Here is a 55,593-nt window from a genome sequence, read left to right as displayed (position 1 = left end):
GGCCTGGAGGGCATGGAGGTGCCGCTGCGGGTGGCGGTGATGGGTTGCGTGGTCAACGGCCCGGGCGAGGCCCGCGAGGCCGATCTCGGGGTGGCCTCGGGTAACGGCAAGGGCCAGATCTTCGTCAAGGGCGAGGTGATCAAGACCGTGCCCGAGAGCCAGATCGTGGAAACCCTCATCGAAGAAGCCGGACGCCTGGCGGAGGGGATGGAGCAGAGCTCCGACGACTCGCCGACCGTCACCGTCGGCTGACCGATGCGGCATCCGCTGTCCGGCCGTCGGTAAAGCGGGCGGCCCGTCGTCGGCGGGCCGTTCCGACCTGTTCCTTCGGGGATTCTTTCCGGCGGGATTCCCTGGTCAGGACGGCGTTCCCGCTCGAAAAACTCCTTCGATCGGGTGATCTCGGTGCGGAATACCTCACTTCCGGCATGTCTCGTGCGGCGTTGTCCTACGGGTTTCTGGCACGCTTGAGCAGTGCTCAAGCTCGCGGGTGCGCGGTTGTTACAGGGACGGGACTTGGCAAGCGTTCGTTCCCTGCTGGAATCGGATCCCGTGGCCGCCTGCATGGTGCTCTCCCGGATCGAGGCCGCCGAGATCGACCCGGTCTATCTGAGTGGTGAGCTGTGGGGATTCGGCAGCGGCTTCGAGGGGCTCTGCTACTCCGGTGCCAATCTCATACCGCTGCGCGGGGGCAGGGACGCGATGCGCGCTTTCGCCGACCGCGCGGCTCGACGCAGGCGGGTGTGTTCCTCGCTCGTCGGCCCAGCCGGGCAGGTCATGTCACTGTGGTCCGAGTTGTCCGCCAGCTGGGGACCCGCCAGGGAGGTACGTCCCGAGCAGCCGTTGTTGGCGCTGTCCGAACCTCCCGCGGGGTGGGTGGACCCCGCGGTGCGCCAGGTCCGTTCCGAGGAGCTCGACAGCTATCTGCCCGCGGCGGTGTCCATGTTCGTCGAGGAGGTCGGCGTGGATCCCCGCCGCAACGGTGGTGCCGTGGGTTATCGCGCGCGAATGGCCGATCTGATAGCCAGTGGACGCGCGTTCGCCCGGTTCGAGGACGGCCAGGTGGTCTTCAAGGCGGAGATCGGTGCGATCTCCGGTACCGTCGGTCAGATCCAAGGGGTCTGGGTACGCCCCGATCGACGTGGCAGTGGACTGGGGGCCGCCGGAACCGCGGCCGTGGCCGACCACCTGGTCCGCCGGATGGGGCGCAGGGCGAGCCTTTACGTCAACGATTTCAACATCGCCGCCAGAGCGGCCTACCGAAAGATCGGATTCCGGCGGGCCGGAACGTTCAGCACCGTACTGCTCTAGTCGGACACCGTTGTCTCGGTTTTCTCCCGCGATCGCTCGGCGGAACATCCCGCACGGCTCTCGCCGTGGCGAGGCCCGGCCCGGATATGACGGCGGGGCGGCTGTGAATCGGAACACTTCCTACTCGCTGTAATGCGTTCGGTGGATATTTCCCCCTGTTCAGCGACCTCGGTCGTGCCTTGGTGCGTTCTGCGCAACACAGCACGCACGACACCTGGACGATTCTTCGGCATACTGCGATCTGTGCGTACAGCTCGTGCTCTCAGTGCTCTGACGGGACTGCTCGTTACCCTGCCGTTGGCTTCCTGCGGCGTGTTCGACTCCGGCCCCTCGGCCGAGGACGCGGCGGCCGCCTATCTGCGTGACTTCGCCGCAGGCGACAACGCGGCGGCCGCTCGCCGCACCGACGCACCGGAAACCGCTCGGAAGTTCCTGGGCGAGACCAGGCGGAATCTCTCGCCGGAGAAGGTCGAGGCCTCCGTCACCGGGGTCGACTCCGGGGACGGTGGCAGTCCCACCACCGCGAAGTTCCGCGTTTCGTGGCAGTTCGGTTCCGACCGGGTCTGGAACTACGACGGTGAACTCGAGCTGCGCGAGAACGACAACTCCTGGAAGGTCCACTGGCGGCCCTCCGTGGTGCATCCCGAGCTCGGTTCGGGGCAGAGCCTGCACTACCAGCTGGATCCCGCCACTCCCGCGCCGGTCCTGGGGCGGGACGGTACCCGTCTGATGGGGCCCCAACGACTGATTCGCGTCACCGTGGTGCGCAAGGAGGTGGACAACCTCTCCGAGGTCGCCGAGTCACTGGCGCGGGGCCTGGAACCGGTGGCCCCCAGCGTCACCAAGCGGGGAATAGTCGAGGGCGCCAAGGACACCCCCGAGAACCAGGCCTACACCGTGGTCACACTCCGCATGTCCGACTACCGGCGGGTTAAGTCCGCGATATACGAATTACCAGGTGTCCGGTTCCCGGACAGGACCGCCCTGGTGGCCTCGGAACAGGGCTACGCCTCCCAGGTGCTGCCCGCCATCTCCGAGAGCAGGAAGGACCGGTTGAACGGCAGCGACGGCTGGCGCGTCTTCACGGCGAACTCTTCCGGTGCGGAGCTGAAAACGCTGCACCGGGCCGAACCCGAGCCTACCGAGGCACTCCGGACCACACTCAGCGACAAGGTGCAGCGTGCCGCCGAGAACGCGGTCGACCCGATCGACAAGCCCGCCATGATCGTGGCGATGCGTCCCTCCAGCGGCGGGGTGCTGGCCGTCGCGCAGAACGAGGCCGCCGACGACAAGGGCGCACTGGCGCTGACGGGGCAGTACCCGCCGGGGTCCACCTTCAAGATGGCGACCGCTCTGGCGACCCTCGAAGCCGACGAGGCCGACATCGGAACGAAGCTCGGTTGTCCCGCGGAGCGGACCTTCAACGGCAAGACACTGCCCAACGCGCATCATTTCGACCTCGGCCGCGTGACCATGAGGAAGGCCTTCGCCGAGTCCTGCAACACTACCTTCGCCGGACTGGCCTCCCGGTTGCCCGCCTCGGCGTTGCCGACGGCCGCCGAGAGACTGGGAATCGGCGCAGACTTCGCGATCCCCGGCATGACTACCCTGACGGGAGAAGTGCCCTCCTCCGAGGAGGAGGTGACGCGTGCGGTCAACGGCATCGGCCAGGGCAAGGTGCTCACCAGCCCGTTCGGGATGGCGCTGGCCAGCGCCTCGGTGGCCCACGGCTCCATGCCCACGCCCAAACTGCTCGAATCAGCCGAAACGCGAGTGAACGAGCAGGCGAAACGTGCCCCCTCCGAGCAGGCGTTGCGGAAACTCCGCGAGATGATGCGGGAGGTCGTGCGTTCCGGGACCGCCACCGAGTTGTCCGGCCTCGGCGAGGTGGCGGGCAAGACGGGGACCGCACAGTTCGGCGACGGCAGTCGGGCGCACGGTTGGTTCACCGGGTACCGGGGGGATCTGTCGTTCGCGGTGCTGGTGACCGATGCCGGGACCTCGGAGCGGGCGGTTCGGGTCTCGAAGGAGTTTCTCGACGGGGTCGGCTGATCCCGGTGTGTTAGGTTGTCGCGCACCGTGCCGTTCCGGGCGCGGTGCGAGATCACCGTGGACGGGAGTGGATGTGATCTACTTCGATTCTTCGGCCCTGCAGAAACTGATCGCCGCGGAACCGGAGAGCAACGCGCTCAGCGTGTGGATCCGGAGCAACTGGGAACAGCCACGTGCCACCAGTGCGGTCTCCAGGGTCGACATACTCCGTAGCTTTCGTACGGCGGGTCCCGCGGCCGAGGATCTCGCCTCGATCGTGGTGTCGAAGATCGAACAACTACCCGTCGGGCAGGATGTGCTCGACACCGCGAGCGGATTCGACTCGCCGCTGAGTTCCACGGAGGCCATCCAACTGGCCTCCGCCTGTCAGGCGCGGGACGGACTGCACGCGTTCGTCTCCTACGACCCGGTGATGCTGCGTGCCGCCGAACGCGTCGGCCTGGTGACCGTCTCACCGGGCAACGATGCGCCCGGTATGACGTGACGGGTCGGGCGGAGTCGTCCTTCCCGCTTCCGGTGCGGCGCTGTGTGGTTGGTCATTTCGGGGCCACGTGCTCGACTGCGGGCGGTTTCGCGTGGTGCCGACGTTCTAGAGTGAGGACATGCCCGTACGAAGCCCGCTGCAACCAGGACAGCAAACCCCCCGCCGTCCGGTGCCGTCCGGTATCGAGCGTCCCGAGTACGTCGACAAACCGGCACCGCGGCGCAATACCGATCCCGACGTGCAGCCTCCCGAAGTGATCGATGCCATGCGTGTCGCGGGCAAGCTCGCGGCCCAGGCGTTGGAGGAGGCGGGCAAGGCGATCCGTCCCGGTGTGACCACCGACGACGTCGACGCCGTGGTGCACGAGTTCTTCGTCGACAACGGGGTCTACCCGTCCACCCTCGGTTACCGCGGGTTTCCGAAGTCGTGCTGCACCTCGTTGAACGAGGTCATCTGCCATGGGATACCCGATTCCACGGTGATCGAGGACGGGGACATCGTCAACGTCGACGTGACCGGCTACATCGGCGGTGTGCACGGTGACAACAACGCGACGTTCCTCGCGGGCGAGGTCTCCGAACAGGCCCGGTTGCTCGTGGAGCGCACCCACGAGGCCACGATGCGGGCGATCCGTGCGGCGCAGCCGGGGCGGCAGCTGAACGTGATCGGACGAGTCATCGAGTCCTACGCCAAGCGGTTCGGCTACGGAGTCGTGCGGGACTTCACCGGACACGGCATCGGTCGCTCGTTCCACAGCGGCCTCGTGGTGCTGCACTACGACGAACCATCGGTACAGACGGTTATCGAACCCGGCATGACGTTCACCATCGAACCGATGATCACGCTCGGGACTCACGAGTACGACGTCTGGGACGACGGCTGGACGGTTACGACCAGTGACAAGAGCTGGACCGCGCAGTTCGAGCACACCATTCTGATCACCGAGGACGGCAACGAGATCCTCACGCGTCCCTGAACGCTCCGGAAGGAACGCGGATGCCCGGCCGGGGCGCGCTCACGTTGGGCACGCCCCCGTTCCGCTCGATGGCACGGGTTGTGAGCGAGGGCACTTCCACGTGGTGGGTGGGCCCGCGGGGACGTGGCCGTGGTGTATGAAATCCGACGTGAATTCACTGCTGGTTGCCGGGACGACCTCCGACGCGGGCAAGAGCGTACTCGTGGCCGCGCTCTGCCGTTGGTTGTCGCGTCGCGGTGCCCGGGTGGCGCCGTTCAAGGCGCAGAACATGTCCAACAACTCCGTCGTCACCACCTCGGGCGGCGAGATCGGACGTGCGCAGGCAGTACAGGCCATGGCCGCCGGTGTCGAATCCGACGTCCGGTTCAATCCGGTGCTGCTGAAGCCGGGCAGTGATCGCACTTCCCAGGTCGTGGTGCTGGGGCGGGTGGCCGGGGAGGCCACCGCGCTGTCCTATCGCGAGCGCAAGGCCGAGCTGCTGCACACGGTTACCGCTACGCTTTCCGAGCTGCGCTCCGAGTACGACTACGTGATCTGTGAGGGGGCCGGGTCACCGGCCGAGATCAACCTGCGTGCCCAGGACATCGCCAACATGGGACTCGCTCGTGCCGCCGAGCTGCCCGTGCTGGTGGTCGGCGACATCGACCGGGGCGGGGTGTTCGCCCAGCTGTTCGGCACGCTCGCGCTGCTGGATCCGGCCGACCAGGCGCTCGTTTCCGGGTTCGTGGTCAACAAGTTCCGCGGTGAACCCGAGCTGCTCACCCCGGGGTTGCGGGAGCTCGGCGAACTCACCGGTCGAACCGTGCACGGTGTGCTGCCGTGGTCGGAGGAGCTCTGGCTGGACGCGGAGGACTCGCTGTCGTACGTGGCCGACGGTGTGGTCGGTCGCCCCGCCCCACCGGTGGGCGAGCAGTGGTTGCGCGTGGCCGTGCCGCGACTGCCACGCGTGTCCAATGCCACCGACGTCGAGGCACTGGCGGCCGAGCCCGGTGTCTCGGTGCGGTTCGTGACGGAGCCCTCCCGGATCGCGGACGCCGATCTGGTGGTGCTTCCCGGGTCCAAGTCCACGGTCGCCGATCTCGACTGGCTCCGACGAACCGGACTGGCCGAAGCGGTTCTCGAACACGCCGCCGCGGGCCTGCCGGTGCTGGGGATCTGCGGTGGGTTCCAGATGCTGGGGAAGCGGATCGTCGATCACGTCGAGTCCGGTGCGGAGATCGACGCTCTCGGACTGCTGGACATGGAGATAGAGTTCGAGACGGCCAAGACGCTGGGCAATCCCACCGGCATCGCGCTGCGGCAGCCGGTCTCCGGTTACGAGATTCACCACGGCAGGGTGCGGCGCCCTCCCGAGACCGATCCGCTGGTTCTGCTCCCCGACGGTAACGGGGAGGGAGCGCTGCACGGCTCCGTCGCGGGCACGCACTGGCACGGCTTGTTCGAGAACGACGCGTTCCGCCGCGACTTCCTGGAACGCGCCGCCCGGATCGCCGGAAGGACGGGTTTCCGCGTCGCCGCGGACACCTCGTTCGCAGAGCTGCGCCGTGTTCAGCTGGACCTGCTCGGGGACATGGTGGAACACCACCTGGACACCGACGCGTTGCTTCGGCTGCTCGACCGTGGTGTCCCCGCCGGTCTGCCGCGCGTCTCCAGCGGTCTGGTCTCGCCCTGACCGGGTGCGTTCCCGGTGTGATGACCTCCGCGTTGTTTTCAGGCGGTGTCGTGCTCTTCCCCCGAGGTGAACTCGGCGAGTAGTTCGTCGAGGAAGCCGCCCGCCTCGGCCGCGGCCCGTTCGGGATGACCGTCGCGTACGGCTTCGAGCAGTTCGGTGTGGGAGACGTCGCGTTCCGGAGGGACCTCGGGGTCGAAGGTGGTGGCCACGCTGGAGAGCACCGCTTCGCTGATGCCCTGGTAGAGCTGGATCAGCACCGGGTTGTGCGAGGCCTCCACCAGCCGCAGGTGGAAGCGGCTGTCGGTGTGCACGACCCGCTCCGAGTCGCGTTCGGCGAGGGCGGTGTCCCGTTCCCGCAGCGCGATCTCCAGGTCGGCGACGTCGGCTTCGGTCCGGGCGTTCGCCGCCAACCGGGCGCTTTCCACTTCCAGGGCGCGCCGTACCTCCAGAACCTGCCGGAGTTCGGTGTCGCACAACCGGCTGACGGCTCCCGACAGCTCGCTCGTGGCGCGTACGAACGTGCCGTCTCCCTGCCGGACCTCCAGCAGTCCCGCGTGAGCCAGGGCCCGCACCGCTTCGCGGACCGTGTTGCGCCCGACGCCGAGCGCGTTGACGAGTTCCGCCTCCGGTGGGATCCGTTGCCCGAGAGGCCACTCGCCTGATGCGACTAACTCACGCATCTGGGCGATGACCTGGTCCACCAAACCGGTCCTCGTTGTCGTGACCAAGGGCACAGCGAGGTCCTTTCATCCAAACATCCTACGTTTGCGATACTAGTACGCGATGTCTTCCGAGTCGCGTACCGAAACCGTTCCCGATCGGTTGATCGTCCAGGATGCCAGTTCCGGGGCGGGCGAGGCCCGGAATGATACGAGTTCGCAAGCCAACGAAAGTACCCCCGAGATCAACGGCCTCCCCGACCGGAACGCGGCCGCGGGCGGTGGGCTGCTGCTGCTCGGGGTCGCGCTCGCCGCGGCGAACATGCGCCCCGCGGTGACCAGCCTCTCCTCGATACTCGGCGGGGTACGTGACGCGCTCGGTGCCAGTACCGTCTGGGCCAGCGCGCTCACCTCGGTGCCGACGCTGTGCTTCGGGGCGGCGGGCATAGCCGCACCGCTGTTGGCGCGTCGCTGGGGGAGGCGCGGCGTCGTCGGTGTCGCGCTGGGCGTGCTGACCGCGGCGATGCTGCTGCGAGTCGTGGGTGGCACGATCACCGTCCTCGCCGGCACCGTGGTCGCCTGCGCCGCTATCGCGATGTGCAACGTCCTCATCCCGGTGGTGGTCAAGGAGTCGTTCCCCACGCGGGTGGGTATGGCCACCGGCCTCTACACCACGGCGATGGCCGCGGGCGGCTCCGTGGGGTCCGCCTTCACTCCCTGGTTACGTGCCGAGCTGGGTGGATGGCGCCTGGCACTGGCCACTTGGGCGGTGCTGGCCCTGGCCGCCTTCGTCGTCTGGAACTCGGCGGGCAGTGGTCGCGCTCCCGATTCGGGAGCCGCGGCCCGGCAGCGAGCGGAGTCGACGGCGGAAGGTTCCTCGTTGCTGCGCAGCCCGCTGGCCTGGGCGGTTACCGGTTATTTCGCGATGCAGTCGCTGGTGGCCTACGTGGTCATGGGCTGGCTGCCCGAGGTGTTCAAATCGGCCGGTGCCGGTGCCGGTGCCGCCGGAGGGCTGCTGGGCCTGGTGCTGCTGATCGGTGTTCCGATCAGCATGGTGCTGCCACCCCTGGTCACGAGGACGAACGGTCAGTCGGTCTGGACGGTCTGCCTGGCGGCCACGGCCATCAGCGGCTTCCTGGGGGTGCTGTTCGCTCCGATGAGCGCGCCGCTGCTCTGGGCGCTGCTGATCGGCGTGGGGATGAGCGCGTTCCCGCTGGCGCTGGTGCTCATATCACTGCGCACCAGCAGTGCGGCCGATACGGGCAGGCTGTCCGGAATGGCGCAGAGCATCGGTTACCTGATCGCCTCCACCGGTCCCTTCCTGTTCGGAATGCTGCACGACGTCACCGCGAGCTGGTCGGCGTCGCTGGTGGTGTTGATAGGAGTGCTCACGGCGCAGGCCGTCCTCGGTGCGTTCGCCGGGCGCCCCCGCACCCTCTGATCCGGGGTTCCCCTCCGGGATTTCCGTCGGCAGGGGGGCCGGGAGTTCCGGCGGGAACGGGTGCGGGAACCGTTCGAGTGGTGGAAGCGGATCGGCCCGGTGAACACCGCGGTGCTCACCGGGCCGATCCTTGCCCGCTCTCGTGTCCGCCCGGTCAGTCCAGGGGCAGGCCGAGCAGCGCGTTCTCCACCAGCTCGGGCATCGCGGGGTGGATCCAGTACTGGCCGCGAGCCATGGAACGCGCGTCGATGCCGAACTCCATGGCCTGAACGAGCGGTTGGATCACGGTGGGTGCCTGCGGCCCGATGATGTGTGCGCCGAGCAGCTTCCCGGTCGCGGGGTCGGCGAGCAGTTTGGCGAAGCCGGTGGTGTCCTCCATCGCCCATCCGTAGGCGATACCGCCGTAGTCCTGTGTGGCGGTGACGTAGCGGATGCCGTACTCGGCGGCCCGCTGCTCGGTGAGTCCCACCGAGGCGATCTGTGGTTCGGAGAACACCGCGTGCGGGACGAAGCGGTGATCCGACTCGATCGGTGTGTCCGGGTACAGCAGATTGTGCTGCACCACCCGCTCCTCGTGGTTGGCGACGTGCTTGAGTTCGTACTCGCTGCTGACGTCGCCCAGCGCCCACATCCCCTCGACGGTGGTGCGCTGCGTGCTGTCCACTTTGACTTTTCCGTCCTCGGCGGTCTCGATTCCCGCCGCGGCGGTGTCGAGCAGGTCCGAGTTGGGGCGACGCCCCGTGGCCACCAGCAGCGTCCGTGCTTCGAGGGTCTCGGCCCCCTCCGGGCCGTCCAGCCGGAGCCGCACACCCTCCTCGGAACCGCTCACCTCGATCTCGCGCCGGTTCAACCGCAGGTCCCACTGCCGTGCGGCCAGCTCGGTGAACCGTGCCGAGATGTCGTCGTCCTCGCCACGCAGCACCCGTCCGGAACGGCCGACCATGGTCACGCGCACGCCCAGCGCGGAGAAGATGTGCGCGAACTCCGCCCCGATGAAACCCGTGCCCATGATGATCATGCTTTCCGGAAGGCTTTCCAGACGCATCACACTGTCACTGGTGTGGTACTCGACGTCCTCGATGCCCGGGACCTCCGGAATCACCGGGCGGCCTCCCGCGGCGATCACCACCCGATCGGCGCTGATCGTAGTCGGCCCTTCGGTCGTCTCCACCCGGAGCTCCCGTGCCGCGGTGAACCGTGCGGTGCCCTCGTAAAGCGTCACGTTGGGGTTCTCGTCCCTGCGGAACCGCTTCCCGCTTTCGGCGATCGTGTCGATCCTGCCGAACACACGGTCCCTGATCTCGCGCCACCGCACCTCGTCGAGCCGTACTCCGACTCCCAGCCGTTCCCCGGCGGTCGGGGAGTTCGCGACATCGGCGGTGTGCACGAACATCTTCGTCGGTATGCACCCCACGTTCAGGCAGGTACCGCCGTAGGACGAGTCGCTTCCGACACCCTTCTCCACGACCGCGACATCCCAGTCGGCGAATCGTTCGTCGAGGATCGCGTTACCCGAACCGGTGCCGATGATGATCAGATCGAAGTGTCGCACGTGCCCCATCCCGTCTCTGCTTCCTTGCCGCCGCGTACAACCCGGGGTTCGTTCCGGAAATTCCTACGCGTCCGGTGGCCGCGCGGCCACACGTCGCGTGGTGCGGAAGGCCGACTGCTCCCTTCGGCGACGAGTTTTGTTTCCTTGAACGGAAAATAGCCAATTGTTACGAGGTTGTTCTCCAGCCGGAACATTCGGCGTGCTCGCATCGATCGCCCTGTGCGCAGGGAATATTCCGTAATCGCGCGGGTGTGCTGGATGTAACGTGATATGAAAGATGCTCGAAAAACTGGGAGAACAGCAAGTCGAACATTCCCGTGAGGAAGGAATCCGCGGGGTTCCGCGGGCCGATGGGCCCGTGCGTTCGCGGTGAGTTGGAGTACGAATGCGGCTATCCTCGCGGCAGCGGGAACACCCCGTCGAGCTACGACAGAAGATTCCCGCCGCGGGCGGTACGGACCCGGAGGCTTCCGGTGCCGGCACGACCGAAGTGCGGCGTGACGCGCGCCGTGATGGCTCGCCGAGGTCGCACAGTGCTCGGGCGTTGCCGTGGGAGCGTCGTTACCGCTCGTTGGTGGCTCTCGGCGATGTGACCGCCACGGGGCTGGCCGTGGCGGGTGGCACGGTGATCTCGGCGCCTTCCGAGCCGTGGCGGACGGTGCTGTTCGCGGCACTCACCGCCGCCGCGCTGCTCGTCGCCCTGGTTCCGGCCTGGGACCATCGAATCCTCGGGCAGGGAGCCGAGGAGTTCCACCGGTTGGGCAGGGCACTGCTGACCGCTGCCGTGTTGTTGGCGTTCGGGGCGGTAGCCGCCGGTGTCGGTCAGTTACGGGGCTGGATCTTCGCCGTGTTGCCCTCGGCCGCCGTGCTGTGCTTGTTGCAGCGTTACGTGCTGCGCAAACTGCTGCATCGGAAGCGGGCCGCGGGGCGCTGCATGCTTCCGGTCATCGCGGCGGGGGACCCCGAAGCGCTGCGCGATCTGATCGCGCGTACCCGGCGGGAGTCCCACCTCGGTTGGCAGATCCGCGCGGTGTGCACCGCGGGACGAACGGGAAGCGGTGCGGAGGTCGACCAGATCGACTCCGTTCCGGTGGTGGGAGACCTCGGCGACGTCGCCCGACAGGCGCGGTTGGATGCCTACCGGGCGGTGATGATCAGTGCCGACGGCTACTGGACACGTCAACGGCTGCAGTGGCTGTCCTGGGAACTGGAGGGTACCGCCACCGAGATGGTGGTGGCTCCGGTGCTGATGGACATCGCCGGTCCCAGAGTGCACGTGTCCGAAGTGCTCGGCATGCCGCTGTTGCGGCTGAGCGAGCCGGTGCTGACTGGGCCGCGGCTGTTCGTCAAGTCCGTCATGGACAGAACAGGGGCGCTGCTGTTGCTGTTGGTCTTGTCGCCCCTGCTGCTCGTGATCGCCGCGGGGATCAAACTGGACAGCGCGGGGCCGGTGTTCTACCGGCAACGACGTGTCGGTCACAACGGCCACGTGTTCACCATGTTGAAGTTCCGGACGATGGTCACCGGCGCGGATGCCTCCTCCGCCGGTGAGCTCACCGACGAGGGAGCCGGGCCGCTGTTCAAGTCGAGGTGCGATCCCAGGGTGACCGGTCTCGGTTCCGTGCTGCGGAGCTACTCCCTGGACGAGTTGCCGCAGCTGGTCAACGTTCTCGTCGGTGACATGTCACTGGTGGGGCCGCGGCCGCCACTGCCGAACGAGACCGAGTCCTACGAGCCGGAGATGCACCGTCGCTTCCTGGTGCGTCCCGGGATGACCGGACTGTGGCAGGTCAGCGGCAGGAGTGACCTCTCGTGGGCCGAGAGCGTGCGACTGGATCTGCGTTACGTGGAGAACTGGTCACTGACGTTGGACGGGATGATCCTCTGGAAGACGGTGCGTGCCGTGATGTCCAGGGAAGGGGCCTACTGACGTTGAGTGGCCGGTCCGCTCCGGTCTCGCCGGGCGGCCGTGCGCAACTTCCCTAAACCCTTTAGGCTTTTGTATAGCACCTTTAGGTAGACTGCGGAGGAGGGAGAAGTTGTGCCGAGAGCGGGGCTGAGCGCGGAACGTCTCATCGGTGAAGCGGCGGAGCTGGCCGACGAGGTCGGCTTCGAGCAGGTGACGCTCTCCGCGCTGGCCAGGCGATTCGGTGTCAGGGTCGCGAGCCTGTACTCGCACCTGGACAGCTCGCACGAGCTCAGGACCGGGATCGCGCTGCTCGCGCTGGAGGAACTCACCGATCGTGCCGCTGCCGAACTGGCCGGACGGGCGGGCAGGGACGCCCTGGCCGCCTTCGCCGACGTCTACCGTGACTACGCTCGGCAGCATCCCGGCCGCTACGCCGCGAGCCGTTACCGGCTCGATCCGGAGACGGCGGCAGCGAGTGCCGGAGTCAGGCACGCGCGGCTCCTGCGCGCCGTCCTGCGGGGTTACGACCTCACCGGCGATGAGCAGACACACGCGGTTCGACTGCTGGGCAGTGTTTTCCACGGCTACGTCAGCCTGGAGTTGGAGGGCGGATTCAGCCACAGCGCTCCCGACAGCGGGCAATCCTGGGCGCGAATCGTGGAAGTCCTCGATGCCCTGCTGCGGAACTGGCCCGGTGCCTCACAATCCGGCGCCTCACAACCCGGTGTCTCACAGCCCGACGCCTCACGGCTCGACCCCTCGCAGCGGGGGAGTTGAACCCGTCCGCGCTCGCGGCCCGAAGCGTACCGACGGCTCCCGGCCACCAACACGCGACAGGAAGAGACCATGCACGACGAGCCGACCACGATCGACACACCTCTCACCGCGAATCTGCTGCGCGGCGCGGTCGAGACGGAGCACACCGAACGCGGATTGCTACCGCATCGGCTGCCCGCCAGGGCACTCGCCCAGTGCGGTGACGGGCAACTAGCCATGGCCGAGAGCCAGCCCTCCGGCGTTCGGCTCGCCCTGCGCACCCGAGCCACCACTGTCGAGCTGGACACCGTGCCGACCAAGCGGACCTACCGTGGGGCACCGCCTCGGCCGGACGGAATCTACGATCTGCTCGTCGACGGCTCGCTGGTGGAGCAGTCCCACGTCAGCGGGGGCGAGACCCTCGAAATCGACATGACGACAGGTGACGTCCAGCGGCATACCGGACCGGTCGGGACCCTTCGCTTCACCGATCTGCCCGAACGTGTGAAGGACCTCGAGATCTGGTTACCGCACGACGAGACCACCGAACTCGTGGCCCTGCGTACCGACGCCCCTGTCGAGCCGTCCCCGGAATCGGACCGTGCCGTCTGGTCGCACCACGGCAGCTCGATCAGCCACGGTTCCAACGCCGCGAGCCCCACCGCGACCTGGCCCGCGCTCGCCGCGAACACCGCCGGGGTGGACCTGATCAACCTGGGAATGGGCGGCAGCGCGCTGCTCGACCCGTTCACCGCGCGAACGATGCGCGACACCCCGGCCGACCTGATCAGCCTCAAGCTCGGCATCAACCTGGTCAACGCCGATCTGATGCGACTGCGTGCCTTCACACCCGCGGTGCACGGTTTCCTCGACACCATCCGGGAAGGGCACCCCGACGCTCCGCTGCTGGTCGTCTCACCCATCCACTGCCCGATCCACGAAGCCACCCCGGGCCCCAGCGCCCCCGACCTCACCGAGTCCGACCTCGGGCGGTTGCGCTTCCTCGCCACCGGGGACCCGGCGGAGCGGGCGAACGGGAAGCTCACGCTGGAAACGATTCGAGCGGAACTGGCCAGGATCGTGGCGCAGCGGGCGGAGGAGGATCCGAGGTTGCACTACCTGGACGGACGCGAACTCTACGGCCCGACCGATTACGCCGAACTACCACTACCCGACGAGCTCCATCCGGATTCCGCCGCTCACCGTCGTATGGGTGAACGTTTCACCGGGTTCGCCTTCGCACCCGAAGGGCCCTTCGCGGGACACGACGGCCGTCGGTCTCGGGCGCGATGAGCTCGTCGATCGTTTTTCGCAGTGAGTCGTGGTAGCGCTCCGGTGCGAACAGCGCGGCGGCCTCGTGCCGGGCGTGCTCCGCGAGCTCCAACGCACCCGGCCAGTCGACCAGCAGCCGTTCCACGCCGTCCGCGAGGGCCGCGGGGTCGTCGGCTCCGACGATGTGGCCGCGGCTGCCGTCGCCGACGGTTTCGGGAAGTCCCTGGACGTCGGTGACCACCACCGGCAATCCGGCGAGCTGAGCCTCGACCGCGGTATTGCCGAACGGCTCGAACCGGGAGGGCACCAGGGCGATGTCCGCTTCGGCGTAGTGGTGCCAGACATCGGAGTCGAAGCCGTGCAGCCGGACCGAGTCCGACAGTCCGTGCGCACGGATCAGCCGCTCGATCTCGCGTTCGAACCACTCGTAACCGTCGAAGACGGAGCCGATCAGATCCAGCGTGACCGGATGTCCCCGTTCCCGCAGCAGCGCGAGTGCCCGCACCGCCGTGTCCGTGCCTTTGCGCGGCGAGAGTCTGCCCACCAGGACGAGTCGCCGCGGCCGGGTGCTCCGAGTGTCCACGTGGAGGGGTTCGGGCCCGGCGACCCCGTTGTAGACCACGCTGGTCCGGTCCCGCAGTCGAGGAATCGCTCGGTGCAGCACACTGGCGGCGGCACGACTGTTGACCACGACACCGCGGGAGGCCAGCAGTGGAAGCGTCAGGCCGACACGTACCGGTAACGGTTGGGTGTCCTCGGCCTCGTGCACGTGCGTCACCACGCGGTGCCCGAGCGCGGCGGCCAGCAACGTCCAGGTGGGAACGGTGATCGTGCTGATGTAGACGGCCGCGTAACGACGGGACAGCAGTCGAAGCATGGCGGGTAGCGCGACAAGGCCGTCCCGCAGGAAACCGAGCAGGCCGGTGGGATGCAGCACGCTTTTGCGCAGCACCGCCGTGGGGCAGCGGTGCACCCGTGCTCCGGTGCGTCGCAGATACGGTACGAGTGGACCCTGCTGGGGCAGTACCACCAGCACACGGTGTCCCGCCCCGGTCAGCGCTCGCACCGATTCGAGGAACACGCGGTCGGAACCGTACAACTCGGCGGACGGGTGTACCAGCAGCAGTTCGCTCGGCGAGTGGTTCCGACGGTCGTGGGGCCGAAAGCGGTCGCGGACGGCCCTCCGAAACACCGCCGCTGTCTTCCGGGCCGTAACGGGGCTTTCGAACGGCGAACGGGTCATCGCTGCTCCCATCGTGGCTGTCCCGGCGTCGCGGGAGGTGCGGAGGCCGAGGGGGTCGACGCTGTCAGCGGGTGGCCGCGGGGTTCCCGTTGCCCGCGGGTTCCGTTTCCGCTCGGAGCATCCCGGCCCAGGCCGCGAGCATCAGCAGCCACACGGCCGATGCGTTGGCGGGCGCACCGAGGGATTCGGCGAACACCGAGTTGGCCAGCATTCCCAAGGTGACCGAGATGATGAGGGTGCGGTCCGCCCGCGGTTCCGGTCGTAGCCGCTTGGCGCGCGTGGTGTTGACGAATATACCGATCACCAACGCCGACCAGACGATCAGTCCGAGCAGACCGGTGTTCACGAGCAGGTTGATCACGGCGTTGTGACCGCCGCCGAGTCCCATCTCGTCGAGGAAGAGCCCGCGAGTGGCACTCAGGCCGTGGCCGTACAACGGCCGTTGGGCGAAGGCTTCGAGGGCGTAGCCCCACAGTTCGGTACGGGCGTTGAGGGTCAGCAGCCGCGACATCGAGTGCCCGCGAGTGAAGAACCCGGCGATGGCCGGGGCGGCGGCCAGTACCACGGTCAACACGCCGACCGACAGGAAAGCCGTGATCTCCAGCCTGCGGGTTCCCCGCCACCTGATCCACAGCGCCACGACCGAACCGACGGCGGCGGCCAGTGCCGCGCTCCGCGTGTTCGTCGCGATCAGCCCGCCGGAACAGACGGTCAGCATGCCGAGATAGATCCCCAGCGGCCAGCGCGGACCGGTCCTGGTGTTGCGTCTGCCGATGACGTAGCTCGCGAGCACGATCACGGCGATCGCCAGTAGCTGCCCCGCGGCGACGGGGTGCAGGTGCAACCAGGTGAACCGATCCGGCTGGCTTTCCCTGCGCGGGAAGGGGACAAGCACTCCGAAGAGCACCGATACCGTGATCAGCGCACTGTAGGCGTGTGCGAAGAAGTGCATGCTCGCGCGATCCGAGTGCCGCGCCGTCGTGCGCGTCAGCGCCAGGATGATCGCCATCTGGCAGGATCGCACCAGCGCCATCTCGAAGTACGGAGAGTACACTGTGGACAAGAAGAGCACCGTGACGTAGGCGTAAGCCGCCAGTGTCGTCCAGTGGGCCGTCGTGAGTCTCGGCGTGGGACGGAACCGCAGGAACAACCAGCAGGCGATCACTCCGTAGGTGGCGATCTCGAGCAGCACGAAAAGGTCCGGATTGCCCGAGATGGATTGATCCTGATCGCGGAGTCGGAATTCGTACTCGCTGGCTATGATGAACGCCAGTGCGCACACGGTCAGTCGTATCGTGTCCCGATCGGAGCGGAAACCGGATGCGTCGGCAAGGAAGTGGCGATAGTCGAGCACGGAAATCCTCGGCTTGGGTGTCTTGCGGAACGGGTTCTACCAGTCCTGCCCGAGGTGCCGGGAACCGGCCGTTCGGACATCGCGGGATCGCGATAGCGGGGACGAGTCGAGGAGCGCGTCTCGGAGGAGATCTGGTAACGAACTGATACCGCGAGCTTATGCGGCGGTCACAGTGCCCGCACCATTGATTGCCGAACTACGGCGGACAGGCGCGATTCGATTGGACGGCGATGCGCATAGCGATGTTGGGTACGCGGGGTGTTCCCGCGCGATACGGTGGGTTCGAGACCTGCGTGGAGGAGGTCGGGGCCCGGTTGGTTCGGCTGGGCCACGAAGTCACCGTGTACTGCCGCAACGGCAATGACGAGACCGAACGAAGTCCCGAGTATCGGGGAATGCGGTTGGTACGGCTGCCCGCCCTCCGCAGGAAAACCCTGGAGACGCTGAGTCACACCGGCGTCTCGGTGGGACACCTGTTGCGGGATCCACCGGATGTGGCCGTGGTTTTCAACGCCGCGAACGCGCCGTTCCTGCCCTTGCTGCGAGCTCGTGGGGTGCCGGTTGTCACCCATGTCGACGGCTTGGAGTGGAAGCGTGCCAAGTGGGGGAGGCTCGGGTCCCGTTACTATCGGGCGGCCGAAGCACTGGCGGTTCGCTGTTCCGACGCGCTCATCGCCGATTCCAGGGGGATCCAGGACTACTACGCACAGCGGTTCGACGTCGGCACGGAATACATCCCCTACGGCGCTCCCGTGCTGGACACAGTCGGTGCCGACACGCTGTCCGAACACGGGTTGCGGGCCGGGGAGTACCACCTCGTGGTGGCGCGTTTCGAACCGGAGAACCACGTGGACGTCGCGGTGGCCGGTTATCTCCGGAGTGGCGCGGTGCACCCGCTGGTGATCGTGGGGGCGGCTCCTTACGCGGATTCCTACACCGCGCACGTCCGCAGGCTCGCGGCGCGCGGTTCCGGGGTGAGGCTGCTGGGGTCGGTCTGGGATCAGCGGGGCCTCGACCAGCTCTACGCGAACGCGCTCACGTATGTTCACGGGCATTCGGTCGGTGGCACCAACCCGTCGTTGCTGCGCGCTATGGGGGCCGCGACCGCGACCTCGGCCTACGACGTGCCGTTCAACCGGGAAGTGCTGGGGGAGCACGGTGTCTATTTCACCGATCCGGCTTCGTTGGCCGAATGCTTCGACCGTGCCGAGGAGTTCCCACAGGACACGATGGATCGTGGGCGTGCACAGCTCTCCGCGCTGCGGGGCAACTACGACTGGGACGTCGTGGCCCGCGGTTACGCGGAACTGGCGGAGCGGTTGTGTGCCCGTCGAGTCTTCCCGGTAACGGGGAGGGTGTCGCGGTTGTTCGGTCGCGCCGTGACCGGCCGTACCGAACCTCGGCGGAGTCAACCGGACAGAAAGGAGTGAGATGTTACGTCGTAGCCGAAGAGTTGGCGCGGCTTTTGTCGGGATCCTCGGGATGGGGCTGTTGACCGCTCCCGCGGGGGCGGCCGAGCAACAACCACAGCCGGTTACGGCCGGTGCGTTGCCCACACCGCAGACGAACGGGATCGTGCTGTCGATGGCGATCGTGGGCGATACCGTCTACGCTGGCGGTCACTTCAGCAAGGCCCGTCCCGCCGGGGTCTCTCCGGGAGGTGCCGGCGAGGTCAACAGGGACAACCTGCTGGCCTTCGACATCCGGACCGGGCAGCTGCTCGACTGGTCCCCCTCGGTGACCTCCACAGCGTTCGAATCCAGCGCGGATCCCGGTCCGCTGTGCGACTCGCTCGGCGAGAATCGTTGGCGATGCGACACGGTTTTCAACGTCACCGCCGCCCCTGACGAGAGCAGGGTCTACGTCGGTGGGGACTTCGACCGGATCAACGATCGGTGGCGTTCCAGGGTGGCGTCCTTCGGCGCGGCCGACCGTACGCTGGTGGACGGGTTCGACCCGACGGTGGCCGGTCGCGTACGGGCTCTCTCGGTCACCGAGGACACCGTCTACATGGGGGGTGCTTTCGACAGCGTCGACGGCGCCGATCGCACCAGGCTGGGCGCGGTGTCCACCACGGGGGAACTGCTGCCGTGGAATCCCACCGTCGACGCGACTGTCCACAGCATATCGGCAGTGCCGGAACAGCGGCGCACGCTCATCGGCGGTGCCTTCGACAATGTCAACGGGCAGTCCCACTCCGCGCTGATGGCCGTTGACGACACCACCGGTGCGAACGTCTCCTGGCAGTGGCAGGCTCCCACTCCGGAGGACGTGGTCACCGACATCGACACCGACGGGAACGGCCGTGCCTATTTCGGCGCGTACAACTGGAACGCCGACGGTGCCGTTCGTTTCGAGGGCCGTGGTGCCGTACGCGTCGACAACGGGGCCACTGTCTGGATGGACGGGTGTTACGGCGACACCCAGTCGGTCGCCGTGTCCGAGGGTGTGGTCTACGCGGCATCCCACACGCACTCCTGTGCCGCACTCGGGGCTTTTCCCGAGGACGGGTCCATCGATTACCAGCGGTTGAGCGCGGAGAGCACGGCCGTGGCCGGTACGGCGGCTGCCAACCCGAACCACGTGACCGAGGGAGATCCGGTTCCCGCGTTGCTGCCCTGGCTGCCCAACACCAACGGTGGCCCGGCGGACAGCCCCTGGGAGAACGGGACGTGGGCGATCGAAGCCGATTCGGACTACGTCGTCGTCGGTGGTGAGTTCACCACTGTCAACGGCACACGGCAGCAGTCGTTGACCCGGTTCGCGGCGCGTTCGGTGCCGGAAGCGGTCAACAACGGTCCCCAGGTGCCGTTCCGAGCTCCGGATGTGCGGCGCCAGTGGCCCAGCGGGGACGTCACGATCGAGTGGACCGGAACCTGGGACGCCCAGAACCGTGCCATTCGTTACGAAGTGGTGCGGGTCGGTGAGTCCGAGCCGATCCACACGGTGACGAAGGAGTCCTGGCCGTGGTCGCTGCCCACCATGCGGTTCACCGATACCCAGGCTCCCGACGGGAGCACGGAGTACTGGATCAGAGCCGTCGACGCCGACGGGGCTGCCATCGGTTCGCCACGGGGCAGCACTGATTGGTGAGCGACTGTCACCGGCCCGGTCCGCCTCCGGGCGGGCCGGGCCGGTCCGCTCAGGTCCCGCGGGCTCCGGGGGTGGTCAACAGGCCCACGTCCGGACGGTGGTACGCCCGCACGCCGAGTTCCTCGGCGACATCCCCCGGTAGCGGGCGTCCTGCCCCGCTCCCCACCGCGTCGTCACGCAGCCCGAAATCACCGCTGTCCGGTGCGCGGAACGGATGATGTTCGGTGCGCTTCGAGATGCTGTGTTCGCCCTGTCCGGTTGTCTCGGTCAGTTCGGCCAGCGACTCGAAACGGCTTTTCCGCTCGTCACCGTGGTACCATTCCGTGAGGTAAGGCTCGTCATTCCGCAGATAGACGTTGCCGTCGCTGCGTGACACGAAAGCCGGAGTGCTCACGTCCGCTGCTTTGTTGTCTCCCGTACTGATGAACGGTTCGTCGCCAGCGGTTCCCGCGAAGAGGTTGTTCACGATTTCGGTTTCCGCGGTGATCCAGCTCAGGCCGAGCTCCTGACTGTAAGGATCGAAGGACGGGGAGCGTGGATCGTTGTATACTCCCAGGGAGCCGTGATTTCGCCAGAAGGTGTTGTTGAAGAAGCCGATGTGGTCGGCACTGGAGATCTTCATGCCGAACCGGTCGTTGTGCGAGACCAGGTTCGAGGCGAACAGCGCGCGGGAGGATACCTCGTAGTACAAGCCGTGCTTGGCGTTGTCGCGTGCGGTGTTGTGCACGACCGTCGCGTCGGTGCAGCCCAGATCGCACCACCAACCGGTGCCGATGTTGTTCACGAACGAGTTGTGCTCGATCAGCGCTTTGCTGGTGCGTGTCATCTTCACGCCACCGGCCCCGATGGCGGGGCCGGACAGGGCGAACCGCTCCCTGTTGTTCCGCGACACCCGGTTGTCCACCAGTCGTACGCCGTGCGCCTTGTTCGACATCAGGCCCACGAGGCCGTTGTCGACGATGATGTTGCCGTCCACTTCGGCGTTCGGGGCGAACACGGCCACCCCGCTGGAGGCCGACCACGCGAACGCGTTGTCGCGCAGCACGACATCGGCGGCGTTGACCACCACCATCGCCCCTCTCCTGCCGTACTCCTGGCGGGAGGCGTAATGCGCGATCCCGACACCGTGCAGGCTGCTGCCCGCCGCCCGGGGGCCGTCGAACTGCAGCAGCCACGGATGCACGCTCGCCTCGACGGTTCTGTCCGTCGGATCGGATCCCAACAGCAGGGTGTCCTCGACGGTGTCGACGTAGAAGGTCCCCGGGGTGAGCTCGCCGCGCTCCGCCACCTGTCGCAACGGTTTCCCGTCCAGGAAGACCATGTCGGGCAGGCCGGCGTTCGGATGCCGTGAATCGATTATCTTCGGCAGGTAGCAGTCCCGGCAGTAACCCGGTGACCAGTCCCGGTGCAGCCACCCCCCGTCGGTACGGGTCCAGTCCGAGACGATCTCACTGCCCTTCAACCACACCCGCTCACCGGGGAAGGATCTGATCCGCAACCGTTCGCGCACGAGTCCCACGCTCTCCCGGTACGTTCCCTCCCGGAGCACGATCGTCTCGGGGGAGTCGGCCCTGTCCACGGCCGCACCGAGAGTGCGCAGCGGTGCGTCCCTGGTGCCAGCGGCATCGTCGGAGCCGTCGGTGGCCACGAACAGCGCGTCCGGGGGAACCGGTGCGTTCGTCCCGGGAACGGCGGGAAGCGGGGAGGCGTCGGGGAGCGGATGCCTGTCCACCGTTTCCGCGGTACCGGAATTGATCCGTACCAGGACTCCCGCGAGCACGGCCACGGCACACAGCAGGACCGCTCCGGCGGCGATGACGAGTCGGTTTCGGTGCTTTTCCGTGCGCGGAACCAGCGGAAACATGTCGGGTTGGCCTCATCGGGTCGTCGGGTCTGCTCGCGGCGGCCGTCGTTGGGACCGGACTGCCGGTCAACCGCCGGGACGGTCGGGCACCGAGATCCGGTCGCGGAGGGAGGTGCTGGACACGTGTGCGGTGTACGGGAAGTACACGATTCTGACTCCCACGGAACCCAGTCTGTTCTCCAGTGCCTCGCCTCGTTCGGTGTCCTTCCAGTCGTCGCCCTTGACCAGCACGTGGAAACCGACCCTTCGCCATGCCAGGAACTTGTCCAGATAGGGATCGGCCACCGCCTTGTCCACGTGCCGGATGCTAGCGACGATCTCAAGTCGTTCCTCGAACGGAACGACGGGGTGTCTGGCTTTGGCGCGCAGGATCATCTCGTCGGTGGCGACACCGGCGACGAGTCGATCGCAGATCGAACGCGCTCGCTGCAGAATCCGGAGGTGGCCGATGTGGAACATGTCGTAGGCACCGGGCGCGTATCCGATCACCGGCATGCTCACCGCCCCGATTCCGGTGGGCACAGCGCTCGCATCTCGCGGAACCATTTCGGCAGTGCCAGGCAGGCGAAACAGAAATGTGCCGCGAACAACATCGTGTACACCGCGATGAAAGGAATCCTGTCACCCAAAAGAATGAAACATAAGCACAGCACTCCGTAGTCGGTCGGTGCGACCAGTAATGACTTGGTGATTCCCGGTGTCGTGGAATTCGTCGACAGCGCGGCGGCAGGGTTCGAACGCGCGCGCCGCAACTGGTCGTTGAGAATCATCGCGAAGAACAACACGCTTTCGGTCACCGCGAAACCGAGCGGAACCAACAACCACGCGCTCGCCGTGTCCCCGAACCGAAACGTCGAAAGCAGCACGGCAAGGTGCAACGTGGGGATCTTCGCGCTGTCGATGATGTGGTCCAACCATTCTCCGGCCGGGTTTCCACCACCCCGCAGCCTGGCAAGCTGCCCGTCCGCGGAGTCGAGCGCGTAGCCGAGCAGCAGGGTCAGCGCGACGATCACACCCAGTGTGCGGGAAGGGGGAACGGCGGCCAACGCGAGGATCCCACCGAACGTGAACGCCGCGCTTATGGTGGTCACCTGGTTGGGGGTGAACCCGGCCTGATAGGCCGCCGCGGCGAGGTAACCGCCCGCCTTGCGGTTGATGAACCTGGAGTACGCGGGTGCTCCGCCGGCCGACTTCTGCGCTCCGGGGAGGCGGCGTAACGCTTCCCGGAACACCGAGTCGGCCCGATCGTTCCCGGGCTGGGAGCCACTCCGTAAGGCAGGTCCGCGCACAGGTTCTCCTTCGTCGAAGGTGCTCGTGGTTCCGTCCGAATGCATCACCCGGATCCGGGACGGGCCGTTATCGAATCGATGTTTCCGATGAGTGTTCACTCGAGGAGCCGGAGAAATCGCCGTGAGCTCCGAGCGAGCGGAAACTTCGCGATTCGTCAGACTCTCGGACGTGCCCGGATACTCGTCAAGTGGGCGCTGTTCGTTACACCGTTATCGTAATCATGGTGTTCGCATCGGGGAGTTTCACCGTGACCCCGCGATCGGCGTAAGCTCCCCGTCGGAGCGCGCCGACCGGGATGTCGTTCGGACACTTCGGACCGGTCGGACCGGGGGATCGTCCGCTCACCGGTCAGGGACGGACGGGAGGCTATCGTGCTCGGTGGCGCCGTACCGCGAGCCTGTCGTCGCGGTGAGCAGCTCGATCGTGACCCTCCCCGGCGAACGCTCACGCGTCGAATGGAGCTCGCATGAATGAACCCCTGCCCGCCCCGAACATTCTCGGCGCGTTATGGCGCTATCGATTGAGTTCGCTCGGGATCGTCGTCGGCACCGTCCTGGTCAGCGTCATCGTCGCGCTCACCGTGGGCAGTGCCGGGGTGGCCGAGGCCCGCATCGTGCTCAAGGCCCCCGACTCGGCACAGGCGCTGGGTTTCGAGGTCACGAGTGAATCGGGGTTCGTGCGCTATGTCAATCAGCGTGCGCTTTTCGTGACCTCCGATCGCACACTGGGGACCGCCCGTGAACGGCTCGGCGGGCAGGAGACGATCAAGGAACTGCGTGAGGCGGTCACCGCCAGCGCCTCCGACAACGGTGACTCGATTCTCGTGCGGGTCGACATAGGCGATGCCGAACGGTCCACCGAGATCGCCAACGCCGTCGTGACCGCCTATCAACGAGAGTCCCGGGCCGAGGTATCCGCGGCGGCGGACAGGACGTTGAAGGCGCTGCGCAACCGACGTGAACAGTTGGTCGCCGACATCGCCGAATCCGGTTCCGGCGTGGATTCGGCCTCCAGCCGCACCATCAGCGAGTTGGACCAGCGCATAACCGAGATCAGAATCGCCTCCGGCCAGTTCGGCGATGGTGTGTCCTTTGTCGACAAAGCCGTTACCGATTCCTCGGGTGTCATCACCGCCCTGCTGCGTGACGCGGTCGTCGGATTCGCGGTGGGAGTGCTGTTGGCCGCGACGGTCGCCTGGGCGCGTGCCGATCGCAACCGCAGGGTGCGCGATGCCGCGGACCTCGCGCGGTTGTCCGACGAACCACTGCTGGGCGAGGTGGAAGCGCTCGGTGAGGGAGAGACCGCTCGGTTGCACAACCTGGTGGTGCCGCCGCTGGGGTCCTACCGACTCGTTTCCTCGGTGCTGCGCAACACCGTCCGAGGTGGGCTGGTGGCCGTGACGGGAGTCTCCGCCGGGGACGGTGCCACCACCACGGTGCTGCAGGTCGCGGGAGCCGCCGCCCGGGACGGGCTGCGGGTGCTGGTGGTGGACGCGGCCGTGCGGACCAGGGAGCTCTCGCACAACGTCGCGCTGCAGAACGACTGGTACGGCATGGCGCCCATCGCCACCGGCGCGGCGACCGTGCACGCTTCCACCAGGGTCATCGAGGTGGGACCCGGTATCGAGTTCCGCGTTATTCCCGCCGGGCGTGCCAGCGAGGGAGCTCCCGACTACTTCCGTTCCTCGCTGTTGCGCAGAGCGATGGTGGAAGCCCGGGGTGGTTACGATCTCGTGCTGGTCGATCTGCCGCCGCTGGAGTCCGCCCCGGAGGTCAGTGCGCTGGTCCCCGCCGCGGACGGAGTCGTGCTCACCGTCCGCAAGGAGCGTTCCGTTGCCGCGCTGCGCAGGGCGCGGGAACGGATCGAACTGCTGGGGGGCAAGATCGCCGGTTACGTTTTCACCTTCGCCTCCCAGAGCTCCCAGACGACGGCGCAGCACAACGAGCAGCAGGGCGAGACACCGGGGCGAGTTTCCGCGACAACCGTTCACCGAGGTGGACAGTGACCTCGTGCCGAATTCCCGGATGGCTTCGTGGCCAGGTGCGGGACGGTGTGGCCGGAGTGGCGGCGCAGGGGATCACCGCCGCCACCAGCCTGCTGGTCCAGCTGGTCGCGGCCGTTTCGCTGGGACTGTCCCAGTACGGTGTCTTCGCGGTGTTGCTCGCCATGCTCGTCGGGGCCAACGCGCTCTACATCGGCTTCGTCTGCGACAGCTTCACCGTTTTCGACCGGCACGAACCCCGATACCGCGCGGCACTGGTCAGCGCGGCGTTGCTGGTGGCCGCGCTGTGCGTGTCGGGGGCGCTGCTACTGGCACTGACGTTCTCCGGTGGCGGGATCAGCCTGGCCGTCCCGTACGCGCTGCTGGTGGGCAGCAAACTGGCCGCCGAAACCGTACGCAGGCTGTTCGTGGTCCGGGTGTCTTTCCGCGCCCTGCTGCTCAACGACGTGTGCTCGCTTGTCGTCACCGCGTTGGCGCTGCCGGTGTTGCTGGGGGCGAGCGGGGAACCCACCCCGGAGGTGCTGCTCGGATCGATGTGCTGCGGTGCGCTCGCCGCGGTGTCGCTCGGGCTGTGGCAGTTGCCCCGTTCCGAGTGGCGCGGACTGCGACCGGGGATCACCGAACTGCCGGGACTGGCCCGGTTCGCGGTGTGGCGCGCCTTGCAGTCCGGGCTGCGTCCGCTGACGTTGTTGGCCGCCAGGCTGTTGGTGGCCGGACTGATCTCCACGGCGGCCGTCGGCGTGCTCGAACTCGCCCGGTTGGTGGTCGCTCCGGTGCAGGTCGTGATCAACGGTTCGGGAAGTCTGCTGCTGGGCAAATTGGCGGCGCGCGAGCGGGGTGGTGACCGACGTGACCCGCGTCTGATCGGGAGGGCCGCCGGGGCGCTGTGCGGTGGAACGGTCGTGACGGGACTGCTGTCCGCGGTGCTGGCCCTGCTGCTCGCTCCTCCGCTGTTCGGCAGGAGCGTCGATGCGGGGGCCGTGTTCGGTTGGGTCGCCTATCTCGCCCTGTGGGCGGCGGGGCTGCCCTATGCCACCGAGCTCGTGACCCGCCGCATGTCCCGTGCGGTGTTCCTGCCGCGGTTGCTGGACTCAGTAATGGGACTGGCCGTGGCCACCACGGTGCTGTCGCTCGATGCCCCGGTCGCAGCGTTGCCCTGGGCGTTGGCACTGGGCGGCGGTTATGCCGCGTACCGGCTGCGTACGTTGGTCCGGTCCGAACCGAGTCCCCTGGCGGCGGAACCGGGGACCTCCCGCGCGCTGTGAGGTGTCGCCACCGTCGTCGTGCGGCCCCGCGCCTCAGCCGGGACCGCACGACGGGTGATTCGTGACAACCGGGCCGAAGGGCCGTTCAGTGCGCGTAGGTCGGCGCGATCACGGCACGCCCCAGGGTGTGGAAGGCGAGCATGAAGTTGACCACGGCCGGAGTGGCGGTGCTGTCGACACCGAGCTTCGCGCTGTCGACCGCGTTCACCGCGAAGTAGTAGCGGTGCGGGCGGTCACCTTGCGGGGGAGCCGCCCCACCGAACGCGTGCTCTCCCACGTCGTTGCGCACGTGGAAGGCGCCCTCCGGTACGCCGGTGCCGCTTCGGTCACCCGCACCTGTCGCCAGTTCGGTGACCGAGGCCGGGACGTCGACGAGTACCCAGTGCCAGAACCCACCGGGGATGGGGGCGTCCGGGTCGAAGCAGGTGATCACGAAGCTCTTCGTGCCCTCGGGGAAGCCGTGCCAGGAGAGCTGCGGCGAGACGTTGTCGCCGCCGGCCCCCATGCCGTCGTACGCGTGGGCCTTGGACATGGCTTGGCCATCGGTTACGTCCTTCGAGGTGACCGTGAACGACGGCACTTCGGGCAGCAGACTGTAGGGATCGGGATCGATGGGACGCTCCAGGCTCATTGCGTCTACCCTTCTCGTCGATCGGATTTCGGTACACCTCGGCCGGAATCGCCGTTCTTCGGTGATCGGCCGCTTCCACCGTAATCACCGCTCCGGCGTCGGTCGTGGCCGCTCCCGGCGAGCTCCAACCGGTGCGGGTCGTTCTCCAGCGCCGCGCTGTTCCCCAGTGCTGCGCCGGAAACGCCATTTTGTCGCTCGATCAGGTGAGTCACTGTCCAGTTTCGGCTTGCTTGTGAGCCGTCAGCGGCGAGGTCGTGGACACTGGCCGCGACGGCCCGGTTACGAACGACCACCAATGCGCGAAACCCGGTAATCGTTTTCCGTTGCCCGGAGCATCGCTCCGGAAGACGGTGACCGCTACAGGGAGCTTTGAATGCGACGACGCTTGTGGCCCAACCTTCCGGCGGTGCTGTTCGTGGCTCTCGCGTTCTGGGTGGTGCTGCCCACGACCACGGTTGCCACCGAGCAGCCACCTCCCGAGCTGAACACGGCATCGGCCACACCGATCGTCGGAGGGAAGCCCGCCGACATCGAGCAGTACCCCTGGGTGGTTTATCTGATGGATTCCCGGGGAAAGCAGTTCTGCGGCGGGGCGCTGGTCGCCTCGGACAAGGTGGTGACCGCGGCGCACTGTGTGATCGATCGTCGAGTCTCCGACGTGCGCGTGGTGGCCGGGCGTGCCGACAAGAGCAGTCAGTGGGGCCAGGTCCTGGGGGCGACCGACTTCTGGGTGCATCCCGACTACAGCGCTCCCTATCGAGGGGCTGACGTGGCGGTGCTGACGCTTCGTGAATCAACATCACGTTCGGTGGTGGAACTGGCCGGTCCGAGCGACGAGCTCTACGGCGACAACACCGAGGCGACCGTGCTGGGATGGGGCGCCCGCTCCGAAGGGGGCCAGAACTCGGAGGTCCTGCGCCGGGCGACGGTTCCGGTGGTCGGCGACGCCGAGTGCGCCGAGATCTACGACCGCCAGTTCGTACCGAACGCGATGGTGTGCGCGGGATATCCCGATGGGGAAGTGGACGCTTGCCAGGGCGATTCCGGAGGTCCGCTGGTCGTGGAGGACAAGCTCATCGGCATCGTTTCTTGGGGCGTGGGATGCGCGCGTCCGGGAAAGCCGGGGGTCTACACCGAGGTGGCGGCCTATACCGATCGGATACGGGCCCGGTTCTGAGCCGAACCGGGCCCGGCAGCGGGCCGATGGTCACTGTTACCCGGGATTTCTCCGGCAGCGGTTGTCGCCCGCGTGGGTACTCGTGCCGGAGCGGTCAACCGGCGACCAGTCCCACGGAGAGCCCGAGGAACGCCGCCGCGCTGACCACGTCGAGTGAGTTGCGGATGCTCGGCTTCCGCAGTCGGCCCGCCACCCGGGAGGCGCCGAGTACGATCGCCAGCTCCCATACGGCGGCCAGCGCCAGGAAAACGAGCCCGAGCATCGTCAGCTGCAGGGCCGGACTGGTCGCGGATCCCACGAACTGCGGCAGAAAGGCCAGGCTGAACAGCAGCATCTTGGGATTGGTGATGTTGCTGAGCAGACCACGCAGGTACGGGTTGGCATCCGGTGTCGTCGGGGCGTCACCGAGCACGTCGGCGCTGTCGCCGTGCCGGGAGCGCCAGAGTCCGCGCAGGATGGTCACTGCCAGATAGATCAGATAAGCCGCTCCCACCCACTTCAGCACCGAGAGCACTTCCGGTCTGCTGGTGACGAGTGCTCCCAGGCCCGAGATCACCAGGGCCACCTGAACCAGGCTCGCGGTGTGGATGCCCGCCAGGGTGTACAGCCCCGGGCGTGTCCCGAACCTCATCGATGTGCGAAGCAACAGGAACGTGTCCACACCGGGGGTGAGTATCACCGCCGTGCTGATGAGTACGAAGCCCGGCAGGGTTCCCGGATCCAGCAGCATGCCGTTCCTTTCCGTGCGCGACCGTGGCCGATTCGGGTCGTCGACACACGTTTCACCGACAAGAGGTCACTTGTGGGCGACAGGCTTCACACGTTCGGGGGTGGATCGTGGAGCCCGTCTCGTTGCTTGCCGGACCATCCAGTTGGCATTTCAGGATTAATGCCGCGCAAAGTCCGATCGGGAAGCAACTTTTTCGACTGAATACGAGTATAACGAAAAAAATTACGTCACAGCTGTGAGTTGTCCCTCCTGTGTTCGGTGCAACACCAGCGGATACGTTCCGTCGTGGAGTCGACACACTCGGGCAGAACTGGAGACCACTGTTGCGTGTTCACGGCGGCCCTTCCCGCGGGGGAGCCAACCGACCGCTGCGACCTCGGCTTCGAGTGCTCGTGTGCTGCCTGGTTCCGTTGCTGTGGGCCGTGCAAACCACCGCAGTGGTTCAGGCGGAGTCGATGACCGGTGGCGGTGACGTGCGGGCCAGAATCGTCGGCGGTACCGCGACCGCCCCGGAAGCCGCGCCCTGGGCCGTCGCGCTCACCGACTCCTCCGGGGCTCACTTCTGCGGGGGTGCGCTGGTTTCCGCTCGCGAGGTCGTCACCGCGGCGCACTGCACGCTCGATCCGACGACCGGTGCGGCCAGGAGTGCCACCGACATCCGGGTCGTGCTCGACCGTCGCGATCTCCGAACCCGGAAGGGGGAGGTGGTCGCGGTCGAACGTGTCTGGCGGCACTCGCGGTACGAGCACTTCACCCGTGGTGACGACGTCGCCGTGCTGACCCTCCGGAACGGGGTGTCCGCGCCGCCGTTGAAACTGGTGGGCGCCGGAGAGCGGGAGCGGTACCGGCCGGGCACCACCGGCACCGTTTACGGCTGGGGACGCACCGCCGAGTCGGAACCGACGTCCCAGGTGCTGCGTTCGGTGCGGGTCCCTGTGATGTCTGATGTCCGGTGTTCCCGGGCGTATCCGGGGTTCGAACGCGAGTCGATGTTCTGCGCGGGGTACCCGGACGGAGGCAAGGACGCGTGCGGCGGCGACTCCGGAGGGCCGTTCGTGGTCGACGGCAGACTCGTCGGCCTGGTCTCCTACGGAAGCGGCTGTGCCCGCCCCGGCTTTCCGGGGGTCTACACGCGACTCTCCTCCTACGCGGCGAGGATTCGCGACGTCGCGGTGAATCCCGTCCGGTGAGTTCGCCCGCTGACGCGGAGCGGCCCGCTCCGGGCGAACCCGTCACGGCCACTCCGCCGCGGTGAACGCGGGCACGTGCCCCACCGGAGAGGCGCCCGCCGCCGTCGTGACCGTCCCGGAGCGCGGCCCCACGCCCGGTCACGCGGATACCGAGGTCACGTTACCGCTGGATTCACGTCGATTCGATCTCGGCCAGCAGTTGTTCGCGTCGGCTGTCCCGAAGGAACGACGCCTCGACGGAGTTGCGCGCGAACTCGCGCAGCGCGGCTTCGTCGAACCCGAGCTCCCGCTCGATCGCCCGGAAGTTGTCACCCACGTACCCACCGAAGTAACTCGGGTCGTCCGAGTTGATCGTGGCGAGCACACCGGCGTCGACCAGCCGGGGCAAGGAGTGTTCCCGCAGGTTCGCCACGCCGCGCAGCCTTACGTTCGAGAGCGGGCACACCGTCAACGGGATACGGTCCCGCGCCAGCCTGCTGACCAGCTCGGGGTCGTCGAGAGCCCGAACGCCGTGGTCGACCCGCTCGACCCCCAGCACGTCCAGCGCCTGCCAGACGTAGTCCGCGGGTCCCTCCTCGCCCGCGTGGGCCACCAGCCGGAGTCCCGCCTGCCGGGCCCGGGAGAACACTGTCGCGAAGTCTCCCGGCGGGTGCCCCAGCTCCGCGGAGTCGAGGCCGATGCCGATTATGCGCTGCCGGTGCTCCAACAGTTCGTCCAGCATCCGAGAAGCTTCCTCACTGCCCCGATCGCGCAGGAAGCACGCGATCAGCTCGGTGCTGATGCCGAAGCGGTGTTCGCTGCTCGACAACGATGCCTCCAGCCCGTCGAGCACCGTCTCCAGCGCCACCCCTCGGGTGGTGTGTGCCTGTGGGTCGAAGAAGATCTCGGCGTGGCGCACCCCCTGCGCCGCCGCCCTGGCGAGATAGCCATCGGCCAGTTCGGTGAAGTCCGCCGCGCTGCGCAGCACGTTCATCCCGGTGTAGTACAGATCCAGAAACGACTGCAGGTCACCGAACTCGTACTTCCCGCGCAGCTCCTCGACTCCCGCGTACGGCAGCGTGATGCCGTTGCGCTCGGCGAGAGCGAACGTCAGTTCCGGCTCCAGCGCGCCCTCGATGTGGATGTGCAGCTCGGTCTTGGGCACTCGCAGTGCCGTCGAGGTTTCCGTGCTCAACGTTTCGTCCCTTCCTGTGGCCGCGAACCGAAGCAAGTAAACGTAACTGTTCCGCCCCGCTCCGCGTGGAGCCCTCCGTCGAGACGTGGCATGGCCGACTCCGCACGCCACGACCGCTCGGGACCACGCGACGGTGTGATAGGTACTGGAGGGTGAACCCGCATCCCCTCGCCACCGCGGTGCAGCGCGCCTACACGGCCGATCTCGCCCCGGAGGATTTCTACCGTATGCTGCGGCTGCGCGTGGACGTCTTCGTCGTCGAGCAGCACTGCCCCTATCCGGAACTCGACGGTCGTGATCTCGAAGGGGCGACCCGCCACTTCTGGATCGACTCCGCCGATTCCGGCGTGCTCGGATACCTGCGACTGCTCGAGGAACCCGACGGCTCCTTCCGGATCGGACGGGTGTGCACCGCCCCCTCCGGTCGGGGAATGGGTCTCGGCAAGAAACTGATGCGTGCCGCTGTCGCCGAGGTCCGCAAGTCGTACGCGGTGCTTTCCTCCCAGACCTACGCGGCGGGGTTCTACCGGTCGTTCGGGTTCGTCGAGTACGGCGAGCCCTACGAGGAGGACGGGATACCGCACATCGACATGCATCGGGACCCGACAGTGACGGGAGTAACGCGATAGGGCACGACGTTTGGTGCCCGAACGGGCTTCTGCGAGGATGCGACGTGGTCCAAGCGAGCAACGGTCAGGAAGCCGGTGTGAATCCGGCACGGCCGGCGCCACTGTGACCGGGGAGCGGTTCTCCAACGAATGGCCACCGGGAATCACCCGGGAAGGCCGGAGAAGCGCGTCGATCCGGGAGTCAGGACACTGCCGTTGCTGCGTTCCGCAACCAGGGGCGTCCGAGACCCTAGGAAGGAATACCAGCGATGACCGCTGCCACATCGGCACAGTCCACCGTGCGCTACCCGTTCTCCGCGGTTGTCGGGCACGACGATCTGCGACTGGGGTTGCTGCTCAACGCGGTGTACCCGCGTATCGGCGGGGTGCTGGTGCGGGGCGAGAAGGGCACCGCGAAGTCGACCATCGTGCGTGCGCTCGCTGCCCTGTTGCCCGCTCTCGACGTCGTCGAGAACTGCCGCTTCGGTTGTGATCCCGCCGAGCCGGACACGGACTGCCCCGACGGGCCGCACGACGAGGCGACGGCCGGTGCTCGTCGTCCCGCCCGGCTCGTGGAACTCCCGGTGGGGGCTTCCGAGGACCGCCTGGTCGGATCGTTGGACGTCGAACGCGCGTTGACCGAGGGAGTCCGCGCCTACCAGCCCGGGCTGCTCGCCGCGGCCAACCGCGGGGTGCTCTACGTCGACGAGGTCAACCTGCTGCACGATCACCTCGTCGACCTGTTGCTCGATGCCGCCGCCATGGGCCGCTCCCACGTCGAGCGTGAGGGGGTCTCGCTGTCGCACGCGGCGTCGTTCCTGCTGGTCGGCACCATGAACCCGGAAGAGGGTGAGCTGCGTCCCCAGCTGTTGGATCGCTTCGGGCTGACCGTGCAGGTGGCCGCCTCGCGCGAGGTGGACACGCGTACCGAGGTGGTACGTCGTCGACTGCACTTCGAGGCCGATCCAGTCGGGTTCGCGAAGGAATGGGCGGAGGAGGACGCCGAGCTCGCGCGACGCATCGCCGATGCCCGCTCCCGGGTCGACTCCGTCCAGCTGCCGGACTCCGAGGTTCGCCGGATCGCGTCGGTGTGTGCCTCGTTCGAGGTGGACGGTATGCGCGCCGATCTGGTGCTGGCGCGTGCCGCGGTCGCGCACGCGGCCTGGCGGGGAGTGAACGCTGTCGCCGCGGCGGATGTGGAAGCCGCGGCGAGGCTGGCGCTGCCGCACCGCCGACGGCGCGATCCGTTCGACGAGCCGGGGATGGACGAGCAGCAGTTGCGACAGGCCCTGGACGATGCCGAACAGGACGCCGAGCGGCAGGAGGCCTCGGCGGACTCGGTCACGTCCGATTCGGACGGTGCTTCCGAGCCGAACGATTCCGAGCACGGCCCCGATGGCGGCCCTGACGAAGGCCCCGGTGACGGCCCCGACGACGAGGACGGTTCCGGGGGTGGCGGCACCGGCGCTCCGGACGGTCCCGAGGGACCCGACAACACCCCCTCGGGAGGGGCCGAGGGGAGGCCGCCTTCCGACGAGGATGCCGCCGGTAACACTGCCAACGGTTCGGACGGGAACGGTTCCGACGGCTCCGGTGAAGCCCCACGAGAGCGGACTTCCGAGGCGTCGGACACCACGTTCCGGGCTCGGTTGCTGGAGATTCCCGGCCTCGGCGAAGGCGCGCCGGGACGGCGTTCGCGGTCGCGTTCCCGTACCGGCCAGGTCGTGCGCTCGTCCGCGGTGGACGGTCACGGTGTTCACCTGCCCGCCACGTTGGCCGCCGCGGCGCCACACCAGCGTTCCCGGGGACGTTCCGGACCCGGCCTGCGGCTGCACGCCACCGATCTGCGCCACTCCGTACGCGAAGGACGCGAGGGCAATCTGGTGCTCTTCGCCGTGGACGCCTCGGGGTCGATGGCTGCCAGGGAGCGGATGTCCGCCGTCAGCGGTGCGGTCATCGCACTGCTTCGCGACGCCTACCAACGCAGGGACAAGGTGGGAGTGGTGACCTTCCGGGGGGCGGACGGCGAGATCGCGCTGCCACCGACCTCGTCGGTGGACACCGCTGCCACTCGCATGCGCAGGCTGCCGACCGGCGGCAAGACGCCGTTGGCGGGTGGGCTGCTCACGGCTCGCAAGGTGATCCGTACCGAGCGGATGCGTGATCCGCAGCGTCGCCCCCTGCTGGTCGTGCTCACCGACGGTAAGGCCACTGTGGGCGTCGACGCCGCGGGCAACGCCGCCACGCGTAGCCGTCGCGCCGTGGACGACGCGATGCGTTCGGCCGCGTTGCTCAACGAGATGGGCGTGGCCTCCGTGGTGGTGGACTGCGAGAACGGGCCGGTGCGTCTCGGCATGGCCGATCGACTGGCGCACGTGCTCGGAGCGCCCAACCTGCGGTTGGAGGAACTCTCCGCGGACAACGTCGCCGGAGTCGTGCGCGCCGCACGGGAAGCCGGTGCGGTGCTCGCGTGACTCCGTTCCGTCGGGAGCGCACCGTCGTGCACGGTGTGGAGGCGATTGCTGATACAATGCGTGGTGTCCACCTGACCCCCAGGGGTGGACCAAAGCGCCCTCGCGCTCCCGGCACCCCCAGGCCGGTTGAGTGCGAGGGCGTTCTCTCGCTGTCCGTGGACGAGGCGCGGTTCGTGGACGAGGCGCGTTACCCGCCATCCGATGACGAGACCGGTGTCCGCTCGTGGTTCGGCCGCCCCGAACCCTCCGCACGCGACCGTGATACCCACTTCACACCCTCCCGCTGTCCACGCCCCTCGCTCGGGTCGTGGAAGCGAACGACCGTACTCGCTTGGAGATCCTGCTATGCCACAGGGACAACCGAACTCCGTACCGAACGACGGGTTGACCACCAGGCAGCGTCGCAACCGTCCCTTGCTCGCGGTGCACACCGGTGACATGAAGGGCAAGTCCACCTCCGCGTTCGGAATGGCGTTGCGCGGCTGGAACCAGGGCTGGTCCATCGGGGTTTTCCAGTTCGTCAAGTCGGCCAAGTGGCGGGTGGGCGAGGAGTCGGCCTTCCGGGCGCTCGGCAGGTTGCACGAGGAGACCGGCGAGGGCGGTCCGGTCGAGTGGCACAAGATGGGTGAGGGGTGGTCCTGGACCCGCAAACGCTCCACGGAGCAGGATCACGCCGAGGCCGCGTTGGAGGGGTGGCACGAGATCGCCCGCCGGATCGAGCAGAGCAGGCACGACCTCTACGTGCTCGACGAGTTCACCTACCCGCTGCACTGGGGATGGGTCGACGTGGCGGAAGTGGTGGAAACCCTGCGGCAGCGCCCGGGATTCCAGCACGTGGTGATCACCGGCAGGCGTGCTCCGCAGCAGTTGCTCGACGCCGCCGATCTGGCACTGGAGACCGGCAAGCTCAAACACCCGATGGATGCTGGCCAGAAGGGGCAGAAGGGGATCGAGTGGTGAGCCGGTCGGTTTCGGCCACGGTGACCGGCGCCGCTCGCCCGCGCGTCGTGGTCGCGGCTCCGGGCTCCGGACACGGCAAGACCACCGTCGCGACCGGACTGCTCGCGGCGCTGCGTGAGCGACTCGGAAAGGTGGCGGGCTTCAAGGTGGGGCCCGACTACATCGACCCCGGGTATCACGCCGTGGCCACCGGTGCACCGGGTCGTAATCTCGACCCCGTCCTGGTCGGGGAGAGTCGTGTCGCCCCGTTGTTCGCCCACGGTGCCGAGGGGGCGGACCTCTCCGTCGTCGAAGGTGTCATGGGGCTGTTCGACGGCAGGCTCGGTTCCGTGGACGAAGTGCCGCCCTACGGTTCGACGGCTCACGTCGCCTCCTTGCTGGACGCTCCGGTGGTGCTCGTGGTGGACGCCAAGGGGCAGAGTCAGAGCGTGGCCGCGTTGTTGCACGGTTTTCGTGCTTTCCAACCGGGACTGCGGCTGGGAGGTGTGATCTTCAACAGGGTCGGTTCGGCTCGGCACGAGGGGATTCTGCGGGAGGCCGCGCGCTCCGTGGGGATCAACGTGCTCGGTGTTCTCGCCCGTGCCGACGAGCTGCACGTGCCCTCGCGCCACCTCGGCCTCGTCACCGCAGCCGAGCACGGCGAGCGGGCCGATGACGCCGTCGCCGGCATGGCGCGGATCGTCGCCTCGGGTGTCGATCTCGACGCGGTGGCCGCACTCGCCGCTTCGGCTTCCGGAATGTCCGTCGAGCCGTGGCGCCCCGAAACCGCGATCGGTGACAGCGAGCTGACGGCGGGGTCGCCTCGGGTGGCGGTGGCGGGTGGATCGGCGTTCACCTTCGGCTACACCGAACACGTCGAACTGCTGCGAGCCGCGGGTGCGGAGGTCACCGTGGTCGATCCGCTGCGGGACGAGCGATTGCCAGCGGGCACCAGCGGATTGATTCTGCCCGGTGGGTTCCCGGAGCAGTACGTCGCGGACCTGTCCGCGAACGAGGGGCTGCGTCACGACATCGCGAGCCGTGTCGCCGACGGCCTGCCGGTGCACGCCGAATGCGCGGGCCTGCTGTACCTGGCGCGGAGTCTGGACGGATATCCGCTGTGCGGGGTGTTGGACGTCGACGCGCGGATGTCCCCTCGGCTCACGCTCGGCTACCGGGAGGCGGTGGCGGCGAGTGACTCGGTGCTGTTCCACGAGGGCAGCCGGGTCTCCGGGCACGAGTTCCACCGCACCGTGCTCACCCGGAAGGCCGGGGAAAACCCGGCTTGGTTCTGGCGCGACGACGGTGTGGTTACCGAGGGGTTCGTGCGCGACAGGCTGCACGCTTCCTACCTCCACACCCACCCGGTCGCGATACCCGGGGCGATCGCGCGGTTCGTGCGGGAGTGCTCCCGCTGACGGCACGCTCGGTGAAACCGGTCCCGAACGACACCACGGTCGCCGATCGGGCGTGATTCTCCGCTCCGCGGTTGTCGTTCGAGTGAATAAGTGACGGGGAAACCCCGGCGGATCTACTTCGAGTTCCTTCCCCTACCCGGTCGGGTCGGCCGGGCAGGGCCGACGTGCTTGATCCACTCTGGAACGATTGTTCCCGTTCGTGTGCCGTGTGCGGCCGGAACGGTGCACTCGGTGTCGTCGGCGGTGTCGCGATACGGTCGATCAGTACGCGTCGTGGCTTTTCACTGTCGCGTCGACGATCGATGCGCGGTGTTTTCATAACCGAGTGCCGCTCGTCTGCGCCACGGGCGACCGCGGGACGAGTCGGAGACCTCCGTCGGTGCACCGGTGATTCGACCGCCTCGACGCGGGAGAACGGCCGTACCGGGTGCGGCGCGTATCGATTGTCCGCAGTGGTATTACTTGCACCGCGTGAGGCGGGAGAGGAGAACGATCGCATGACTTCGGGAACTCGTACCGGGCTGGTCTCTTTCGTGGGGGCGGGCCCCGGTGCGGCCGATCTGATGACACTGCGCGCCGCGCGTCGGATCTCCGAGGCGGACATCGTTCTCTGCAGTCCGAGCACGATCTCTCCCGAGGGTGTGCGGGAACACGCACGTGCCGATGTGGAGCTGCTCGACATCACCGCGGTCGACCAGCGCGAGGTTCAGGAGATCTACCGCAGGGCGGAGCGGGAACGCCTGCGAGTGGTGCGACTGCACTCCGGCGACGCCGTGGTCTGGAGTTCGCTGCAGCAGCAGTACGACACCTGCGCGCGCATGGAGCTGGAAGTGGAGATGGTTCCGGGAGTTGCCGGCCACACCGCCGCGGCCGCCGCGGTCGGCAGGGAACTCACCGGTGCGGAACACGAGTATCCCCTCATGGTGGCCAGGCCGGACGGTCGATCCAATACGCTTCCGGACGCGGCGAAAGCGCGGGAGTTCGCCGAGAACGGCGTGACCATGGCGCTGTCGGTCTCCGCGTCACGCACCGGTCAACTCGTGGAGCGGTTGCGCGCGGCGGGCTACGACGACGACGTTCCGGTCGTGGTCGCCTACAAGGTCACGTGTTCCGACGAGTTGGTGCTGCGCAGCAGCGTCGGCGAGCTCGAGGGAGTCGTCAAGAAGCACAGGCTCTGGCGGAACACGCTCTTCCTGGTCGGCGAGGCGCTGCGGTCGCAGGTCACCCGTTCGCGGTCCTACTCCGCCGCGCGGACGCGGGAGCAGGCGGTGCGGACCGGTCGCTATGGGGAATCGACTTCGGGACGGCGTGGTGGTTCCGGCTCTCGGTACTCCACCGGGCGGCGGGGCACGGAGCGGAGTTCGGGAACTCGCGGTGCTTCGGGTGACGCCGAGGGCGGTGCGGACGGACCGCTTCCGCAGCCCCGTTCGGACGAACAACGCGATGGTGCGCGTGCCGACGCCGACGTCGCCTGGTGGGCGGTGCGTGATTGGCAGCAGAACACCAGGGACGCCGTTCGGACCGGTGGTCGCGGTGGAGTTCGGCACTCGGTCGTGACCGAGCAGCAGTCCACCGAGGGGTTCACGGTCCCCGAGGGGGACGTGGCCACCGAACAGGGTGCTGTCGAGTCCGGAACGGGGGAGGACGCCGTGGCGGCGACGGATGGTTCCGTCGACCCCGCCCAAGGGGAGGGCCTCGAACCAGCGCACACCGTTGACGACGCGGTCTCCGGGGCGGCGGAGCGCGGAGCGACCGGTCCCGAGGGGAGTGGGCGTGACGACGCGGAGTCCGCACCGTACGGTTCCTCCAGCGGTACCGAACGGGAAACGGCCGAGGAACCGGTCGCGTCCGAGGAGGATCCGCGGGAACGGTCCAGCGCCGAAAAGGGCGAACAAGCCGAGGAGTCGAGCGCGGCGGAGGCCGTCGACGTCTCGAACCCGAAAACCGCCAAGAACGACTCACGGTCCGGTACCTCGGCGAAGTCCGGTTCCAAGAGTTCGGCGACCAAGTCCGGCGGTGGCAGGTCGAACACGGCGAAGAGCGGCACCAGAACCAGGTCGCAGCAGAAGAGCACGACGAACGGGAACAGGGGCGGTTCGTCGAGTACCGGTTCCGGGAAGCGGCGCGCCACCGAGTAGGAAGTCACAGCGAGAGACCAACTCAACCTCTAGTCGGACGGAGTGTGCGACGTGGCGGTCACGGTTATCGGAATCGACGGTGGACCGTTGCCCGAGGGGGCGGCCGAGGTGCTGAACTCCGCGGAACTGATCGTGGGAGCTCCCCCGCACTTGCGGGTGCACGCACCGGAGGGGGTGCGAACGGTCGAGCTCGGTTCGTTCGGGCCCGCGTTGAGCGCGCTTTCCGCGTTGACCGCCGAGGAAACCGGTGTGGTGCTCGCCTCGGGTGACCCCGGTTTCTTCGGTGCCGTTCGCGCACTGCGCGACAAGGGAGTGCGGTGCACGGTGTTGCCCGCGTTGTCCAGCGTGCAACGACTGCTCGCGGGCATGGGACGTTCCTGGGAGGACGCCAGCGTGGTCAGCGCGCGCATCGGGGGACTGCACCGTGCGCTCAACATCTGCCGCGCGCGTTCGACCGTGGTGGTGCTGACCGGTGGTGACACCGGGCCGGCACAACTGGCCTCCGGGTTGCGTGGTTGGCGTCGCACGATGATCGTCGGTGAGGATCTCGGGGGCGAGCACGAGCGTGTAACCACGATCGATCCGGACGAGGCGGCGGAGCGCAACTGGTTCGAACCCAACATCGTCTGCTGCGTGGACGATCCGGACGCCGTTCCCGGACGTAGCTGGCACAGCGGGGGTGAGCCCACGCCTCCGGAGCGGTGGGCCCTTCCGGAGGACGAGTTCTCCCATCGGGAGGGGACGGTCACCACCAGCGAGGTTCGTGCGCTCGCGCTGGCGCGACTGGCTCCCCGGCCCGGCAGCCTGGTGTGGGACGTGGGGGCCGGCTCGGGTTCGGTGGCGGTGGAGTGCGCCAGGATGGGTGCGGCCTGCGTCGCGGTGGAGTCCGATGAGGCCCAGGTCGTGAGGCTGGTCTCCAACGCTGCCGCTCACGGGGTGGACGTCCGCGTCGAGGAGGGTGCCGCGCCGGCGGTGTTGCGTGGGCTCGCCAAGCCGGATTCGGTTTTCGTCGGGATCGACGACGCGGAAGTGCTCACCGCCTGCGCTCATGCGGGGGCGCGTCGGGTCGTACTCGCCTCGCACACGTTGGACCGGATCGCGGCGAACAGGGATGTGCTGCGCAACGCCGGTTACCACGTCGAGGGAGTACAGCTCTTCGCCAACCGGATGGTCACTTCGGAGGAGGACGTTTCGGGATTGGCGGCGGGTGAGCCGGTGGTGCTGCTGTCCGCCGAGCTTCCCAACGGGGACGCCGTGTGAGTGTCCCCGGAGCTCTGGTGATCGGTATCGGTGCTTCCAGCGGTGTGACCGCTGCCGCCGTGACGGAAGCACTGTCCGGGCTGGACGAGTGTTTTCCCGGTGGTTCCGTCGTCGTTCGGGCGGTGGCCACGATCGATCGTGCGGCGGAATCGGGACCGCTGCGTGCCGGGCTGCGGCGACACTCGCGGCACTGGTCGCTCGCGGCCGAGGGGGAGCTGCCGCTACTGTGCTACTCGGCCGAAGCGCTCGCCGGGACGATCGTCCCCAATCCGAGCGATTCCGTCGGGGAACGGGTCGGCACCCCCAGCGTCGCGGAAGCGGCATGTCTGCGTGCCGCCGCCGAGATCGGGGACGGCACGGCTCGGATGGTGCTGTCCAAGTTCGTCACCGCCGGTGTCACGCTCGCGGCGGCCAACCCCACTGGATCTCCGAGGGCGCTGCGACCGGTCGTTCCCGGCAGGGTGCTCCGCTGGTTGCGTTGATCCTCGCGTGCAGCGGGCCAGGGGCGGTCACCGTGCTCCCCGTTCGACGCACCGCGTGTCACAGCCGCGCCAAATCGGCTACGCAAAGTGAGTGATTTGCCGACTATTAGGCCGATTTATCGATAGATCTTGACTGTATCGAGTGAAGCTACATTACAGTACTGCAAGCTATATGCGAGAAAACTTCGGCTTGCGTGGTTGCCAACAGCCTTACGGGTGAACCGACCACGCCCACCACCGCACCACTGGGGGTGTGCGGTGGTGTTTTCTTTTCCCGGCCGTGTTTTCGCCGCTCAGCGCCGCGCTTCCGGTTTCTCCGGAGTGTCGCGCCGCGGTTTCCGTGGATTTCTCGAGGATGTGACATTGTCAACAGTTCGTGTGAGCACGCTCGTGGAATCTTGTTTCCGTTGCATGGAATCCGGCGTGCCCAGGTCAGATCCGCGTCAAGTGGGTACGGCCCGCTGCGCTGGGACGGTATGCCTAGGCTGGGCGTCATGGCACTGGTTGAACGCTCTCTACTCGGCCCCGGGCCGTCGAACACCTATCCGGAGGCCACCGCGGCCCTGGCGGCTCCGCTGCTCGGCCACCTGGACCCGGACTTCCTGAAGCTGCTCGACGACACCGGGGAACGGCTGCGGTCGGTCTGGGGGACCCGAAACCTTCGGACGCTTCCGCTTTCCGGTACCGGCTCCATCGGCATGGAAGCCGCCTTCGTCAACTTCGTGCGCCCTGGTGACGTGGTCGTAGTGGCCGTCAACGGTCTGTTCGGCGAACGCATGTGCGATGTCGCGAGCCGTTACGGAGCGGAGGTCGTGCGTGTCGACCACGAATGGGGAGAGCCAGTGGACGTCCAGCGCGTGCTGGAGGCCCATCCCTCCCCGGCGCTGGTGGCAGCCGTGCACGCCGAGACCTCCACCGGTGTGCGCAGCGATATCGGTCGCCTCGGCGAGGCGTTGCGTTCCCGTGGCGGCAACACCCTGCTGTTGGCGGACTGCGTGACCTCGATCGCCGGTGAACAGATCGACCTCGACGCCTGGAACGTCGACATCGCCTACGCCGGTACGCAGAAATGCCTAGGGGTCCCCCCGGGGCTCGCGCCGTTCACGGTTTCCGAGCGCGCCTGGCAGCGCAGGGTCGAGAACCCCACCACCTGGTACCTGGACCTCGGGCTCATCGGGAACTACGTGACCGGAGGAGCCTCCGGCGGACGCGCCTACCACCACACCGCGCCCACCGCGATGGTCGCCTCGCTGCACGCCGCGCTCGGCCGGGTGCTCGACGAGGGGATGCCCGCGGTCGCCGAGCGCCACCGTGCGGCGGGCGAGGCGCTGCAGGAGGGTCTGCGGCGGATGGGGCTCGAGCTGTTCGCTCCGGAGGGCAACAGGCTGCACCAGTTGACGAGCGTGTGGGTGCCCGAAGGGGTGGACTCGGCGGACGTGCGCAAGCAACTGCTGACCGACTACGGCATCGAGATCGGTGCCGGTGCCGGACCGTTCGCCAACAGCGTCTGGCGTATCGGCCTGATGGGCAACAACGCGCGGCTGGACCGGGTGGAGATGCTGCTCGGTGCGTTGCGCACCGTCCTCGGTCGGTGACCGCCCGGGCTGTCTGTCCACGTGCTCGTGCCCGGCCCCGTCACAACGGCGGGGCCGGGCACGAGCACGTCCGGAATGTTCCCGGTCGTGGGATCTCCACGGCGAGCAACCGATCATCGGCGTGGTAGTGCTCGCGGGCGTGCTCTCGGGGCTCGGTATCCCGGTGGCTGGGATCGTCGCGGGTAGCGGGGATCACTTCGAGCTTCTCGGGTATCTGACGCTCGGGGCCTTCATGGCAGTATGGGGAGGCGCCGCGCTCTGGTGGAAGCTGTCCGTTCCCAAGCCGCACGAAGCCGTGCGTGCTCACCAGTGACGGATACCAGCGGCAGCGACAGTCTCGAACCGACCCCGCCGATGTCGCCGGGGGTGTGACCCGACAGGAACGACTATCCAGATGACCTCGCACAGCCAGCACCACTACTTCGCCGGACTCGATCTGCAGGACAGGCGGGTGGTGGTCGTCGGAGCCGGAACCGTGGCACAGCGCCGCGTCCCCAGGCTGCTCAAGGCCGGGGCAAGTGTCGTGGTGATATCGCCGGAGGCCACTCCCGCCGTTGATGCCATGGCCGAAGCCGGAGAGCTGGTGTGGCACCGCAGGCGGTACACCGAGGGAGATCTGGACGGGGCCTGGTACGCGGTGGCCTGCACCTCCAGCGCCGAGGTCAACGAGCGGGTCGTCGCCGAGGCGGAGCGCGACCGGGTGTTCTGCGTGCGCGCGGACGACGCGAGCGGAGGCACCGCGGTCACCCCCGCCGTCGCGGAACACGACGGACTGCTGTTCGGAGTGTTGGCCGGTGGGGATCACCGGAGATCGGCCGTGGTCAAGGAGGCGCTGCTGGAGGCGCTGCGTACCGGACAGGTCGAAGAGCGTGCCGAACCACCGGAACCCGGCGTCGCCCTGGTCGGCGGTGGTCCGGGGGATCCCGACCTGATCACGGTTCGTGGCCGTCAGCTGCTGGGGAGGGCCGACGTGGTGATCACCGACCGGCTCGCGCCGCGTGAACTGCTGGAGGAGCTCTCCCCCGACGTCGAGGTGATAGACGCCTCCAAGATCCCTTACGGGCGCGCGGCGAACCAGGAAGTCATCAACAAGCTGCTGATCGAACGCGCCACGGCGGGCAACTTCGTGGTGCGGCTGAAGGGCGGCGACCCCTACGTTTACGGACGGGGCTTCGAGGAACTGCTGGCCTGCGTCGAGGCAGGGGTGGCGGTGACCGCGGTACCCGGTATAACCAGTGCGTTCGCGGCGCCGGCTATCGGAGACGTGCCGGTGACCCACCGCGGGGTGGCGCACGAGGTGGTCGTGGTCTCCGGGCACGTGGGGCCGAACGACGAGCAGTCCCTGGTGGACTGGCCCGCCCTCGCCCGGTTGAACGGGACGCTGGTGCTGATGATGGCCGTCAAACGGATCCGTGAGTTCGCCGACGTGCTGCTCGAACACGGCAGGAGCCCCGAAACGCCGGTCGCGGTGGTACAGGAAGGCACCATGCACACGCAGCGGACGCTGCGGAGCACCCTGCGCGAAGTGGCCGACGACGTCGAGAACTCCGAGGTCAAGCCGCCCGCCGTGATCGTCGTCGGTCCGGTGGCGGGGCTGGCCCCCGAACATCGGGCCCTGCCGGTGGGCTGATTCCGCCCGACCGCTCGTCGGCGTCGATTTCGCGCGAAATCGACGCCGACGAGCGTCGGTGTCAGTTCCCGCCGGGACCGTCCTCCAGGTCACCTTCCACCTGCAGGTAGACCTCACGCAGCCCCCGCAGCGTTTCGGGGTCCGGTTCCGCCCACAGCTCGCGGTCGGCGGCCTCCAGCAGTCGCTCGGCGATCCCGTGCAGCGCCCACGGGTTCGACTCGGTGAGGAACTTCTGGTTCTGCTCGTCGAAGACGTAGGTCTCGGCGAGCTTCTCGTACATCCAGTCGCCGACCACGCCGGTGGTCGCGTCGTAGCCGAACAGGTAGTCCACCGTGGCCGCGAGCTCGAAGGCCCCCTTGTAGCCGTGTTGGCGCATCGCCGAGACCCAGCGGGGATTGACCACACGGGAACGGAACACCCGCGAGGTCTCCTCGTGCAGCGAGCGAGTCCGGATCGAGTCCGGACGCGAACTGTCCCCGATGTAGGCGGCGGGGGATTCGCCGGTCAGCGCTCTGACCGTGGCGACCATCCCACCGTGGTACTGGAAGTAGTCGTCCGAGTCGGCGATGTCGTGTTCCCGGGTGTCGGTGTTCTTGGCCGCCACCGAGATCCTGCGGTAGGCGCTCTCCATGTCCGACCTCGCCTCGACACCGTCCAGCTCGCGGCCGTAGGCGAAACCACCCCAGACCGTGTACACCTCGGCGAGGTCCGAGTCGTCGCGCCAGTTGCGGCTGTCGATCAGCGACAGCATGCCCGCACCGTAGGCACCCGGCTTGGAACCGAAGATGCGCATCGTCGCGCGGCGCTCGTCGCCGTGCTCGGCGATGTCGGCCCTGGTGTGCGCCCGCACGTGGTTCCACTCGTCGGGCTCGTCCAGCTCGGAGACCATCCGGAAGGCGTCGTCGAGCAGGTTGACCACGTGCGGGAAGGCGTCCCGGAAGAAGCCGCTGATGCGCACCGTGACGTCGACGCGCGGCCGTTCGAGCTCGTCGAGCGGGATCGCCTCCAGCCCGTTGACCCGCCGCGAGGAGTCGTCCCAGGTGGGACGGACACCGATCAGCGCGAGCACCTCTGCGATGTCATCACCGGAGGTGCGCATCGCGCTGGTGCCCCACACCGACAGTCCCACCGTGTCGGGCCACTCACCGTTGTCCTCGCGGTAGCGCTGCAGCAGCGACTCGGCGATGGCGTAGCCGGTGTCCCAGGCGAGCCTGCTCGGAATGCCCTTCGGGTCCACCGAGTAGAAGTTCCTGCCGGTGGGAAGTACGTTCACCAGCCCGCGCAGCGGGGAGCCGCTCGGCCCGGAGGGGATGTACCCGCCGTTCAGCGCGTGCAGCGTCGAGTCCATCTCGTCGGTGGTGGCCGCGAGTCGCGGCACGATCTCCGCGGCGGCGAACCGCAGCACCTCGGGAACCCGTTCCGGCACCTCGCCCAGCACCGCACGGCAGGCTTCCTCGACTTTCTCGCTCCGCCAGCCGTGTTCCTCCATGGCCGCCACCAGCGAGTGAGCCCGCTCCTCGACGTCGTCCACCCGTTCCCGGGCCTCCGAACCGTCCTCCGCGAGTCCCAACGCCTCTCGCAGCCCCGGAACCGCTGCCTGCCGGCCACCCCACATCTGCCGTGCCCGCAGCATCGCCAGCACCAGGCCGACCCGGGCCTCCCCAGCGGGAGGATCCCCGAACACGTGCAGCCCTTCCCGGATCTGGGCATCCTTGACCTCGCACAGCCAACCGTCGACCTGCATCAGCATGTCGTCGAACTCGGCGTCGTGCGGGCGCTCCGCCAGCCCCAGGTCGTGATCCAGCTTGGCAGCCTGCATCAGCGTCCAGATCTGGCTGCGGATGGCGGGCAGCTTGGCCGGGTCCATCGCCGTGATGTTGGCGTGCTCGTCGAGCAGCTGTTCCAGTCGTGCGATGTCGCCGTAGCTCTCGGCGCGGGCCATCGGAGGAACCAGGTGGTCCACCAGGGTCGCGTGCACCCGCCGCTTGGCCTGTGTTCCCTCACCGGGATCGTTGACCAGGAACGGGTAGATCAGCGGCAGGTCGGCGATCGCCGCGTCCGTGGCGCAGGCCGCCGACATGCCCGCCGTCTTGCCCGGGAGCCACTCCAGATTGCCGTGCTTGCCCAGGTGCACCATCGCGTGCGCGTCGAAGTCGTCGACGAGCCACCGGTAGGCGGCCAGGTAGTGGTGGCTCGGGGGCAGGTCGGGATCGTGGTAGATCGCGATCGGGTTCTCCCCGAAGCCACGTGGCGGCTGGATCATCAGCACGACGTTGCCCGCCCTGATGGCGGCGAGCACGATCTCACCCTCGGGGTCCCGCGAGTAGTCCACGAACAGCTCACCGGGCGGTGGTCCCCAGTGCTGTTCGATGTCGGTGCGCAGCTGTTCGGGAAGCGAGTCGAACCACTCCCGGTAGCGCCCGACGGGGATGCGTACCGGATTGCCCGCCAGCTGTTCCTCGCTCAGCCAGTCGCGGTCCTGTCCGCCTGCCGCGATCAGCGCGTGAATCAGCGCGTCGCCGTCCTGCGCCTCGACACCGGGCAGGGCGTCCGGGCCCTCCGCCGGGCCGATGTCGTAGCCGTGCTCGTGCAGCGAGCGCAGCATCCGCACCGCGGACACCGGGGTGTCCAGGCCGACTGCGTTGCCGACCCTGGCGTGTTTGGTGGGGTAGGCCGAGAGCATCAACGCGAGGCGCTTGCGCTCGGCGGGGATGTGTCCCAGCCTCCCGTGTCGAACCGCGATCCCGGCGACACGCGCCGCGCGCTCGCTGTCGGCGACGTAGACCGGCAGTCCTTCCGAGTCGTTCTCCTTGAACGAGAACGGTACCGTTATCAGCCTGCCGTCGAACTCCGGAACCGCGACCTGGGTGGCCATGTCCAACGGGGACAGTCCCTCGTCGTTCTCCTCCCAGGCGGCGCGGCTGCTGGTCAGGCACAACCCTTGCAGGATCGGGATGTCCAGTCGCGCGAGCGCGCCGACGTCCCACGCCTCGTCGTCACCACCGGCGGTGGCCACCGCGGGCTTGCTGCCCCCCGCGGCGAGCACCGTGACCACCAGGGCGTCCGCGCCGCGCAGCGTTTCGAGCAGTTCCGGGTCGGGGGTGCGCAGCGAGGCGCAGAACAGCGGCATGGCCTGTCCGCCCGCGTTCTCGATCGCGTCGCAGAGGGTGTGGGCGAACGCGGTGTTGCCCGCCATGTGGTGCGCCCGGTAGTACAGCACCGCGACGGTGGGACCCTCCTGCCGACCCGGCGTGCGCTCCAGCCTGCCCCAGGTGGGGGTTTCCGCGGGCGGAGCGAACCCGTGCCCGGTAAGCAGCACGGTGTCGGACAGGAAGTGGAACAGCTGGGTCAGGTTCTCCGGGCCGCCGTGCGCCAGGTAGGCGTGCGCCTCGGCACACACGCCGCCCGGAACCGTCGAGCACTCCATGAGCTCGGCGTCCGGCTGTTGTTCCCCGCCGAGTACGACCACCGGGCGTGGCCCGTTCAGCAGGACGTCGAGTCCTTCCTCCCACGCCCTGCGGCCGCCGAGCAGCCGCACCACGACGAGGTCGACGCCGTCCAGCAGTCCGGGGAGATCGTCCGCACCGACCCGGGCCGGGTTGGCGAGCCGGTAGTCGGCGCCGCTGGCCCGTGCGCTGAGTAGGTCGGTGTCGGAAGTTGACAGCAGCAGGATCATGCGATTGGCTCCTCGGCGTCGAAAACCGGGGGGACCGACCAGGACAGGACGCGCGATGCACGCGCGTTCGAACGGCGCATCAGTAACCTTCCCAGGGGTCCTCGCCCCTTTTCAGTGGTGGCGGTGGTCGGAGTCTCCTGGCTCCCGGATCATCGCTCGCTCCGGTCTTCCCATCTCCACGAGACAGTGACCGTCCACGGAGTTCGCTCCTCGGTGACAGTGGCGGGACCGCGCCGGACTCGCACCGGCTTCCTCCATGATCCACCGCAGATACGAGCTCCAGTTTCGGTAACGTGCGGATCCCTCGTCAAGCCGCGGGCACACCCCAGGCCGCCATCGTGTCGCGGCGCACAGTGGTGCGGCCCGTAGCATCCCCGGAGTGTCCGAGAACTACAGCGTCGACCGAGACAGAGCCGATGCCTGCCCCGGTGCGCTCCGGGTTCATCAGGCCGCGGACGGTGGGCTGGCGCGGATCCGGGTTCCCGGTGGTCGGCTGGAGACCCGCGGGCTGCGCGCCCTGACGAAGGCGGCCGTGGAGCTGGGGAACTCCACGGTCGAGCTGACCTCGCGTGCGAACCTGCAGCTGCGCGGTGTCGAAGCCCCCGAAGAGCTGGGACGGCTGCTGGCCGAAGTCGGTCTGCTGCCCTCGTTGACCCACGAGCGGGTGCGCAACATCATCGCCGCCCCTTACGCGGGACTCGACGGGCGCGGCCGACTGCGCTCGGTGCGTTGGCTCGCCGCGGAACTCGACGCACTGCTGTGCGCCGAGCCCGCGTTGGCCGAACTGTCCGGCAGGTTCCTGTTCACCGTCGACGACGGCAGCGGTGATCTGGCGCGGCTGCGTGCCGACGTGGGACTGCTGCCGGTGTCCTCCGACAACGTCGCCCTGTTGCTGGCGGGAACCGATTCGGGAGTGCGGGTCCCGCCCGACTCGGCGCCCGCCGCCGCGGTGATGGCCGCGTGCGAGTTCCTCGCCGTGCGGGAACGGCACGGTGCCGCCGCGTGGCGAGTGGCCGAGTTGGACACACTGGATGAGTTGACCGACGCGCTTCGTGCTCGTGTGGAGCGATGGTCGGGATCCGTTGCCGATGTCACATCGCGGCCCCCCACCTCGTTCACCGAGCGGGTGAATTCCCAGGAAAGACCCACTGTGGGTGAGCTGGCTCGCTCCGAGGGGCGGGTAGCCCTGGGCGTGGGAGCACCACTGGGGCGCTTGTCCCCGGCGCAGCTGCGTTGCATCATACGAACGGCCGAAGCCGCGTCGGGTACCGTCCGACTGACGCCCTGGCGGACGGTGGTCGTACCCGGCGTCGCCGAAGACGAGTGTTCGACGTGGCTCTCCGCGCTGCACTCGTGTGGTCTGATCGTCGAAACAGCCTCGCCGTTCAACGGCGCGACCGCCTGTGCGGGGGAACCCGGCTGTGCCAAGTCCCTGGCAGACGTCCACCGGGACGCCGCGCGTGGTCTGGCCTATGTCGAGGCGGCGGACGCCGGAGGCACCGATGCCGGTGTCCTGCCGGTGCACTGGGCCGGTTGCTCGCGCCGCTGCGGGCTTCCGCGCGGTCCGGTGGTGGAAGTGCTGGCGAGCCCCTCCGGATACCGGGTCAGCTCCACCACGGAGTCCGGGACCGACACCTGGGCCACGGAGGCGGGGACGGACGAGGTGGCCGAGGCCGTCCGGCGTGCCCGGCACGTCGGTGCGAGCACCGTCGAGCCCGGGAACGGACACGAGGACAACCAGCAGGAAACGGGTGACGAGGACAACCGGTGATCGAATACATCCGGGACGGCAAGGAGATCTACCGGCGCTCCTTCGCGACGATCCGCGCCGAAGCCGGTCTCGACGAGCTGCCGTCGGACGTCGCCGGTGTGGCCGTGCGCATGATCCACGCCTGCGGCATGGTCGACCTTGTCGACGATCTCGCCTTCTCCCCCGGAGCGGTCGGTGTCGCGCGCGACGCGCTGGCTGCCGGTGCTCCGGTGTTGTGCGACGCGGAAATGGTGGCCGCGGGGGTGACGCGCCGTAGGTTGCCCGCCGCCAACGAGATCCTGTGTACCCTGTCCGACCCACGGGTCCCGGAACTGGCCCGTCAGCTGGAGACCACCCGCAGCGCGGCGGCCATGGAACTGTGGCGCGGCAGGCTCGACGGAGCCGTGGTCGCGATCGGCAACGCGCCCACCTGCTTGTTCCGATTGCTGGAGCTGATCGAGGAGGGGGCGGGAACACCAGCGGCGGTACTGGGGATTCCGGTCGGGTTCATCGGTGCGGTCGAGTCCAAACAGGCGCTGGAGGAGCACCCCGGCTGTCCCGAGTACCTGGTGGTGCACGGCAGGCGCGGCGGTAGTGCGATGACGGTCGCCGCCATCAACGCGATCGCGAGCGAGGAAGAGTGAGCAGCCAACACAGCAACGCCCCCCTGCCCGGCCGACTGTTCGGAGTGGGCCTCGGCCCCGGTGATCCGGAACTGGTCACGGTCAAGGCGGCACGTCTGATCGGTGAGGCCGACGTGGTCGCCTATCACAGCGCCAGGCACGGCAACAGCATCGCCCGCTCGGTCGCCGAGCCCTATCTGCGCGGTGACCAGATCGAGGAACCCCTGGTGTATCCCGTCACCACCGAGACCACCGATCACCCCGGGGGGTACCAGGGCGCGATCGACGAGTTCTACACCGAGATCGCGGGCAGGCTGGCCACTCACCTCGCCGCGGGTCGCGACGTCGCACTGCTGGGGGAGGGCGATCCGTTCTTCTACGGCTCCTACATGCACATGCACAAACGGCTCTCGGGACGGTTCGACACGGAGGTCGTGCCAGGCGTCAATTCGGTCAGCGCCGCTTCGGCCGAACTGGGACGACCACTCGCCGAACGCGACGAGGTCCTAACGGTACTGCCCGGCACCCTGGACCCGGACGCCCTGGCCGAGCGACTGCGGGACACCGACGCCGCCGCCGTGCTCAAACTGGGGCGGACCTTCGAGGGAGTGCGGGAGGCCTTCGACAAGGCCGGCTGTCTCGACAGTGCCTACTACGTGGAACGCGCCAGCACACGCCGCCAACGAGTCGAGAAGCTCGGCGACGTCGATCCCGAAAGCGTGCCCTACTTCTCGCTGGCACTGCTGCCCAGCCCGGTGGGGGAGACCACCGGCACCACCGCGGCCCACGAGGACACCGGCAGCGAAACCGGCTCGAGCTCGGGCGGCCTCAGCGTGGTCGGATTGGGCCCCGCGGGGCGGGAGTGGACGACTCCCGAGGCACAGGCGGCGCTCGGCGCCGCTGACGATCTCGTCGGCTACGGTCCCTACCTCGACCGGATTCCGACCAATCCGCGCCAACGCAAGCACCCCTCGGACAACCGGGTCGAAGCCGAGCGGGCCGCGGCAGCGCTGGACCTCGCCGCCACCGGGCGCGAGGTCGTCGTGGTCTCGTCCGGCGACCCAGGGGTCTTCGCGATGGCGAGCGCCGTGCTGGAGGCGGCCGCCGATCCTGCCTACGAGCACGTGAACGTCCGCGTACTCCCCGGGCTCACCGCGGCGCAGGCGGTGGCCAGCAGAGCGGGGGCGCCGCTGGGCCACGACTACTGCGTGCTCTCGCTGTCCGATCGGCTCAAACCGTGGAGCGTCATCGAACAGCGGCTGGAGGCCGCCGCGAGTGCCGATCTCGCGATGGCCGTCTACAACCCGGCGTCCGCGAGCAGGCGTTGGCAGGTCGGTGCGGCCCGCGACACACTGCTCCGGCACCGTGCTCCCGACACACCGGTGGTGATCGGCAGGGACATCGGAGGTGCGGAGGAGGACGTTCGGATCGTCCGGCTCGACGAGCTGGATCCGGAACAGGTCGACATGCGCTGTCTGTTGCTGGTCGGCTCCTCCACCAGCAGGGTCGTCGAGCGCTCGGACGGTACGACCGTGTTCACGCCACGCCGTTATCCGGCATGATAACCGCGTTCCCGGAACCAGGTGAGTGCCTCCTCCACGGTGTGCACCACGGGTGCCGGCGGGAGGTCCGGCTGTCGCACCAGCACCACGGGCAGCCCCAGCCCGCGTGCGGCGCTCAGCTTCCCCTCGGTCATGTCGCCTCCGCTGTTCTTGCTCACGATTACCTCTATCCGGTGTGCTCGGAGCAGTTCCAACTCGGAGGCGGTGTCGAACGGTCCTCTCGCGGAAAGCGTGGTCATGTTCGGCGGCAGCGGTTGTTCGGGCTCGTCGACGGTGCGTACCAGGAACCAGTTGTCCCGCGCGGCGGCGAAGCACCCCAGCTCCTGGCGCCCGGTGGTCAACAGCACGCGCCGCCCGAGTTCGCCGACCTTCTCGGCGGCCTCGGCCAGCGAGTCCACTTGGTGCCACTCGTCGTCCGGTCCCGGCGACCACGCCCTTCTCCGGAGCACCAGCAGCTCGGTTCCCGTGGTTTCCGTGGCCGAGACCGCGTTCTCGGTCATCCGCGCGGCGAACGGATGGGTGGCGTCCACCACGATCCCGATCCGTTCCCCGCGGAGGTATTCGGCCAGTCCTTCCCGGCCGCCGAACCCGCCGATCCGGACCTCACCGGCGGGCAGTTTCGGCTCGCGGACACGGCCGGCGAGCGAGGACACCACCGAAAATCCCAGGTGAGCGAGTTGTTCGGCCAGTCGCCTACCCTCGCCGGTGCCGCCCAGAACGAGGACACGCGGACTCATCGTTACACCTCAATTCGAATGCGGACTCCCGGCGACGGCCCGTGCCCGGAGCCGAAACGTCGGTGGGATCGCGGTTTCGGGGTTCCCACCGCGGGCGGACCGGGGCCGGTCGTAGGGTCGGGTTCGCCGGTGCGGTCGGGCCGTTGAAAGTCCCGGGCTCCTTCGGGCTCCGGATCGGTGACCGCGAACTCTTCCGTCAGGACGACCAATCGAACCCGTTGGAGTGCATTCTGCCGTGGCGAACGAAAGCGCCGAGCAGTCGGGTGGGCTCCGGTACGGCTGGACCACCGGAGCCTGTGCCCTGGCCGCGACCACAGCCGCTTACACGGCGTTGCTCACGGGTGACTTCCCGGACCCCGTGCCGGTGCGGTTGCCCAAGGGACACTGCCCGTCCTTCGCGCTCACCCGGGAGCGGTCCGGACCGGGCTGGGCGTTCGCCGGAGTGGTCAAGGACGCCGGGGACGATCCGGACGTCACGCACGGTGCCGTCGTGCGCTCCCGTGTCAGCCGTGGTGAGCGGGGCAGCGGGGTGACCTTCCGTGCCGGAGCCGGTGTCGGCACCATCACCAAGCCCGGCCTGCCGCTGGCGGTCGGTGAGCCCGCGATCAACCCCGTTCCCCGCAGGCTGATCACCGAAGCGGTAACCGAGCTCGCCGGGAGACACGGCGATTCCGGTGACGTGGTGGTCGAGATATCCGTCGAGGACGGCGAGGAGCTGGCCAGACACACCTGGAACCCGAGGCTGGGAATCACGGGTGGACTGTCGATCCTGGGCACCACGGGAGTGGTGATCCCGTACTCGTGCTCGGCGTGGATAGACAGCATCCGGCGGGGAGTGGACGTGGCCCGCGCCGAGGGACTCGAACACGTGGCGGGATGCACCGGCAGCACCTCCGAGCGCACGGTAGTCGAGCTCTACGGACTCGCCGACGAGGCGCTGCTCGACATGGGCGACTTCGCGGGAGCGGTACTGAAGTACCTGCGCAGACACCCGGTGGCCCGGCTGACGATCGCGGGCGGCATCGGCAAGATGGCGAAGCTCGCCGACGGCCACCTGGATCTGCACTCCAAGCGTTCCCAGGTCAACTTCGCGCAGTTGTCCCGCCTGGTGCGACAGGAGGGCGGCAGCGCGGAACTGGCCGAACGCGTGGCCGGTGCCAACACCGCCCTCGACGCGCTCCAAGCGGCCCTCGCCGAGAATTTCCGGCTGGGGGACGTCGTGGCTCGGCACGCACGCGAAGTGGCCCTGGAAACACTGCGCGGCTCGGCCGTGGAGGTCGAGGTGATCGTGATCGACCGTGGTGGAGAGATCGTCGGACGTACTCCTCCGACGTTCTGACAGGACCCCGCCGCCCCGATCCCTCGCGTGGGTGGTCGGGGTTCGGCACCACGCCGTAGCGGCGCGGCGATTTCGCGAGAAATTGACGCCCGGTTCCCAGGGCGAGATCGCCCGGGTGTCAGAAGCGGGCGATCACTCGCGACAACGGTTCACCGAGTAGAGATGGCTGTCCGGGAACTCACCCGCCGTGAGCACCTCACCCACGACGATCACGGCGGTACGCTCGATCCCCGCCTGCCTGACCTGGTCGGATATGTCTGACAGCGTGCCGCGCAGCACGATCTCGTCGTCCCTGCTCGCACCGGCGACCACGGCGACGGGGCACTCGGAACCGTAGTTCGGCACCAACCGCTCCACGAGCTCCTCGATGCGGTTGACCGCCAGGTGCAGCACCATCGTCGCGCCGCTGCCGCCCAGCGTTTCCAGCTCCTCGCCCTCCGGCATCGGGGTAGCCCGGGCGGCGATCCTGGTGAGCAACACGGTCTGACCGACACCGGGAACGGTGAGCTCCCGGTTCAGCGCTGCCGCCGCCGCGCTGAACGCGGGTACCCCCGGAACGATCTCGTAGTCGACACCGTGGGCGTCGAGCCTGCGCATCTGTTCGGCCACCGCGCTGAACACCGCCGGATCCCCGGAGTGCAGCCGTGCCACGTCCTGCCCCCGACGGTGGGCCGCCAGCATCTCGTCGACTATCCCGTCGAGCGTCATCCTGGCGGTGTCGACGAGTCGGGCTTCCGGCGGGCACTGTTCCAGGAGTTCCCGGGGGACCAGACTGCCCGCGTACAGACACACCGGGCTGTTCGCGAGGGTGTCCCGTCCACGAACAGTGATCAGGTCGGCCGCACCGGGACCCGCACCGATGAAGTGAACCGTCATCGCTTCGTCACCGCCCATTGCGTCACCCGCATGGCGGGACGCCAAGCGGTGAATCCACCGATCGGAGCGGCCTGTTCGATGCCGATGCGCACCAATTCGCCGCCCAACCTGCTGTACCAGTCGGACACTATCGACTCCGATTCCATCGTGACGGCGTTGACCACCAGGCGTCCGCCCGGTGCCAACGCCTCCATACAGGTCCGTAACACGTCGGGCGCGGTCACTCCGCCGCCGACGAACACCGCGTCCGGTCGTTCCAACTCCCGCAGCGCTTCCGGAGCGGTTCCCGCGACGACGCTCAGCTCGGGAACCCCGAGCCGGGCGGCGTTGCGCGCGATCCGTTCGGCACGCTCGGAGCCTCGTTCGATCGCGATCGCCCGACAGGACGGAGCGGCGCGCATCCACTCGACGGCCACGCTTCCGGCTCCCGCACCGACATCCCACAGCAGCCCACCGGGGAAGGGGGCCAGTCGAGCCATCGTGGTCACCCGTACGTCCCGTTTGGTCAGTTGCCCGTCGTGCTCGAACGCCTCGTCCGGCAGTCCAGGCGCACCAGCGGTTCGGAAGCGCTCGAAGGGGGGCTGTGTCTCCTCCTCGGTGCGGCAGCGCACCGCGAGCACGTGGAGTGGTTCGGTGTTCTCCCGCAGTTCGGCCGCGGTCGTGGTCCGGTGCCGCTCGTGCGCGGCTCCCAGGTTCTGCAGCACCGTCAGTTCGCTGGGGCCGAAACCGTGCTCGGTGAGCAGCTCGGCGACCCTGCCCGGAGTCGTCCCGTCGGAGCCCAGCACCAGGAGGCGTCCGCCCGGATCGAGTGCGGCCAGGACGTTCTCCACCGCTCTGCCGACCAGGTTGACCACCTCGGTCTCCTGCGACGGCCATCCCAACCGGGAACACGCCAGTGACACCGAGGAGGGCTGCGGTATCACATCCAGCCGCTCCGGTCCCAGCAACCTGGCCAGGGTCGCACCGATCCCGTGGAACATCGGGTCCCCGCTCGCCAACACGCAGACGGCGCTGTCCGCGTACTCGGCGAACAAGCCGGGCAACGCCGGCAGCAGCGGTGAGGGCCAGGTGACCCGGCGACCACTCGGTTCCGGTACCAGATCGAGCTGTCTGCGGCTGCCCAGCAGCACATCGGCCTCGGTGATCGCTTGCCTGGCGGTAGGGGACAGGCCCGGCCAACCGTCGGCGCCGATGCCCACCACCCGCACTCGTTCGGGCAGCTCCGTACTCGCCTCGTTCATGACGACCCCGGTGCCTCGGACGTCGCCACTCGGCCCGCAACGGCTCCCGCAGGCACGTCCTCCGTGACCACCCCGGACTTCGAAACCGCGCTGGATTTCGAAACCGCGCCGGATTTCGAAACCGCGCCGGGCAGCGGGCTCCGCTCAC

General features: G+C 68.1%; 43 protein-coding genes, 1 pseudogene and 2 riboswitches. Of the genes and pseudogenes, 30 read left to right on the top strand and 14 right to left on the bottom strand.

What is annotated here, in order from left to right; genetic code table 11:
• The 6 genes and pseudogenes from BM394_RS12170 to BM394_RS12145 all read left to right on the top strand — a co-directional run.
• Positions 1 to 252: pseudogene (locus tag BM394_RS12170) on the top strand (flavodoxin-dependent (E)-4-hydroxy-3-methylbut-2-enyl-diphosphate synthase); the annotation flags it as partial.
• Positions 253 to 474: 222 nt separating this feature from the next.
• Entirely contained in the window at positions 475 to 1,311 is an 837-nt protein-coding gene (locus BM394_RS12165; RefSeq protein ID WP_092977758.1) for a GNAT family N-acetyltransferase, read from the top strand.
• Positions 1,312 to 1,554: 243 nt separating this feature from the next.
• Complete coding sequence (locus tag BM394_RS12160) at positions 1,555 to 3,363, top strand: penicillin-binding transpeptidase domain-containing protein (RefSeq protein ID WP_217643463.1); 1,809 nt, start codon at positions 1,555 to 1,557, stop codon at positions 3,361 to 3,363.
• Positions 3,364 to 3,436: 73 nt separating this feature from the next.
• On the top strand, positions 3,437 to 3,847 hold the full coding sequence (locus BM394_RS12155; RefSeq protein WP_092977898.1) for a type II toxin-antitoxin system VapC family toxin: 411 nt from the start codon (positions 3,437 to 3,439) through the stop codon (positions 3,845 to 3,847).
• 118 nt (positions 3,848 to 3,965) lie between these two features.
• A complete protein-coding gene (gene map / locus BM394_RS12150; RefSeq protein WP_092977754.1) occupies positions 3,966 to 4,823 on the top strand; it encodes a type I methionyl aminopeptidase in 858 nt (285 codons plus the stop codon).
• Positions 4,824 to 4,971: 148 nt separating this feature from the next.
• Positions 4,972 to 6,495, top strand: coding sequence for a cobyric acid synthase (locus BM394_RS12145; protein ID WP_092977896.1), 1,524 nt, complete (start codon positions 4,972 to 4,974; stop codon positions 6,493 to 6,495).
• Positions 6,496 to 6,533: 38 nt separating this feature from the next.
• Here BM394_RS12145 and BM394_RS12140 read toward each other — a convergent pair whose 3' ends face one another.
• A complete protein-coding gene (locus BM394_RS12140) occupies positions 6,534 to 7,229 on the bottom strand; it encodes a FadR/GntR family transcriptional regulator (RefSeq protein ID WP_165400583.1) in 696 nt (231 codons plus the stop codon).
• A 49-nt stretch (positions 7,230 to 7,278) separates the two neighbouring features.
• On the opposite strand from BM394_RS12140, the gene BM394_RS12135 reads away from it, so the two are divergent.
• Entirely contained in the window at positions 7,279 to 8,595 is a 1,317-nt protein-coding gene (locus BM394_RS12135; RefSeq protein WP_092977750.1) for a CynX/NimT family MFS transporter, read from the top strand.
• A 154-nt stretch (positions 8,596 to 8,749) separates the two neighbouring features.
• Here BM394_RS12135 and BM394_RS12130 read toward each other — a convergent pair whose 3' ends face one another.
• The gene (locus BM394_RS12130; RefSeq protein WP_092977894.1) at positions 8,750 to 10,147 is read right to left on the bottom strand and encodes a mycothione reductase; all 1,398 of its coding nucleotides are present in this window, start codon (positions 10,145 to 10,147) and stop codon (positions 8,750 to 8,752) included.
• A 385-nt stretch (positions 10,148 to 10,532) separates the two neighbouring features.
• On the opposite strand from BM394_RS12130, the gene BM394_RS12125 reads away from it, so the two are divergent.
• From BM394_RS12125 to BM394_RS12115, 3 genes are all read left to right on the top strand, one after another.
• Positions 10,533 to 12,077: a sugar transferase gene (locus BM394_RS12125; RefSeq protein ID WP_092977748.1), complete on the top strand. Its 1,545-nt coding sequence runs from the start codon at positions 10,533 to 10,535 to the stop codon at positions 12,075 to 12,077.
• A gap of 111 nt (positions 12,078 to 12,188) precedes the next feature.
• A complete protein-coding gene (locus BM394_RS12120) occupies positions 12,189 to 12,833 on the top strand; it encodes a TetR/AcrR family transcriptional regulator (protein ID WP_092977746.1) in 645 nt (214 codons plus the stop codon).
• Between the two features lie 69 nt (positions 12,834 to 12,902).
• Positions 12,903 to 14,105: a GDSL-type esterase/lipase family protein gene (locus tag BM394_RS12115; protein WP_092977744.1), complete on the top strand. Its 1,203-nt coding sequence runs from the start codon at positions 12,903 to 12,905 to the stop codon at positions 14,103 to 14,105.
• Here BM394_RS12115 and BM394_RS12110 read toward each other — a convergent pair.
• Together BM394_RS12110 and BM394_RS12105 are read right to left on the bottom strand one after the other, a co-directional pair.
• Positions 14,035 to 15,165, bottom strand: coding sequence for a glycosyltransferase family 4 protein (locus BM394_RS12110; RefSeq protein ID WP_245780132.1), 1,131 nt, complete (start codon positions 15,163 to 15,165; stop codon positions 14,035 to 14,037). The two genes, BM394_RS12115 and BM394_RS12110, sit on opposite strands and share 71 nt — an antisense overlap.
• Before the next feature lie 226 nt (positions 15,166 to 15,391).
• Positions 15,392 to 16,681, bottom strand: coding sequence for an O-antigen ligase family protein (locus tag BM394_RS12105; RefSeq protein WP_092977740.1), 1,290 nt, complete (start codon positions 16,679 to 16,681; stop codon positions 15,392 to 15,394).
• Positions 16,682 to 16,911: 230 nt separating this feature from the next.
• On the opposite strand from BM394_RS12105, the gene BM394_RS12100 reads away from it, so the two are divergent.
• Positions 16,912 to 18,111 (top strand): glycosyltransferase, encoded by a 1,200-nt coding sequence (locus BM394_RS12100; RefSeq protein WP_092977892.1) that lies wholly within the window; start codon positions 16,912 to 16,914, stop codon positions 18,109 to 18,111.
• A gap of 52 nt (positions 18,112 to 18,163) precedes the next feature.
• On the top strand, positions 18,164 to 19,774 hold the full coding sequence (locus tag BM394_RS12095) for a hypothetical protein (protein ID WP_245780131.1): 1,611 nt from the start codon (positions 18,164 to 18,166) through the stop codon (positions 19,772 to 19,774).
• Positions 19,775 to 19,823: 49 nt separating this feature from the next.
• Here the strand turns inward: BM394_RS12095 and BM394_RS12090 are convergent, their stop codons facing one another.
• From BM394_RS12090 to BM394_RS12080, 3 genes are all read right to left on the bottom strand, one after another.
• Entirely contained in the window at positions 19,824 to 21,638 is a 1,815-nt protein-coding gene (locus tag BM394_RS12090) for a right-handed parallel beta-helix repeat-containing protein (protein WP_092977736.1), read from the bottom strand.
• A 66-nt stretch (positions 21,639 to 21,704) separates the two neighbouring features.
• Positions 21,705 to 22,133 carry an FAD synthase family protein gene (locus BM394_RS12085; RefSeq protein ID WP_092977890.1) on the bottom strand — a complete coding sequence of 143 codons (429 nt, stop codon included), beginning with the start codon at positions 22,131 to 22,133 and terminating at the stop codon, positions 21,705 to 21,707.
• A gap of 2 nt (positions 22,134 to 22,135) precedes the next feature.
• Entirely contained in the window at positions 22,136 to 22,927 is a 792-nt protein-coding gene (locus tag BM394_RS12080; protein WP_245780130.1) for a CDP-alcohol phosphatidyltransferase family protein, read from the bottom strand.
• Positions 22,928 to 23,394: 467 nt separating this feature from the next.
• Between BM394_RS12080 and BM394_RS12075 the strand changes: the two genes are divergently transcribed.
• On the top strand, positions 23,395 to 24,933 hold the full coding sequence (locus tag BM394_RS12075) for a cellulose synthase operon protein YhjQ/BcsQ (protein WP_092977734.1): 1,539 nt from the start codon (positions 23,395 to 23,397) through the stop codon (positions 24,931 to 24,933).
• 35 nt (positions 24,934 to 24,968) lie between these two features.
• On the top strand, positions 24,969 to 26,195 hold the full coding sequence (locus tag BM394_RS12070; protein ID WP_217643461.1) for an MATE family efflux transporter: 1,227 nt from the start codon (positions 24,969 to 24,971) through the stop codon (positions 26,193 to 26,195).
• A gap of 85 nt (positions 26,196 to 26,280) precedes the next feature.
• Here BM394_RS12070 and BM394_RS12065 read toward each other — a convergent pair whose 3' ends face one another.
• Positions 26,281 to 26,826 carry a YbhB/YbcL family Raf kinase inhibitor-like protein gene (locus BM394_RS12065; RefSeq protein WP_092977732.1) on the bottom strand — a complete coding sequence of 182 codons (546 nt, stop codon included), beginning with the start codon at positions 26,824 to 26,826 and terminating at the stop codon, positions 26,281 to 26,283.
• Positions 26,827 to 27,199: 373 nt separating this feature from the next.
• Between BM394_RS12065 and BM394_RS12060 the strand changes: the two genes are divergently transcribed.
• The gene (locus tag BM394_RS12060; RefSeq protein WP_092977730.1) at positions 27,200 to 28,003 is read left to right on the top strand and encodes a S1 family peptidase; all 804 of its coding nucleotides are present in this window, start codon (positions 27,200 to 27,202) and stop codon (positions 28,001 to 28,003) included.
• 94 nt (positions 28,004 to 28,097) lie between these two features.
• Here BM394_RS12060 and BM394_RS12055 read toward each other — a convergent pair whose 3' ends face one another.
• Positions 28,098 to 28,733, bottom strand: coding sequence for a LysE family translocator (locus tag BM394_RS12055; protein WP_092977728.1), 636 nt, complete (start codon positions 28,731 to 28,733; stop codon positions 28,098 to 28,100).
• Between the two features lie 422 nt (positions 28,734 to 29,155).
• On the opposite strand from BM394_RS12055, the gene BM394_RS12050 reads away from it, so the two are divergent.
• A complete protein-coding gene (locus BM394_RS12050; protein WP_245780129.1) occupies positions 29,156 to 29,923 on the top strand; it encodes a serine protease in 768 nt (255 codons plus the stop codon).
• A 172-nt stretch (positions 29,924 to 30,095) separates the two neighbouring features.
• Here the strand turns inward: BM394_RS12050 and BM394_RS12045 are convergent, their stop codons facing one another.
• On the bottom strand, positions 30,096 to 31,097 hold the full coding sequence (locus BM394_RS12045; RefSeq protein ID WP_217643460.1) for an adenosine deaminase: 1,002 nt from the start codon (positions 31,095 to 31,097) through the stop codon (positions 30,096 to 30,098).
• A 152-nt stretch (positions 31,098 to 31,249) separates the two neighbouring features.
• On the opposite strand from BM394_RS12045, the gene BM394_RS12040 reads away from it, so the two are divergent.
• The 10 genes from BM394_RS12040 to cobA all read left to right on the top strand — a co-directional run bounded on the left by BM394_RS12040 (position 31,250) and on the right by cobA (position 43,641).
• Entirely contained in the window at positions 31,250 to 31,726 is a 477-nt protein-coding gene (locus BM394_RS12040; protein ID WP_175496692.1) for a GNAT family N-acetyltransferase, read from the top strand.
• 43 nt (positions 31,727 to 31,769) lie between these two features.
• Positions 31,770 to 31,938, top strand: a riboswitch (cobalamin riboswitch).
• 36 nt (positions 31,939 to 31,974) lie between these two features.
• Entirely contained in the window at positions 31,975 to 34,179 is a 2,205-nt protein-coding gene (locus BM394_RS12035; RefSeq protein WP_092977726.1) for a VWA domain-containing protein, read from the top strand.
• Positions 34,180 to 34,524: 345 nt separating this feature from the next.
• Positions 34,525 to 35,139: a cob(I)yrinic acid a,c-diamide adenosyltransferase gene (gene cobO, locus BM394_RS23350; protein ID WP_092924513.1), complete on the top strand. Its 615-nt coding sequence runs from the start codon at positions 34,525 to 34,527 to the stop codon at positions 35,137 to 35,139.
• On the top strand, positions 35,133 to 36,536 hold the full coding sequence (locus tag BM394_RS12025; RefSeq protein WP_092977724.1) for a cobyrinic acid a,c-diamide synthase CobB: 1,404 nt from the start codon (positions 35,133 to 35,135) through the stop codon (positions 36,534 to 36,536). The genes cobO and BM394_RS12025 overlap by 7 nt, the downstream gene beginning before the upstream one ends.
• Positions 36,537 to 37,033: 497 nt before the next feature.
• Entirely contained in the window at positions 37,034 to 38,674 is a 1,641-nt protein-coding gene (locus BM394_RS12020; RefSeq protein ID WP_175530067.1) for an SAM-dependent methyltransferase, read from the top strand.
• A gap of 51 nt (positions 38,675 to 38,725) precedes the next feature.
• Positions 38,726 to 39,934, top strand: coding sequence for a precorrin-6y C5,15-methyltransferase (decarboxylating) subunit CbiE (gene cbiE / locus BM394_RS12015; RefSeq protein WP_092977882.1), 1,209 nt, complete (start codon positions 38,726 to 38,728; stop codon positions 39,932 to 39,934).
• Positions 39,931 to 40,416 carry a cobalamin biosynthesis protein gene (locus BM394_RS12010; RefSeq protein ID WP_092977720.1) on the top strand — a complete coding sequence of 162 codons (486 nt, stop codon included), beginning with the start codon at positions 39,931 to 39,933 and terminating at the stop codon, positions 40,414 to 40,416. Before cbiE (BM394_RS12015) ends, BM394_RS12010 begins: the two co-directional genes overlap by 4 nt.
• A 494-nt stretch (positions 40,417 to 40,910) precedes the next feature.
• Positions 40,911 to 42,011 carry a pyridoxal-phosphate-dependent aminotransferase family protein gene (locus BM394_RS12005; protein WP_092977717.1) on the top strand — a complete coding sequence of 367 codons (1,101 nt, stop codon included), beginning with the start codon at positions 40,911 to 40,913 and terminating at the stop codon, positions 42,009 to 42,011.
• Positions 42,012 to 42,132: 121 nt separating this feature from the next.
• Positions 42,133 to 42,324 carry a hypothetical protein gene (locus tag BM394_RS12000; protein ID WP_217643459.1) on the top strand — a complete coding sequence of 64 codons (192 nt, stop codon included), beginning with the start codon at positions 42,133 to 42,135 and terminating at the stop codon, positions 42,322 to 42,324.
• Between the two features lie 81 nt (positions 42,325 to 42,405).
• Positions 42,406 to 43,641: a uroporphyrinogen-III C-methyltransferase gene (gene cobA / locus BM394_RS11995; protein ID WP_092977715.1), complete on the top strand. Its 1,236-nt coding sequence runs from the start codon at positions 42,406 to 42,408 to the stop codon at positions 43,639 to 43,641.
• Positions 43,642 to 43,702: 61 nt separating this feature from the next.
• On the opposite strand, the gene cobN is transcribed toward cobA, so the two are convergent.
• Complete coding sequence (gene cobN, locus BM394_RS11990) at positions 43,703 to 47,317, bottom strand: cobaltochelatase subunit CobN (protein ID WP_092977713.1); 3,615 nt, start codon at positions 47,315 to 47,317, stop codon at positions 43,703 to 43,705.
• Between the two features lie 115 nt (positions 47,318 to 47,432).
• A riboswitch (cobalamin riboswitch) is annotated at positions 47,433 to 47,606 on the bottom strand.
• A 90-nt stretch (positions 47,607 to 47,696) separates the two neighbouring features.
• On the opposite strand from cobN, the gene cobG reads away from it, so the two are divergent.
• From cobG to BM394_RS11975, 3 genes are read left to right on the top strand one after another with little or no spacing between them, the layout of a single operon-like run.
• Positions 47,697 to 49,088 (top strand): precorrin-3B synthase, encoded by a 1,392-nt coding sequence (gene cobG, locus BM394_RS11985; protein ID WP_092977711.1) that lies wholly within the window; start codon positions 47,697 to 47,699, stop codon positions 49,086 to 49,088.
• The gene (locus tag BM394_RS11980; protein ID WP_092977709.1) at positions 49,085 to 49,711 is read left to right on the top strand and encodes a precorrin-8X methylmutase; all 627 of its coding nucleotides are present in this window, start codon (positions 49,085 to 49,087) and stop codon (positions 49,709 to 49,711) included. The genes cobG and BM394_RS11980 overlap by 4 nt, the downstream gene beginning before the upstream one ends.
• Before the next feature lie 23 nt (positions 49,712 to 49,734).
• The gene (locus BM394_RS11975; protein WP_092977880.1) at positions 49,735 to 51,252 is read left to right on the top strand and encodes a precorrin-2 C(20)-methyltransferase; all 1,518 of its coding nucleotides are present in this window, start codon (positions 49,735 to 49,737) and stop codon (positions 51,250 to 51,252) included.
• Here BM394_RS11975 and BM394_RS11970 read toward each other — a convergent pair.
• Positions 51,240 to 51,989: a cobalt-precorrin-6A reductase gene (locus BM394_RS11970; RefSeq protein WP_092977707.1), complete on the bottom strand. Its 750-nt coding sequence runs from the start codon at positions 51,987 to 51,989 to the stop codon at positions 51,240 to 51,242. The genes BM394_RS11975 and BM394_RS11970 overlap by 13 nt on opposite strands.
• A 235-nt stretch (positions 51,990 to 52,224) precedes the next feature.
• On the opposite strand from BM394_RS11970, the gene BM394_RS11965 reads away from it, so the two are divergent.
• Positions 52,225 to 53,328 (top strand): cobalt-precorrin-5B (C(1))-methyltransferase, encoded by a 1,104-nt coding sequence (locus tag BM394_RS11965; RefSeq protein ID WP_092977705.1) that lies wholly within the window; start codon positions 52,225 to 52,227, stop codon positions 53,326 to 53,328.
• A gap of 132 nt (positions 53,329 to 53,460) precedes the next feature.
• On the opposite strand, the gene cobM is transcribed toward BM394_RS11965, so the two are convergent.
• Together cobM and cbiE (BM394_RS11955) are read right to left on the bottom strand one after the other, a co-directional pair.
• Positions 53,461 to 54,204, bottom strand: coding sequence for a precorrin-4 C(11)-methyltransferase (cobM, locus tag BM394_RS11960; protein WP_092977878.1), 744 nt, complete (start codon positions 54,202 to 54,204; stop codon positions 53,461 to 53,463).
• The gene (cbiE, locus tag BM394_RS11955; RefSeq protein WP_092977703.1) at positions 54,201 to 55,445 is read right to left on the bottom strand and encodes a precorrin-6y C5,15-methyltransferase (decarboxylating) subunit CbiE; all 1,245 of its coding nucleotides are present in this window, start codon (positions 55,443 to 55,445) and stop codon (positions 54,201 to 54,203) included. Before cbiE (BM394_RS11955) ends, cobM begins: the two co-directional genes overlap by 4 nt.
• Positions 55,446 to 55,593: the final 148 nt, after the last annotated feature.

Source organism: Actinopolyspora lacussalsi subsp. righensis (genome assembly GCF_900116555.1).
In the GTDB taxonomy this organism is placed as follows: Bacteria; Actinomycetota; Actinomycetes; order Mycobacteriales; family Pseudonocardiaceae; genus Actinopolyspora; species Actinopolyspora lacussalsi.
The sequence above is the reverse complement of the archived record's forward strand: the minus strand, read 5'-3'. Positions and strand labels throughout refer to the sequence as shown.

Excerpts from the sequence above, each read along its gene's own strand:
- BM394_RS11970 (WP_092977707.1), bottom strand. The coding sequence starts at position 51,989 with ATGAGTCCGCGTGTCCTCGTTCTGGGCGGCACCGGCGAGGGTAGGCGA.
- BM394_RS12020 (WP_175530067.1), top strand. The coding sequence starts at position 37,034 with ATGACTTCGGGAACTCGTACCGGGCTGGTCTCTTTCGTGGGGGCGGGC.
- BM394_RS12115 (WP_092977744.1), top strand. The coding sequence starts at position 12,903 with ATGCACGACGAGCCGACCACGATCGACACACCTCTCACCGCGAATCTG.
- BM394_RS12135 (WP_092977750.1), top strand. The coding sequence starts at position 7,279 with ATGTCTTCCGAGTCGCGTACCGAAACCGTTCCCGATCGGTTGATCGTC.
- BM394_RS12005 (WP_092977717.1), top strand. The coding sequence starts at position 40,911 with ATGGCACTGGTTGAACGCTCTCTACTCGGCCCCGGGCCGTCGAACACC.
- cobO (WP_092924513.1), top strand. The coding sequence starts at position 34,525 with ATGCCACAGGGACAACCGAACTCCGTACCGAACGACGGGTTGACCACC.
- BM394_RS12125 (WP_092977748.1), top strand. The coding sequence starts at position 10,533 with ATGCGGCTATCCTCGCGGCAGCGGGAACACCCCGTCGAGCTACGACAG.
- BM394_RS12100 (WP_092977892.1), top strand. The coding sequence starts at position 16,912 with ATGCGCATAGCGATGTTGGGTACGCGGGGTGTTCCCGCGCGATACGGT.
- cobM (WP_092977878.1), bottom strand. The coding sequence starts at position 54,204 with ATGACGGTTCACTTCATCGGTGCGGGTCCCGGTGCGGCCGACCTGATC.
- BM394_RS12090 (WP_092977736.1), bottom strand. The coding sequence starts at position 21,638 with ATGTTTCCGCTGGTTCCGCGCACGGAAAAGCACCGAAACCGACTCGTC.
- cobA (WP_092977715.1), top strand. The coding sequence starts at position 42,406 with ATGACCTCGCACAGCCAGCACCACTACTTCGCCGGACTCGATCTGCAG.
- BM394_RS12095 (WP_245780131.1), top strand. The coding sequence starts at position 18,164 with ATGGGGCTGTTGACCGCTCCCGCGGGGGCGGCCGAGCAACAACCACAG.
- map (WP_092977754.1), top strand. The coding sequence starts at position 3,966 with ATGCCCGTACGAAGCCCGCTGCAACCAGGACAGCAAACCCCCCGCCGT.
- BM394_RS12065 (WP_092977732.1), bottom strand. The coding sequence starts at position 26,826 with ATGAGCCTGGAGCGTCCCATCGATCCCGATCCCTACAGTCTGCTGCCC.
- BM394_RS12060 (WP_092977730.1), top strand. The coding sequence starts at position 27,200 with ATGCGACGACGCTTGTGGCCCAACCTTCCGGCGGTGCTGTTCGTGGCT.
- BM394_RS12035 (WP_092977726.1), top strand. The coding sequence starts at position 31,975 with ATGACCGCTGCCACATCGGCACAGTCCACCGTGCGCTACCCGTTCTCC.
- cobN (WP_092977713.1), bottom strand. The coding sequence starts at position 47,317 with ATGATCCTGCTGCTGTCAACTTCCGACACCGACCTACTCAGCGCACGG.
- BM394_RS12075 (WP_092977734.1), top strand. The coding sequence starts at position 23,395 with ATGAATGAACCCCTGCCCGCCCCGAACATTCTCGGCGCGTTATGGCGC.
- BM394_RS12085 (WP_092977890.1), bottom strand. The coding sequence starts at position 22,133 with ATGCCGGTGATCGGATACGCGCCCGGTGCCTACGACATGTTCCACATC.
- BM394_RS12055 (WP_092977728.1), bottom strand. The coding sequence starts at position 28,733 with ATGCTGCTGGATCCGGGAACCCTGCCGGGCTTCGTACTCATCAGCACG.
- cbiE (WP_092977703.1), bottom strand. The coding sequence starts at position 55,445 with ATGAACGAGGCGAGTACGGAGCTGCCCGAACGAGTGCGGGTGGTGGGC.